Source organism: Janthinobacterium algoris (assembly GCF_051380935.1).
Lineage (GTDB): Bacteria > Pseudomonadota > Gammaproteobacteria > Burkholderiales > Burkholderiaceae_D > Janthinobacterium.
This window is the reverse complement of record NZ_JBNYXZ010000030.1, coordinates 1-44847: the sequence shown is the minus strand read 5'-3', so window position 1 is coordinate 44847 and position 44847 is coordinate 1. Positions and strand designations below refer to the sequence as shown.

31 protein-coding genes and 1 riboswitch are annotated in these 44847 nt (G+C 62.8%); of the genes, 18 read left to right on the top strand and 13 right to left on the bottom strand.

The window, feature by feature from the left end; all coding sequences use genetic code 11:
• From ACQ4W7_RS28195 to rpsL, 4 genes are all read right to left on the bottom strand, one after another.
• Positions 1–114: GTP-binding protein (locus ACQ4W7_RS28195; protein ID WP_204317187.1), on the bottom strand; the 114-nt coding region annotated here is incomplete at its 3' end.
• Between the two features lie 72 nt (positions 115–186).
• Positions 187–2292, bottom strand: a complete 2106-nt coding sequence (gene fusA, locus ACQ4W7_RS28190) for an elongation factor G (RefSeq protein ID WP_426074968.1) — start codon at positions 2290–2292, stop codon at positions 187–189.
• Positions 2293–2400: 108 nt separating this feature from the next.
• Positions 2401–2871, bottom strand: a complete 471-nt coding sequence (gene rpsG / locus ACQ4W7_RS28185) for a 30S ribosomal protein S7 (RefSeq protein WP_010394377.1) — start codon at positions 2869–2871, stop codon at positions 2401–2403.
• Positions 2872–3023: 152 nt separating this feature from the next.
• Positions 3024–3407 carry a 30S ribosomal protein S12 gene (gene rpsL / locus ACQ4W7_RS28180; RefSeq protein ID WP_010394376.1) on the bottom strand — a complete coding sequence of 128 codons (384 nt, stop codon included), beginning with the start codon at positions 3405–3407 and terminating at the stop codon, positions 3024–3026.
• A gap of 425 nt (positions 3408–3832) precedes the next feature.
• On the opposite strand from rpsL, the gene ACQ4W7_RS28175 reads away from it, so the two are divergent.
• Positions 3833–5758, top strand: coding sequence for a phosphoethanolamine transferase (locus tag ACQ4W7_RS28175; protein ID WP_436535006.1), 1926 nt, complete (start codon positions 3833–3835; stop codon positions 5756–5758).
• Between the two features lie 10 nt (positions 5759–5768).
• On the opposite strand, the gene ACQ4W7_RS28170 is transcribed toward ACQ4W7_RS28175, so the two are convergent.
• Positions 5769–7334: a MutS-related protein gene (locus ACQ4W7_RS28170; RefSeq protein ID WP_436535004.1), complete on the bottom strand. Its 1566-nt coding sequence runs from the start codon at positions 7332–7334 to the stop codon at positions 5769–5771.
• Between the two features lie 205 nt (positions 7335–7539).
• Between ACQ4W7_RS28170 and ACQ4W7_RS28165 the strand changes: the two genes are divergently transcribed.
• The 8 genes from ACQ4W7_RS28165 (at position 7540) to ACQ4W7_RS28130 (ending at position 16468) form a co-directional block, all read left to right on the top strand.
• Positions 7540–8805 carry an efflux RND transporter periplasmic adaptor subunit gene (locus ACQ4W7_RS28165; protein WP_426074965.1) on the top strand — a complete coding sequence of 422 codons (1266 nt, stop codon included), beginning with the start codon at positions 7540–7542 and terminating at the stop codon, positions 8803–8805.
• Between the two features lie 34 nt (positions 8806–8839).
• Complete coding sequence (locus tag ACQ4W7_RS28160; protein WP_426074964.1) at positions 8840–9556, top strand: ABC transporter ATP-binding protein; 717 nt, start codon at positions 8840–8842, stop codon at positions 9554–9556.
• Positions 9557–9565: 9 nt separating this feature from the next.
• Positions 9566–10888 carry an ABC transporter permease gene (locus tag ACQ4W7_RS28155; protein ID WP_436535002.1) on the top strand — a complete coding sequence of 441 codons (1323 nt, stop codon included), beginning with the start codon at positions 9566–9568 and terminating at the stop codon, positions 10886–10888.
• 28 nt (positions 10889–10916) lie between these two features.
• A complete protein-coding gene (locus ACQ4W7_RS28150; RefSeq protein WP_436535000.1) occupies positions 10917–12155 on the top strand; it encodes an ABC transporter permease in 1239 nt (412 codons plus the stop codon).
• A gap of 28 nt (positions 12156–12183) precedes the next feature.
• Positions 12184–13536, top strand: a complete 1353-nt coding sequence (locus tag ACQ4W7_RS28145; RefSeq protein WP_436534998.1) for a sigma-54-dependent transcriptional regulator — start codon at positions 12184–12186, stop codon at positions 13534–13536.
• A 14-nt stretch (positions 13537–13550) separates the two neighbouring features.
• The gene (locus tag ACQ4W7_RS28140; RefSeq protein WP_436534996.1) at positions 13551–14867 is read left to right on the top strand and encodes a sensor histidine kinase; all 1317 of its coding nucleotides are present in this window, start codon (positions 13551–13553) and stop codon (positions 14865–14867) included.
• A 238-nt stretch (positions 14868–15105) separates the two neighbouring features.
• Positions 15106–15630, top strand: coding sequence for an FxDxF family PEP-CTERM protein (locus ACQ4W7_RS28135; RefSeq protein ID WP_426074959.1), 525 nt, complete (start codon positions 15106–15108; stop codon positions 15628–15630).
• Between the two features lie 58 nt (positions 15631–15688).
• A complete protein-coding gene (locus ACQ4W7_RS28130) occupies positions 15689–16468 on the top strand; it encodes a spermine/spermidine synthase domain-containing protein (protein WP_426074957.1) in 780 nt (259 codons plus the stop codon).
• 14 nt (positions 16469–16482) lie between these two features.
• Here ACQ4W7_RS28130 and ACQ4W7_RS28125 read toward each other — a convergent pair whose 3' ends face one another.
• Together ACQ4W7_RS28125 and pdxR are read right to left on the bottom strand one after the other, a co-directional pair.
• Positions 16483–17088, bottom strand: a complete 606-nt coding sequence (locus ACQ4W7_RS28125) for an imm11 family protein (RefSeq protein ID WP_426074955.1) — start codon at positions 17086–17088, stop codon at positions 16483–16485.
• A gap of 31 nt (positions 17089–17119) precedes the next feature.
• A complete protein-coding gene (pdxR, locus tag ACQ4W7_RS28120) occupies positions 17120–18637 on the bottom strand; it encodes a MocR-like pyridoxine biosynthesis transcription factor PdxR (RefSeq protein ID WP_436534993.1) in 1518 nt (505 codons plus the stop codon).
• A 105-nt stretch (positions 18638–18742) separates the two neighbouring features.
• On the opposite strand from pdxR, the gene ACQ4W7_RS28115 reads away from it, so the two are divergent.
• Entirely contained in the window at positions 18743–19402 is a 660-nt protein-coding gene (locus ACQ4W7_RS28115; RefSeq protein ID WP_426074953.1) for a pyridoxamine 5'-phosphate oxidase family protein, read from the top strand.
• 88 nt (positions 19403–19490) lie between these two features.
• The gene (locus ACQ4W7_RS28110; protein ID WP_436534990.1) at positions 19491–20318 is read left to right on the top strand and encodes a class I SAM-dependent methyltransferase; all 828 of its coding nucleotides are present in this window, start codon (positions 19491–19493) and stop codon (positions 20316–20318) included.
• Between the two features lie 41 nt (positions 20319–20359).
• Here ACQ4W7_RS28110 and ACQ4W7_RS28105 read toward each other — a convergent pair whose 3' ends face one another.
• The 3 genes from ACQ4W7_RS28105 to ACQ4W7_RS28095 all read right to left on the bottom strand — a co-directional run bounded on the left by ACQ4W7_RS28105 (position 20360) and on the right by ACQ4W7_RS28095 (position 26404).
• Positions 20360–21988 carry a serine hydrolase gene (locus ACQ4W7_RS28105; RefSeq protein ID WP_436534988.1) on the bottom strand — a complete coding sequence of 543 codons (1629 nt, stop codon included), beginning with the start codon at positions 21986–21988 and terminating at the stop codon, positions 20360–20362.
• A gap of 31 nt (positions 21989–22019) precedes the next feature.
• Positions 22020–23879 carry a M1 family metallopeptidase gene (locus ACQ4W7_RS28100; protein ID WP_436534986.1) on the bottom strand — a complete coding sequence of 620 codons (1860 nt, stop codon included), beginning with the start codon at positions 23877–23879 and terminating at the stop codon, positions 22020–22022.
• 116 nt (positions 23880–23995) lie between these two features.
• A complete protein-coding gene (locus tag ACQ4W7_RS28095; RefSeq protein ID WP_436534984.1) occupies positions 23996–26404 on the bottom strand; it encodes a M1 family metallopeptidase in 2409 nt (802 codons plus the stop codon).
• A 145-nt stretch (positions 26405–26549) separates the two neighbouring features.
• Positions 26550–26719, top strand: a riboswitch (yybP-ykoY riboswitch).
• A gap of 21 nt (positions 26720–26740) precedes the next feature.
• Here ACQ4W7_RS28095 and ACQ4W7_RS28090 point away from each other — a divergent pair.
• Both ACQ4W7_RS28090 and ACQ4W7_RS28085 read left to right on the top strand, forming a co-directional pair.
• The gene (locus ACQ4W7_RS28090; protein WP_100875287.1) at positions 26741–27316 is read left to right on the top strand and encodes a TMEM165/GDT1 family protein; all 576 of its coding nucleotides are present in this window, start codon (positions 26741–26743) and stop codon (positions 27314–27316) included.
• A gap of 126 nt (positions 27317–27442) precedes the next feature.
• On the top strand, positions 27443–27667 hold the full coding sequence (locus ACQ4W7_RS28085; protein WP_426074949.1) for a hypothetical protein: 225 nt from the start codon (positions 27443–27445) through the stop codon (positions 27665–27667).
• Here the strand turns inward: ACQ4W7_RS28085 and ACQ4W7_RS28080 are convergent.
• Positions 27664–36213 carry a glycoside hydrolase family 94 protein gene (locus tag ACQ4W7_RS28080; RefSeq protein ID WP_436535009.1) on the bottom strand — a complete coding sequence of 2850 codons (8550 nt, stop codon included), beginning with the start codon at positions 36211–36213 and terminating at the stop codon, positions 27664–27666. The genes ACQ4W7_RS28085 and ACQ4W7_RS28080 overlap by 4 nt on opposite strands.
• Positions 36214–36705: 492 nt before the next feature.
• The gene (locus ACQ4W7_RS28075; RefSeq protein ID WP_426074948.1) at positions 36706–38754 is read right to left on the bottom strand and encodes an aminotransferase class V-fold PLP-dependent enzyme; all 2049 of its coding nucleotides are present in this window, start codon (positions 38752–38754) and stop codon (positions 36706–36708) included.
• A 167-nt stretch (positions 38755–38921) separates the two neighbouring features.
• On the opposite strand from ACQ4W7_RS28075, the gene ACQ4W7_RS28070 reads away from it, so the two are divergent.
• On the top strand, positions 38922–39419 hold the full coding sequence (locus ACQ4W7_RS28070) for an Lrp/AsnC family transcriptional regulator (RefSeq protein ID WP_426074947.1): 498 nt from the start codon (positions 38922–38924) through the stop codon (positions 39417–39419).
• 95 nt (positions 39420–39514) lie between these two features.
• Positions 39515–39652, top strand: a complete 138-nt coding sequence (locus ACQ4W7_RS28065; RefSeq protein ID WP_426074946.1) for a hypothetical protein — start codon at positions 39515–39517, stop codon at positions 39650–39652.
• A gap of 17 nt (positions 39653–39669) precedes the next feature.
• Here the strand turns inward: ACQ4W7_RS28065 and ACQ4W7_RS28060 are convergent, their stop codons facing one another.
• Positions 39670–40182, bottom strand: a complete 513-nt coding sequence (locus ACQ4W7_RS28060) for a thioredoxin family protein (protein ID WP_426074945.1) — start codon at positions 40180–40182, stop codon at positions 39670–39672.
• A 282-nt stretch (positions 40183–40464) separates the two neighbouring features.
• On the opposite strand from ACQ4W7_RS28060, the gene ACQ4W7_RS28055 reads away from it, so the two are divergent.
• The 3 genes from ACQ4W7_RS28055 (at position 40465) to ACQ4W7_RS28045 (ending at position 44684) form a co-directional block, all read left to right on the top strand.
• Positions 40465–41631 (top strand): HPP family protein, encoded by a 1167-nt coding sequence (locus ACQ4W7_RS28055; RefSeq protein ID WP_436534981.1) that lies wholly within the window; start codon positions 40465–40467, stop codon positions 41629–41631.
• Complete coding sequence (locus ACQ4W7_RS28050; RefSeq protein ID WP_436534979.1) at positions 41628–42725, top strand: M48 family metallopeptidase; 1098 nt, start codon at positions 41628–41630, stop codon at positions 42723–42725. The genes ACQ4W7_RS28055 and ACQ4W7_RS28050 overlap by 4 nt, the downstream gene beginning before the upstream one ends.
• Positions 42726–42860: 135 nt before the next feature.
• Entirely contained in the window at positions 42861–44684 is a 1824-nt protein-coding gene (locus ACQ4W7_RS28045) for a DUF885 domain-containing protein (protein ID WP_436534977.1), read from the top strand.
• Positions 44685–44847 lie beyond the last annotated feature (163 nt).

Sequence of the window (44847 nt, the reverse complement as noted above, 5' to 3'; positions counted from 1 at the left end):
CTTCGACAGAACCGTTGCGATTGCAGCGGTCAGCGTGGTTTTACCGTGGTCGACGTGGCCGATGGTGCCGACGTTGACGTGCGGCTTGGTCCGTTCGAATTTACCTTTTGCCATTTTATTCTTCCTTAGAACAATGATTTAAATGTAGGGACCGGCATTCTCGTGAAAGCCGGCCCGGAACTTCTATTACTTAGCTTTCGAGCTTACGATTGCTTCAGTCACATGCTTAGGTGCTTCAGCATAGTGCTTGAATTCCATCGTGTAAGTCGCACGACCTTGGGTCGACGAACGCAACGATGTGGCGTAACCGAACATTTCCGACAGAGGCACTTCGGCCTTGATGATCTTGCCGCCACCACCAGCAATTTCATCCATACCTTGTACCATGCCGCGACGCGACGACAGATCGCCCATCACGGTACCGGCGTAGTCTTCCGGTGTTTCCACTTCCACGGCCATCATCGGCTCCAGGATGACTGGCGATGCTTTGCGGCAGCCATCTTTGAATGCCATCGAAGCGGCCATGCGGAATGCATTTTCGTTCGAGTCAACATCATGGTACGAACCGAAGAACAGCGTGACTTTCACGTCAACAACTGGGTAACCAGCCATCACACCCGAAGTCAGCGTGTCGCGCACACCTTTTTCAACTGCAGGGATGTATTCGCGAGGAACGGTACCGCCCTTGATCGCGTCAACGAATTCGAAGCCCTTGCCCGGTTCTTGCGGTTCGATCTTCAGAACCACGTGACCGTATTGACCACGACCACCCGATTGCTTGACGAATTTGCCTTCCGACTCTTCGCACACTTTACGGATCGTTTCGCGGTAAGCCACTTGTGGCTTGCCGACGGTCGCTTCAACGTTGAATTCGCGTTTCATGCGGTCAACGATGATGTCCAGATGCAACTCGCCCATACCGGCGATGATGGTCTGGCCCGATTCTTCATCGGTACGCACGCGGAACGATGGATCTTCTGCTGCCAGACGGTTCAGCGCCAGGCCCATTTTTTCCTGGTCGGCCTTGGTTTTTGGCTCGACTGCCTGCGAAATCACCGGCTCAGGGAAGACCATGCGCTCCAGAACCACGCTTGCCTTTTCGTCGCAAAGCGTATCGCCAGTGGTGGTGTCTTTCAGACCCACGACGGCAGCGATGTCGCCAGCGCGCATTTCCTTGATTTCTTCGCGCTCATTGGCTTGCATCTGCACGATACGGCCAATACGCTCTCTCTTCTGCTTCACGGAGTTCAGGACCGAATCGCCCGAATTCAACGTGCCCGAATAGCAGCGGATGAAGCACAACTGACCCACGAACGGATCGGTTGCGATCTTGAACGCCAATGCCGAGAATTTCTCATTGTCGTCGGCTGCGCGCTCAACTGGCTGCTCGTCCTCGTCCAGACCTGGGACAGGTGGAATGTCGATTGGCGATGGCAGATACTCGATCACCGCGTCCAACATTGCTTGTACGCCCTTGTTTTTAAAGGCGGTACCGCACAGCATTGGAACGATTTCGCTGGCGATGGTACGCTGACGCAGAGCAGCCTTGATCTCGGCTTCCGACAGTTCGCCTTCTTCCAGGTACTTGTTCATCAGTTCTTCGGACGCTTCAGCAGCGGCCTCAACCATGTTTTCGCGCCACTTGGCAGCTTCAGCAGCCAGGTTGGCAGGAATTTCGCCGTATTCAAACTTCATGCCTTGCGAAGCGTCATCCCAGATGACCGCTTTCATCTTGACCAGATCGATAACACCGGTAAAGAGGTCTTCAGCGCCGATAGGCATCTGGATAGGCACTGGGTTGGCCTTCAGGCGCGAACGCATCTGATCGTAGACCTTGAAGAAGTTGGCGCCGGTACGGTCCATCTTGTTCACGAAGGCCAGACGTGGCACTTTGTACTTGTTAGCCTGACGCCAAACCGTTTCCGATTGTGGCTGCACGCCGCCGACTGCACAGTAAACCATGCAGGCGCCATCCAACACGCGCATCGAACGTTCTACTTCAATGGTGAAGTCAACGTGACCTGGGGTGTCGATGATGTTGATGTGATGTGGAGGGAAATTGTTTGCCATGCCCTTCCAGAAGCACGTAACAGCAGCCGAGGTAATCGTGATGCCGCGCTCTTGCTCTTGCGCCATCCAGTCGGTGGTGGCAGCGCCATCATGGACTTCGCCCAGCTTGTGGTTCACGCCCGTGTAGAACAGAACGCGCTCGGTGGTGGTCGTCTTACCTGCATCGATGTGAGCGGAGATACCGATATTGCGGTAGCGCTCAATGGGGGTCTTGCGGGCCATAATTAATCCTAAATGAATGGACAAAACCGAGCAGCATTTTTTTGCAAAAATGAGCCCGGCCTCGAACAACAGATGCTTGACAGCCACCTTGCGGTAGCTGGCTTTATATTAGAAGCGGAAATGCGAGAACGCTTTGTTCGCTTCAGCCATACGATGGACTTCGTCGCGTTTTTTCATCGCGCCGCCGCGGCTTTCAGCCGCTTCCATCAGCTCACCGCCGAGGCGTTGTGGCATCGATTTTTCGCTGCGCTTGTTAGCAGCTTCACGCAACCAACGCATGGACAGCGCCATACGACGGACTGGGCGAACTTCGACCGGCACCTGGTAGTTTGCACCACCGACGCGACGGGATTTCACCTCAACCAGCGGCTTGGCGTTGTTGATTGCGGTAGCAAAAACTTCGAGCGGATCTTTGCCCGATTTTGCTGCGATGTGCTCGAAAGCACCGTAGATGATGTTTTCTGCAACCGATTTCTTACCGGACAGCATCAGCACGTTTACAAATTTAGCGACATCAGTGTTGCCGAATTTTGGATCTGGCAAAATTTCGCGCTTGGGTACTTCACGACGACGTGGCATATCAATTCCTTTCAATCTTCAGTTGAGCGCGCGTTCTTCGCACACTCGCGGACGACCATCATAGTCTTCCACTTACTCGACCAGATGCGGTCGACTACATTCACTTAGCTAGTTGCCACTGAGCGAAACTTGGGTTTGCTGCGTACAACTTATTACTTCTTGCCTGCTTTAGCGCGCTTGGTACCGTACTTCGAACGCGATTGCTTACGGTCTTTAACGCCTTGGGTATCCAGGGCACCGCGAACCATGTGGTAACGCACACCCGGCAAATCCTTGACGCGACCGCCGCGCAACAGCACAACACTATGCTCTTGCAGGTTATGGCCTTCACCGCCAATGTACGAAATGACTTCGAAACCATTGGTCAGGCGAACTTTAGCGACTTTACGCAGAGCCGAGTTAGGCTTCTTTGGAGTCGTGGTGTAAACACGTGTGCAGACGCCACGTTTTTGCGGGCTGTTTTCCAGCGCCGGCGATTTGCTCTTCACGGTCAAAGCGACACGTGGATTGCGAATCAATTGATTGATGGTTGGCATCGTTATAAATCCAACAAAAAACTACGATTAATAACCCGGGCAAGATGCCCGGCGACTAAAACCTCGTCCCGCTTTCATCTACTGCGCACCGGAGGCGCCCGCAGCCACTCGATCAGGAGCGGCCAAAAAGTGCCAAGCAATACGTAAACGATGAGCAGAATAAAATCGAGAACTCGCTAGTCTAGACCTTGTGTTACAGGGGGTCAATCAGTTTACCGCTTTTTGCTATAAAAAAAGGCAAAAAACCGGCATTTTTGTGGCATTTTGAATAATCTTTGGCCGCAGAGCGCGGGCGCCGGCGTGCCGGAGCGATTGATGATTTGGCATTCTTTCCCTGTGGCCAAGTATCGGACGCGCGTATTCTTGTATGACCGCAAGACAAGAAAAGGATTGATAATAGCGGACATTTTTCGCTGCCCTCCTTTATGCGCACTTTGCTTCGCCCCGCCAATCTGTTCCTGCTCCTGACGTATGCCTTGCTGACGGCCGTGCCCTTCGTTCCCACGCTGCTGGGGCGTGCACTCGAACATCCCTGGCAGATGCTCACCTTCGAGCTGCTGGCCTGGCTGACCGTCTGGAGCGTGTTCCAGCGCCCCGCGTATTTCCACTGGCTGCTGGTGCCCGCCTTCCTGGCCCTGCCGACGGAAATCTACCTGTTCATCTTCTACGGCCAGGGCATTTCCACGCACCACCTGGGCATCATCTTCGAAACCAGCCCCAAGGAAGCGATGGAATTCCTGGGACAAAAAGTGTGGCTGATGGGCGCTGTCATGCTGGGCGTGATCGCCTGGTGTGCTGTCAGCTGGTTGGCGGCCACGCGCACGCGCGACCTGAACTGGACTGGCAAGACGCGCCCGGTCGCCTTCCTGCTGCTGGTCCTGCTGGGTGGCTTCTGGTGGTATGGCTACGAATTCGGTTTCGACGCCAAGGCCCTGCATCGCGCCGGCGCGCCGGCCAAAGCCAGCACGCCGGCGGCCAGCGCCAAGGCGGGCGCCTCCGGCTTCGGCGATGCCAGCTCGGCCGACGACGAGGCGACAGAGGAAGACGACGAGAGCAGCAAGCCGGAGAACGCCAGCATCGCCGGCGCCGATGAAACGGGCCTGGGCTGGCCCAGCCTGCCCCACTGGGCGCGCCTGCCCTACGCCTTCGACACCGTCAGCAATTCCTGGCCCTTCGGCCTGGCCGCGCGCGGCTTCGATTTCTACAAGGAGCGCAAATACCTGGCCGAGCTGGGACAGAAAAGCAGCAGCTTCCGTTTCGGCGCGCACCAGCAACATCCCGATCCCCATCCGGAAGTGGTGGTCATGGTGATCGGCGAATCGTCGCGCTACGACCGCTGGAGCCTGAACGGTTACGAGCGCGACACCAATCCCCTGCTGAAACAGGAAAGCAACCTGGTGCCGCTGGCCGATGTCATCACGGCCGTTTCCGCTACGCGCCTGTCGGTGCCCGTCATCATCTCGCGCAAGCCGGCCACGCAAAGCCTCAAGGATGGGTTCTCGGAAAAATCCTTCCTCACCGCCTACAAGGAAGCGGGCTTCAAGACCTATTGGCTGTCGAACCAGATCTCGTTCGGCCAGTTCGACACGCCCGTGTCAGTGTTTGCCAAGGAAGCGGACGTGGTGCAATTCCTGAATTTGGGCGGCTTTACCAACAATTCGAATTTCGACCAGATCCTGTTCGATCCGTTCAAGAACGCGCTGGCCGACCCGGCACCGAAAAAACTCATCGTGCTGCACACGCTGGGCAGCCACTGGAACTACAGCCAGCGCTACCCCAAGCAATTCGACAAGTGGCAGCCGTCGCTGTTCGGCGTCTACAAGCCCGTCTACACGGACACGGCCATCAAGCCACAGCTGAACAACAGCTACGACAGTTCCATCCTGTACACGGACTGGTTCCTGTCGAACGTGATCGGCATGCTGAAGGACGATGGCCAGCGCACTGCCCTGCGCAGCTCGCTCGTCTACGTGGCCGACCATGGCCAGACCCTGTACGACGGCACCTGCCGCCTGGCCTTCCATGGACATAACACGCAGTACGAATTCCACGTGCCCGCCTTCGTCTGGTACTCGCCGCAATTCCAGCAGCGCTATCCGGACAAGGTGACGCAGCTGCAGCGCCATCAAAAGGCACGCCTGTCGACGGAAAACATGTTCCACACCCTGCTCGACCTGGGCGACATCCGTTTTGCCGGCGAACAGCCCGAATGGAGCATCGCCAGCCCCCGCTTCAAGCAGCACAAGCGCTATGTCGACAGCTACGGCTGGACCAATTACGACAACGCCATCATTCGTGGCGATTGCCGCGAAGTGATCGACAAGAGCACGCCGGAAAAGCAAGAAAAATAGCGCGCGGTCATCAAGCCCGTTCGAGCACGCCGCCGCAATCGGCCGGTTGCGCCATGTGCGTGCTGAGCCAGTCGAAGACGCGCCCGGCTTTGTCCGCAATAGCGGCGTCAAAACCGCGCTGCGCCAGCAGGGCGATGCCATTCGTGGCCTGCAGCACGCCGGGCGCCAGCAGCAGCAGGCCGGCGTCATCGCGGCGCACGCACCATGGCGCCAGGCAGTCTTCCAGCAGCGGCCCCAGCACCAGGTTGTGCGACGAGACGATGACCAAATGGCGCGCGGCCAGGGAATGCAGCACGGCGGCGGCCACCGCCACCGATTCGAGGTGGTTCGTGCCGCGGAAAATCTCGTCGATCAGGAACAGCGCCGGTGCGCCGCCCTCGGCCAGCGCCAGCAATTCGCGCGCGCGCCGCAATTCAGCGATATATAAACTTTCGCCGCCATCGAGAGAGTCTTCATTCTGCATGCTCGCATACACGGCCAGGCGCGGCACATCAGCGCTGTCCGCATGACAAAAGCCAAAGGCCCGCGCGCAGACCAGGTTCAAGCCTATGCAACGCAGCAAGGTGCTCTTGCCGATACCGTTCTGGCCGGAGATGAAGCCCCCCTTGCCTTGCACGCCGAACGACAACGGCGCGGCGTTCTCCAGCAAGGGATGCAGCATGCCCTGCAAGGCCAGCGCGCGCGGCGCCGCAGTGCCGGCCCAGCAAAACACGGGCGCCGCACGCAGCTGCCGCGCCAGCGCCAGGTCCGCTTCCAGCTGGGCCACCTGGATAAAGCTGTCGCGCAAAAAGGGCAGCTGCTGCGCCACCAGCTGGCGCGTGCGGAAGTAGCGCTTGACGTTTTTCAGCAGGAGCCAGTCGCCATACTCGACCAGCAGCATATCGACGAAAGGCAGGTAACGCAGCAGCGAGCGCTCGATGGCGCGCGTCAGCTTGGCCGTTTGCGCGCCGCCGGCAGCCAATGGCAAGGCTGCCGGCACATCGAGCCGCGCCAGCGCGGCACGGGTTTTCAGCAGGTGGCGCAAGGTATCGAGCGTACGTTCCCATAGCTTGGCGCTTTCGTAAAAACGCACCTGCACGGTCATCAGCGCAACACAGGCAGCCAGCACGCAAAACAACGCTGGCCAACCCACCAGCCAGCTGGCGGCGATGGCCAGCAACAGGGCCAGCGGCACCAGCCATAGCCAGGCACTCCACCAGGGTGCCGATACCAGCGCCGCACCGAACAGGGTCTCGCTCACTTCCGTATCGGCCTGACGCAAGGGCAGGCAGGCGCGCTGCAAGCTGGTCGCCCGGGCCGGATCGTCCAGCAATCGCCGGACGCGCGCAATGGAGGCAGGATCGGCCTGACCACCGCTCAAGCGCCGATGCAGCTCCTGCTGGCCGAAGATGCTGGTCTCGCGCGCCAGCTGCGCCGCATACTGGTCGAGCAGCAGCTCGTTCCAGGTCTGGCCATCGAGCGATGGCGCCGCGCCCGTCAGCCGCTGCAGCATCGCCACGTCGCCGCGTGAGAAAGGGTAATCGAGCGGCGGCGCAGAGGCACGGGCAGGGAAAAGATGCTGGAGAAATGGATGCATGGCGCCTGGGGGGAGTCAAAAAAGAGTCGTCACAGCAGATGCAGGCGATTGCCAATTTATCAAGTGCAACCTGCGCGAACGGACATGCTGGACGGCGCGGACACGGCGGACAAGCGGACGCCCGAATTTTTTTCCAGTCAAATCAACGACTTAATAACTGGCACGGATCATGCATTGGAAAAGGCATCCTTCACGAGACCTGACCATGATCCGCGATACTTCCTCCCAAGACGCCGTACTGTCCGCCCCGCCGGGCCAGCGCCACAAGCAACGCGCCCTGGTGCTGGCCGGCGCCGTCATCGTCATCGGCGCCGCCATCGCTGTCGTTGCCGGCTGGCGCAACAGCGAGCATTCCGTCAACAGCAGCCGCCTGCGCATCGCCGACGTCACGCGCGGCACCCTGATCCGCGACGCCGCCGTCACTGGCCGCGTGGTCGCCTCGATCAGCCCGACGCTGTATTCGACCACGGTGGCCACTGTCACGCTGAAAGCAAAAGCGGGCGACACCGTGAAGAAAGGCGACATCCTGGCCGTGCTGGAGTCGCCGGACCTGTCCGACGCCCTCAAGCGCGAACAATCGAGCGTGCAGCAGCTGGAGGCGGAAGTGGCGCGCCAGCAGATTTTGGCCAAGAAGCAAAAACTGCTGGCGCGGCGTGAAGCCGATACGGCCGAAATCGAGCGCCTGTCGGCACAGCGCACGTTGGAACGCTATGAAAGCGTGGCGCAGGTCGGCATCATCGCCAAGATCGATTACCAGAAGGCCAAGGATGCCTTGAATTCGGCCGACATCCGCAGCAAGCACGCTTCCCAGGCGGCAGGACTGGAGGGGGAAGACGTGACCCTGGCCCTGAAAACGAAAAGCAATGAACTCGAACGCCAGCGCCTGGTGCGCGACAACGCCCAGCGCAGGGTGGATGAATTGACCGTGCGCGCGCCCGTCAACGGCTTTATCGGCACCCTGTCGGTGGCCAACCGCAGCGTGGTGCAAGCCAACACGGCCCTGATGACCCTGGTCGACCTGTCGCAGCTGGAAGTCGAGCTCGAGGTGCCTGAAACCTATGTCGCCGACATGGGCCTGGGCATGCGCGCCGAGATCGAAACGGGCGTCATCAAGGCGAGCGGCAAGTTGTCGGCGCTGTCGCCCGAAGTGGTGAAAAACCAGGTGCTGGCGCGCGTGCGTTTCGATGGCGCGCAGCCGGCCGGCCTGCGCCAAAACCAGCGCGTGGCGGCGCGCCTGCTGATCGATGAAAAACCGAATGTGCTGATGCTGGCGCGCGGCTCCTTCGTCGAAGCCGAAGGTGGCCGTTTCGCCTACGTCGTGCGCGACGGCGTGGCCATCCGCACGCCGATCAAACTGGGCGCGACCAGTGTCTCGGCCGTGGAAATCCTCGACGGCTTGAAACTGGGCGACAAGGTGGTGGTCGCCGGCACGGAAAACTTCGCGAACGCCGCACGCGTGTCGCTCAACTGAATTTCCTTCATTTCACTCTACAAGAGGCCTCTCCATGCTGCGCATGCAAAACCTGAGCAAAGTCTATCGTACCCACATGATCGAAACGCACGCGCTGCGCGGCTTCGACATCCATGTGCAACAAGGCGAATTCGTCACCGTCACCGGGCCGTCCGGCTCGGGCAAGACGAGCTTTCTGAACATCGCCGGCCTGCTCGAGGAATTCACCGACGGTGAATACATACTCGACGGCGTCAACGTCAGGGGCATGGACGACAATGCCCGTTCGCGCCTGCGCAATGAAAAACTCGGTTTCATCTTCCAGGGCTTCAACCTGATTCCCGACCTGTCGCTGTTCGACAACGTCGACGTGCCGCTGCGCTACCGGGGCTTCAATCGCGCCGAACGCAAGGAACGCATCGAGGAGGCGCTGGCCAAGGTCGGCTTGGCGTCGCGCATGAAACACTATCCGGCCGAATTGTCAGGCGGCCAGCAGCAGCGCGTGGCGATCGCGCGCGCGCTGGCCGGCTCGCCCAAGCTGCTGCTGGCAGATGAACCGACGGGCAACCTGGACACGCAGATGGCGCGCGGCGTGATGGAGCTGCTGGAAGAAATCAATGCGCAAGGCACCACCATCCTGATGGTCACGCACGATCCGGAACTGGCGCTGCGCAGCCAGCGCAATGTGCACATCATCGACGGCCAGGTGTCGGACCTGGTGCAACACGGCGCCACGTTGTCGGCCAGGCCGCAGCACGCCGTGACCGCGTAAGGAGAGAACATGTTCCGCTACTATTTCACGCTGGGCCTGCGCAGCCTGCGCCGCAACCGCGCCCTGACTGCACTGATGATACTGACGCTGGCCGTCGGCGTCGCCGCCAGCGTCTCCACCGTCACCATCCTGCACGCCATGTCCGGCGATCCGCTGCCGCGCAAGAGCGACCGCATGTTCGTGCCGATGATCGACGTCGTCCCCTTAAAAAGTTATGTGCCGGGTGCCAAGCCCACCTTCGGCCAGGCGCAGCTGGCCTATACCGACGCGAAGAATTTCATGGCCAGCAAGATGGGCGTGCGCCGCACCGTCATGTACGGCGTGGCCGGCCCGGTCGAGCCGGCACGCACAGATGTCGGCGCCTTCCAGGCCCAGGGCCTGGCGCCCACGCGCGATTTTTTCACCATGTTCGAGGTCCCCTTCCTGTATGGTCAGCCATGGAGCGAAGCCGATGACGCCAGCGGCGCCGACGTCATCGTGCTGAGCCGATCGCTGGCGGAAAAATTGCTCGGTACGGTCAATCCCGTGGGACGGCGCGTGATGGTGCTGGGACAGCCATATCTGGTCAGCGGCGTGCTCGATCACTGGGATCCCGTGCCGCGCATACACCGCATCATCGGCAGCAAGGGCGCCTTTGGCACGGAAGATGAATTCTTCATTCCGTTTGCCAGCGCCATCCGCCATGAGACGCGGCATGACGGTGGTATGGCCTGCAGCGGCGTCGAACGCGGCCCCGGCTTCCAGGGCACCCTGGCCTCGGACTGCACCTGGCTGCAGTTCTGGTTCGAGATGGAAAGCGCCGACCAGCGTGGCGAGCTGCAGGCATATCTCGACAGCTATGCTGCCGAACAGCGCAAGCTGGGCCGCATGCCACGCCACGCGCCCAACGCGCTGTACAACGTCAAGGAATGGATGGTTTTCCTGAACGTGGTCGACAACGACAACAAGCTGGCGGCCTGGCTGGCCTTCGGCTTCCTGCTGCTATGCCTGGTCAATACCATCGGCCTGCTGCTGGCGAAATTTTCCGTACGCGCCAGTGAAGTGGGGATCCGCCGTGCGCTGGGCGCCACGCGGCGCGACATCTTTCGCCAGTTCTTGATCGAGACGGGCGTCATCGGCCTGGCCGGCGGCGTATTGGGCCTGCTGCTGGCGTATGCCGCGCTGGCCGTCGTGCGTTCGCAATCGAAGGAACTGGGCACCGTGGCGCACATGGATGTCCCGATGCTGCTGCTGACGTTTGCCGTTTCCGTGCTGGCCGCCCTGCTGGCGGGTTTGCTGCCCACCTGGCGCGCTTGCCAGGTGACGCCGGCGATACAGCTCAAATCCCAATGACATTCACCGTACCGCAATGAGGTTCAACATGGAAATCCGCCCCATCCTGTCGGCACTGATGCGCAGCAAAACCGGCGCCGTACTCGTCGCCGTGCAGGTCGCCATCAGCCTGGCCATCCTGGCCAATGCCCTGCATATCGTTAACCTGCGCCAGGCGATCGCCGCCCGCCCCACCGGCGTGGCCGCTGAAAACGACATCTTTTATGTCAATATCCAGAGCATGGACAAAGGTAGCCACCAGCGCCAGCTGGCCGACCAGAAACGCCAGGCCGCCTTGCTGCGCGGCCTGCCCGGCGTGCTATCCGTGGCGCAGACCTCGCAGGCCGTGCTGTCGCGTTCCGGCAGCAGCACCAATGTCTCCATCAAGCGTGGACAGCCCACGGCCAGCGCCACCACGTCTATGTATTTCACGCCTGACTCACTGGTCAAGACATACGGACTGAAGCTGGTGGAAGGCCGTGATTTCCATCCCGACGAGGTGCCGGAAATCGATGAAAACGTCGATGAAATCTTTCCCAAGGTGGTCATCGTGACGCTCGCCGCGGCGCAAAAGATCTGGCCTGGCGAAAGCAGCTTTGTCGGCAAGACCCTGCTCAACGGCACCGGTGACAATGACGACGAGATGCGCGTGATCGGCGTGGTGGAGCGGTTGCAGACACAGGTCGGCCAGGTCAGCGCGCAGGGCGAGCATTCGCTGATCCTGCCGGCGCGCCTGACGGGTTCGCGCGACTCGCTGCTGTACGCCGTGCGCGCCGAGCCGGGCCAGCGCGACCGCCTGATGAAAGAGGCCGAGCAAGCCATCCGCACTTCCACCAACGAGCGCCTGCTGGTGCGCACCGATACGCTGGAAAAGCACCGCACGTCACGCTACCGGGCCGACCGCGGCCTGTCCTGGATGCTGATCGCCGTATCGACCCTGCTGCTGCTGGTGACGGCCAGCGGCATCGTCGGCATTGCCAGTCTGTGGGTGACGCAGCGCAGGAAGCAAATCGGCGTGCGACGCGCGCTGGGGGCGCGCCGCATCGACATCCTGCGCTACTTCCTGACGGAGAACTTCATGATCACCAGCGTCGGCGTAGTGTGCGGCGTGCTGCTGGCGCTGGGCTTGAATCAGTTGTTGGTAAGCCAGCTGGAAATGGCGCGCCTGCCGCCCGGCTATCTGCTGGCCGGTGCGCTGGTGTTCTGGCTGCTGGGCCTGGGCGCGGTGTACGGCCCGGCATGGCGCGCGGCCAGCATTTCGCCGGCCACTGCCACCCGCAGTACCTGAGCCCGCACCTGAGTGATATGCTGCGCGCATGCCTACCGTACTGATTATTGACGACAATGCCGCCGTGGCCATCGCGCTGGACGTGCTGTTCTCCCTGCACGAGATCGACGCCGTGCGCGCCGCCTCGCCCGAGGAAGGCCTGCATCTGCTCGAACGCCACGCCATCGACCTGGTGGTGCAGGACATGAACTTCACGGCCGACACCACCTCGGGCGAGGAAGGCAGTGCGCTGTTCCACGCCATCCGCGCGCGCTACCCCGACCTGCCCGTGATCCTGCTGACGGCATGGACCCAGCTCGACGCGGCCGTCGACCTGATCAAGTCCGGCGCGGCCGACTACCTGGCCAAGCCGTGGGATGACCGGCGCCTGATCGCCAGCGTGCAGAACCTGCTGGAACTGGGGCAGGCCAACCGCGCGCTGCGCCAGCGCGTGGTGGCCGAGCAGCGCCAGCGCCACGCCCTGGAACACGACTTCGACTTGCGCGGCATGGTGTGGCAAGACCCGGCCACCGAACGCGTGGTGCACCTGGCGTGCCAGGTGGCGCGCGCCGACGTGCCCGTGCTCATTTCAGGCCCAAACGGCAGCGGCAAGGAACGCATCGCCGCCATCGTGCAAGCCAATTCGCAGGTCGCCAACGGTCCCTTCGTTGTGCTCAATTGCGGCGCCGTGCCGGTCGAGCTGATCGAGGCGGAACTGTTCGGTGCCGAGGCGGGCGCCTACACCGGCATCACCCGCGCACGCGATGGCAAGTTCGACGCGGCCGACGGCGGTACGCTGTTCCTCGACGAAATCGGCAACCTGCCGCTGGCCGGGCAAATGAAACTGCTGCGCGTACTGGAAACGGGACGCTTCGAGCGCCTCGGCTCAAACCGCGAGCGGCAAGTGAAAGTGCGCGTCATCAGCGCCAGCAACGCCGACCTACCGGCGATGATCAAGGCGGGCACGTTTCGCGAAGACCTGTTCTACCGCTTGAACGTGATCGAACTGCGCCTGCCGCCGCTGGCCCAGCGCCCGCTTGACATCCTGGTACTGGCGCGGCATTTCCTGGGCAGCGAAAAAACGCTGGATGCGCAGGCGCAGGCCACCCTGCTGGCGCACGGCTGGCCGGGCAATGTGCGCGAACTGAAAAACGTCATGCAGCGCGCCAGCCTGCTGACGGCAGGACCGGTAATCCAGGCGCAGGAAACGGGCTTGCCACTGGCGGCACTAGCATCGCTGCGCGCACCGCAGGATGCCGCCACGACGGAGCCGGACCGCGACAGCGTCGCCGCCGCCCTGGCGCGCGCGCATGGCGTGGTGGCGCAGGCAGCGCAGGAACTGGGGCTGTCACGCCAGGCGCTATACCGGCGCATGGAACGCCTGGGCATCGCGCGCGGCTGATGGCATCCCGCCCCATGCGCCTCTCCCTGCTCACGCGCTGGACGGCGCTGATCGTCACCTTGCTGGTGCTGGGCATAGTCATCGCCCTGCTGCTGGCGCATCTCCTGCCTGGCCAGCCGCTGCTGGTGCTGGCGGGTACCCTGCTGTGCGTGCTGCCGGTGGCCATCATTACCATCCGCGCGCAGCTGCAAGCGATGCTGTCGCTGTTTCGCGCCTTGAGCGGCACGGTCGCCAGCTACCAGGACGGCGATTTCGGCTTCAGCTTGCGCTGGCCGCAGAACGATGAACTGGCCGACCTGGTAGCGGCCCACAATGCGCTGGGCGATGTGCTGCGCAAGCAGCGCCTGGACCTGGTGCAGCGCGAACTGCTGCTCGACACCATGGTGCAAAACACGCCGGTGGCCATGCTGCTGGTGGCCGAAGGCAGCGCCATCGTGTACGCCAACCTGGCCGCGCGCCAGTTGCTGCACCACGGCCGCCGGCTCGAAGGACACCACCTGGCCGACATCGTGCGCGAAGCGGCGCCGGCCCTGGCCGAAGCGCTGGCGCGTCGCAACGACGGCCTGTTTACCAGCGGCGAAGGGGAACAGGAAGAGGTGTATCACCTGGCGCGGCGCAGCTTCAGCCTGAACGGGCGCAAGCACGAACTGCTGCTGCTCCGCCAGCTGACCCTGGAACTGCGGCGCCAGGAGGTGCAGACCTGGAAAAAAGTCATTCGCGTCATCAGCCATGAGCTCAACAACTCACTGGCGCCACTGGCCTCGCTGGCCCATTCCGGCGCCGAGCTGGTGCGCCGCGGCCAGACCGAACGCCTGCCGCAAATTCTCGCCACCATCGAGGAGCGCACGCGTCACCTGGAAACCTTCATCCTCGGCTATGCGCGCTTTGCCAAGCTGCCCGCACCGCGCCTGGCGCCGTGCGAGTGGCAACCCTTCCTCGACAGCCTGGCCTCGCAAGCGGCCTTCACGCTCGACGGCACGCCGCCCGCGCAGGCGGCCATGTTCGATGCGGCGCAAATGCAGCAAGCGCTGCTCAACCTGCTCAAAAATGCGCTGGAATCGGGTTCACGGGAAGAGCATATCGGCCTGCACGTCAACCAGGCGCATGGGCAGCTGCGCATCGAAGTGCGCGACCGGGGGCCGGGCATGAGCGGCGCCGTGCTGGAAAATGCACTGGTGCCGTTTTATTCCACCAAACGCAGCGGCACTGGACTGGGCCTGGCGCTGGCGCGTGAAATCGCCGAAGCGCATGGCGGGCGCATCACCCTGGCCAACCGCGAGGACGGCGGTCTGGCAGTGACTTTGATTCTTCCCTTGCTAGACAGAAATTAGTTCCCGATGTAACGATTTTTAGATCACATCCCGCGCGATTATTTTTCAGTAAAATATTGATAATTATAGTTTTTAATAATGCAACAAGATGAGCGCCATGCCCGTATGTTAGAAATAAACTATTTAAGTTTGCATAATGATATAAAAATAGCTCATTGACAATGAAATGTCTTGGCGATAATTTATCTGAGCGGCACGGTTTTTTTGAAACATCAATCGTTTTTTCGCGGGGATAAATATGAAACTGAAATCACTCATCGCAGCAGCGGTACTGGGCGCTGCAACCATCGGCAGCGCATATGCTGCGTCGTACACTATCAACCTGACCAACACCACCGGCAACCTGTGGACGGGAGGCTTCAACGCCACCCCCAGTCCCCTAGGCCCCTTTACCGATACGTTCACCTTTACCCCGGATGCAACCTTCGGTTCGACCGCGCAAGCCTTCCTTGCCAACCTGTCGGTCACGGGCAGCGACCCAGCTTCCATCAACTTCACCAGCGCCAATCTGAACAGTATCTCGCTGACCGGTTTTGGCGGCCCCACCGTCTTCGGTTACGCCCAGGGCGAAGTGCTGGCACCAACCACCCTGCTGTTCAACGGCCCGATGGTCCTCACGGTCATGGGCAGCAGCAATGGCGGCAGCTACGGCGGCACCTTCAACTTGAATCTGGCACCCGTTCCTGAACCGGAAACGTATGGCATGCTGCTGGCCGGCCTGGGTATCCTGGGATTCCTGGCGCGCCGCCGCAAGCAGTCTTGAGCTCCCCACCAAAAAGACGCTGCGGCGTCTTTTTTCATGTGGCTGCTACACTGGCGCCATGACGACCGATTTTATCTCCACCAGCAACACCGCCTTCAGCCATCCTGGCCACCCGCCGGCCACCACCACCGAACACCGCGGCATCCGCTATCTGCACCTGGGCACCAAGTGGGTACAGGGCGCTATGCGCCTGGACAAGCCCGACGCCATCGAGCTCGAATACGTGCAAATGATGATGATGTGGATGCTGTTCAAGACGCAGCCCAAACGCATCGTGCAACTGGGCCTGGGCAGCGCCGCACTGACCAAATTCAGCTACCGCCGCTTCCCCGACGCCACGGTCACGGCCATCGAACTCAATCCGAACGTGATCGCCATCTGCGGCGCCCAGTTCGCGCTGCCGCCGAACGACGCGCGCCTCGACGTGCGTGAAATGAATGCGCTCGACTTCGTGCTCGACCCGGCCAACCATGGCACGGTCGACGCGCTGCAAGTTGACCTGTACGACCAGGACGCGCGCGGCCCCGTGCTCGACACGCCCGAGTTCTACCAGGCCTGTTTCGACTGCCTGGCAGACGACGGCATCATGTGCACGAATGTCTTCGGCGACTTTCCCAACTACGACAAGAATTTGCAGGCGATGGAACTGGTCTTCGACGCCGTCGTCTGGGTAGCGGAAATGGAAGATGAAAACATCGTCGTGCTGGCCTTCAAAAAATCGCCATCGCTCGACTTCAGCGACTTGTACGAACGCGCCGCCACCATCAAGAAGCAGTTCAACCTGCCCGCCAAGAACTGGGTTAACGGTTTGAAGCAGTGGATGCTGGAGCAGCAGTAAGAAGCCATGCGATCTCACTCCAGGACAGGCTGCCAATATCCTGCGGCGCGATAAAACCCCAGGCTCTTGCCGCCGTTGAAGCGCGCGGCCTTCATGAGGCCAGCCAACTCGCTGGAGATCAGCAGGTCGCCCGACTGCGCATCTCTCGCGATATGCCTGGGCGCCAGTTCCTCATCGCGCAAAAACGTCCGCGTGAAGTAGATGACGTTGCCCGCATCATCGGTTTCCGCTGTTGAACGCAGCAGGTCGACCACCTGCACCTGGTGAGCCGCGTTCAATATGTAAAACGGCTGGTCCAGCAACTGCCCACCGGCCATGATGCATGCGGGGGGCATCAGCTCGATATCCTGCCCGGTGGCGTCGGCGAGAAACCCGGCCAGGCGGGCCGAGACCAGCGGCACGTCCCCCAGCAGCCACAGGCAGTCATGCTTCAGGAGCTTTTCCCTGGTGCAGATGAAATACACGGGCGGCCTGTCCATGTCGGACGGATAAGCTGTCCCCTGCAGCAGCGCCAGGTAGTCGAAGTTCGATTGTGCCGTCTCATACGCGCCATGCTGCTTGTCGTAGGAACCGGTCAGTTTGTCATGGTAATCAACAGGGGCTTTCCAGCTCAGTATCATGGGCAATCCTCTTCCTCGGCCAGGCAAAGGCCTATTGTGCCCGCTTCGCCTGTCCAGCCGCGCCAGCTTGCACAAGCAGCGCGCCCAGGCGGCGCGCCAGGCCATCCATGTTCTCGGCCGGCACTTGCGCATAACCGAGCAGGAAACCGTTCCAGCCTGCGCCTTCGCCCACCCTGTCGCCCGTGCCATGCGCCGACAACGCCAGCGCCACGATGCCCTCCTGCGCGGCGCGCCGGCTCAGCGCCAGGTCATCCCATGCGCCATCGTGAAAACGCAGCGCCAGGTGCATGCCGGCCGTGCCGCCATGGATGGCCGCGCCGCCACATGCATGTCGCTGCACGGCCTCGCTCAAGGCGTCACGGCGCTGGCGATACAGCCTGCGCATGCGCCGCACATGGCGCGCAAACAGGCCGCTGCGCAGGAAGTCGGCCAGCGCCAGCTGTTCGGCCACGCGCCCCCGCGCGGCGCCCTGCGCCTGCATCTGCGCGAAGCCCCCGGCCAGCGCGGCCGGCACGACGATAAAGGCGATGCGCAAGGCGGGAAACATGGTCTTGCTGAAGGTACCCAGGTACACGACGGGCGCATCGGCCACCAGTCCCTGCATGGCCGCCAGGGGCGGGCCACCATGGCGAAATTCGCTGTCGTAATCGTCTTCGATGATCAGGGAGCCTGCGGCACGCGCGCGTTCGAGCAGCGCCATGCGGCGCGCGGGACTGAGCACGCTGCCGGTCGGATACTGGTGCGACGGCGTCGTGTAGATCAGGCGCGGCGGCGCCGCGTTCCAGTCGTCGTCTGTCGGGGCGATGCCATCCATGTCTACCGCAATACCCGTCACCTGCAGGCCGGCGCCACGGCCCGCCGCCAGCGCGCCGCCATATCCGGGATGCTCGATCCATAAGGTATCGCCCTGGTCGGCAAAGGCGCGCAGGCAGACATCCAGGCTGCTCTGCGTGCCGTCCGTGATGAACACCTGGCCCGCATCGCAGACGACGCCGCGCGCGGCGCGCAAATGCTCGGCGATGGCCATGCGCAGCTGCGGCTCGCCGGCGGGGTCGCCGTAATTGAGCTGGCGCGGCGTCAGCGCGCGCCACGCGCGGTCCAGCATGCGCCGCCACTGCGCCAGCGGAAATTCATCGAGCGCCGGCACGCCAGGCGCGAACGCGCCCATGGCGTCGGCGGGAAACACCACCGCCGCATTCACATCTTGTCCTGCCACGCCGCGCAAATGCCGGGCACGGCGCGACAGGCCATCCTTGCTGCCGGTCGCCGGCACGGATTCCGGCATGCCGGCGCTGCCTGCGACGACGGTGCCGCGCCGGTCCGGCAACACAAACCCTTCGCTGGCCAATTGCTCGTAGGCGTACAGCACGGTATTGCGCGCCAGTCCCAGTTCCGCGGCCAGCACGCGCGTGGCGGCAAGCCGCATGCCGGGCGCCAGCTGGCCGCCACGGATCGCCGCGCGCAGGCATTCATGCAGCAGACGCTGGCGCGGCCAGCCCCGCTCGCGGTGCGTGCGCTCGAATGCATCGAGCAGCAAAGCAAAATCCATGCGCCTCCCTAGTGGCTCCAAATTATTTATCAGTTCTGGATCTTTTTTCAGGGCCAGATGCCGATTATAGTGCGGCCTGCTTCTTCAACCAACCGGACTGCCACCATGACCACTACCGCCCTGCCTCCCAGCCCCCGTACCCGCGTGCGCCGCGTCGCCGAACTGGCCAGCTACGAGCCAGCCACCCTGTATGCCATCCTCGACGCCGCCTTCCTGTGCCATATCGCCTTCCGCGACGACAAGGGCAGCCATTGCATCCCGACCGCCTGCTGGCGCATCGATGGCCACCTGTACATCCATGGCTCGAACGGCAGCCGCATGCTCAAGCAACTCGTCAACGACACCGACGTGTGCGTGACCATCACTCATCTCGACGGTCTGGTACTGGCGCGCTCGGCCTTCAATCACACCATGAACTACCGCTCGGCGATGGTGTACGGGCAGTTTGAAAAAGTAAGCGATATTGGCCAGCAGCATGCGGCCATGGATGCGCTGATGGAAAAGCTGGCGCCAGGACGCCTGGCGCACGTGCGCGGCGGCAGCACCAAGGAGTACGCGGCCACTACCGTGCTGCGCATCGCGCTCGACGAATGCGCCGTCAAGCAGCGCAGAGGCGGCCCGCTCGACGACGCGGGCGACATGGCGCATGCCGTCTGGACGGGCGAACTGCCTTTCACACATGGCCGTGGCGCGGCCATCGCCGATGCGCAAAACACCTGCGAGATGCCCGCGTATGCCGTCGCATGGGGTACGGAATCCGCTTGACCGGCCGGCGTGCTTGCCCGATGATCGGTATTGATGGCGATCGCCACCAACTCACCAACCGATCCAATCACGCATGGAGCAAATGATGATGAAGCGAGTATCCCTGGCCGCGGCCCTGACGGTCATGCTGGCCTGTGGCGGCAGCGGTGCAGCCCTGGCCGCCGATACGGGCGACGCGGCCCTGAAGGCGGCCATCGCCGGCAGTGCGCGCACGCCGGCCAACGCGCTACGCGACAGCGCCCGCCACCCGTATGAAACGCTGACGTTCTTCGGCATCAAGCCGGGCATGACGGTGGTCGAACTGGCGCCCGGCGGCGGCTGGTACACGGAGATCCTGGCGCCCTATCTGCGCGACAACGGCAAGTTGATCGCGGCCGGCAACGACCCGCAGTCAAGCAGCGAAGGCGCACGCCGTGGCGCGGCGCGCTTTCAGCAAAAAATCGACGCCAATCCGGCCGCCTTCGGCAAGGTGGAACTCGGCGCCTTCGCCCCACCCAACACCTACCGCATCGCGCCCAAGGGCACGGCCGACATGGTGCTCACCTTCCGCAATATCCACAACTGGATCCCCATCGGCGAAGCAGGCATGCAGACCCTGTTCAAGGAAGTGTATGACAGCCTGAAACCGGGCGGCGTGTTCGGCGTCGTCGAGCATCGCCTGCCAGCGAACAAGGCGCAGGATGGCACGGCCAGCAGCGGCTACATGCACGAAGCGTATGTGATCAAGCTGGCCGAAGGCGCAGGTTTCAAATTGGCGGCCAAGTCCGACATCAACGCCAATCCGAAAGACACGGCCGACCACCAGGGCGGCGTCTGGGCACTACCGCCGACCTACGCCAACAAGGATGTGGAGCGGGCCAAATACACGGCCATCGGCGAGAGCGACCGCATGACTTTGAAGTTCGTCAAGCCATAGTGTGAAAAAGGCCACCTCGCGGTGGCCTTTTGATTCCTGTTTTACTTCTTGCCCTCTTTCTGCTTCATCGGCACCAGGCTCAGGTCCTGGAAGTCGTAGCTGAAATCCGTTTCGGCCGACACGGGCGCCATCTTCACACGGTCGATGCTGCCATCGGGATTGAGCGAGAACGTCACGTAGGCGTCGGCGTTGAAATTGCGCTCTTTCCAGCGCACGATGAAGGTGTCGTGCTGCCAGTGTTCCAGCTCGCCCGTCAGGTCCGGCGTGCGCGTGAAGCTGAGGATGTGTTTTCTCCCCTCCGGCTTGATCACGACCTTGCCATACCAGGCGTCTTCATACTCACCGTCGTACGCCGCCAGCGGCAGCGATGGCTGCGATTTGGCCGCGCGCGCGCTCGACGCCTTGCCCTGTTTTTTCACTTCTTCGGCATGCTGGTCTTGCTCTACCTTGGCCACCAGTGCCAGCCAGTCCGACGGTGCCGCCTGCAGGTAATGGTCGAGGATGCGCCATTGCAGCGCCGTCATGGAACCGCCATTTTCCGCATTGGTGAGAATGGCCACGCCCAGCTTTGCTTGCGGCACCATCACCACGCGCGAATAAAAGCCCTGCAGCGCGCCGCCGTGCATGGCCACTTTCATGCCCTTGTAATCGCGCAATTGGAAGCCCAGGCCATACGCGCTGAAATTCGGCTTGGTCGCCGCCAGCGCCGGCTTCGGCTCGGCAATCTTGATCGGCGTTTGCGCCGCCCACATCTCGCGGCCCTGCTTTTCGCTGAACAGGCGCGCAGGTTTGCCATCCTTGTCCGTCACGCCGGCGATCTTGCCTTCATCGAGCAGCACCATCATCCACTTGCCGATATCTTCCGCATTCGTGTTGATGCCGACGGCGCCCACGGCGTTCGGTACCGGCATCGATTTGACGGCGGCGATCTTGCCGTCGATCTTGCTGTGCGCACTGGCGACGTCGGGATTACCAACGTTCTCGGCCAGGCTGGTGGTGGTGCCCGTCATGCCCAGCGGTGCCAGGATGCGCTCATGCATGGCCTCGCCCCAGCTTTTCCCCGCCTTGTCGGCGATGATCTTGCCGGCCACGATGTACAGCAGGTTATCGTAGGCATAGCTGTTGCGAAAACTCGTGGCCGGACGGATGTAGCGCAGCTTCTCGATGATCTCGTCGGTGCTGAACGTGGTGGTGGGCCACCACAGCAAGTCGCCGGCGCCCAGGCCCAGGCCACTGCGGTGCGTCAGCAAATCGCGGATGGTCATGGCGCCCGTCACGTAGGAATCGTGCATCTGGAAGCCGGGCAAATGCTTCGTGACGGGATCGTCCCAGGCCAGCTTGCCATCGTCGACCAGCATCGCCAACGCGGCGGCCGTGAAGCCTTTCGAGTTCGATGCCACTTCGAACAGCGTCTTGGCATCGACGGCCGCCGGTTCGCCCAGCTTGCGTACGCCAAAGCCCTTGGCGGTGATGACCTTGCCATCCTTGACGATGGCGATCGCCATGCCCGGCACGTCGAAAACCTTCAGCGCGGTGGCGACGTCACGCTCAAGATCGAAGGCCGGCGCGGGGACCAAAGCAGCAGCAACGACGGGGATGGCATCGGCGGCCAGCGCCGGCATGGTGATGCTGGAAAACGCCAGCACGAAGGCGGCGGCGAGACGGTTCATGGTATGCACGGTCAGGATATCCAAAGAAGATTCAATGCGCTTGCGCGGCCATCAATTTATCGACGCTTTCCTGCGTCACCGGGTGGTAGCGTGCGCGCGCCTGCGCATACACGTCCTTGGCCCAGGCATGGCCTTGCGGTGTCTTCATCAGCGCGCTGTACAGGGGCACGACGAACTTCTGGCGGCCCACACTCATCAGGAATGCCTGCAAGGGCTGCTGCACGTCGTAGCCGGCATTCACGGATGCCAGATAAAAGCGGTAGGCCACTTCATTGTTGCCGCTCTTGCCCACGCCGTAGACCTGATCCAGCTCACGCAATTGCGCCGCGCTGGCCTTGTTGTTGATGTCGTTCAGGAAGTGCATCGATTCGATGGCGATCCACTTGTCCATGCCCAGCTCTTGCGTCGGTAATGTGCCTTTGAGCCAGGCGTCGCGGTGCTGGTCCAGCAGCGCCAGGCGCGGCGAGACAACGCGCTGCGCGCTGGCCGGCACGCCGGTGCCATACAGCCATTCATCGAGTTCCGCTTCCGGCATCACGTCCGGATGCTGCGCCAGCAGGTTCTTGCGCAGGTAGGCGATGAACTGCTCCGTCGTCACGCTCTGAAACGCATGCTGGTCGAACCAGCCGCGCAGGAACGGATCGAACACGGCACGGCCGGCACGGCGCTCCATGGTGGCCAGGAACCAGGCGCCTTTCGGGTAGATGATGCCGTCGTCCGTATATGTTTCCGCCGGATTGACATCCGCATCGCGCGTGATCAGCGCCGTTTTCGCCGCCGGCAATGCCTTGATCGAGGCGGCCAGTTCTTCCTGATCGACTTGCACGCCCATTTGCGCCACTTCGCTGCCATACAGCTGCTCGACGATGCGCGTGGTGACGTAGGTGGTAAAGCCTTCGTTGAGCCACATGTGCTTCCACGACGCGTTGGTGACCAGGTTGCCCGACCACGAGTGGGCCAGTTCATGCGCGATCAGGTCGACCAGGCTGCGGTCGCCCGCGATCATGGTCGGCGTGAGGAAAGTCAGGCGCGGGTTTTCCATGCCGCCGTAGGGGAACGATGGCGGCAGCACGATCATGTCGTAGCGTCCCCAGCCATACGGACCGTACAGCGCCTCGGCTGCCTGGATCATCTTTTCCGTGTCGGCCAGCTCGTATTCGGCGGCCTTGATGCGCGGCGGTTCCGCATACACGGCCGAACGGGGGCCGAGTTTGCGCACTTCCAATTCGCCGATGGCAATGGCCAGCAGGTACGAAGGAATCGGCTGCGGCATCCGGAATTTCCAGCCGCCCTTGCCCGTCGCCTTTTCGTCATTCTCGGCGCTCATTACGACGCGCATGCCGCTCGGCGCCTCGATGCGCGCGCCATAGGTGAAACGCACGGCCGGCGTATCCTGCGACGGCACCCACGAGCGGGCGTTGATGCTTTGCGACTGGCTGAACATGAAAGGCAGCTTGCCCGACATGGTTTGCTGCGGTGTGAGCCACTGCAGCGCGATGGCGTTCGGGGCCGTGTGATAGTAGACGCGCACTTTGCCCGGCTGGCCCGTGGTGGTGATGCGCAGCGCCTGGCCCTTTTCCGGGTCGGCCTTGTCCAGCTGATACGGCGCCATCTGCCATGCGCCGCGCTTGTCCTGTATCTGCACTTTCGCGATCGACAAATCGCGCGTATCGAGCACCAGGGTGCGCGCCGCCGGGTCGATCCAGTTCAAGGACAGCTCGGCATAGCCGGAGAGCGTCTTTTGCTTGAAATCGGCTTTCAGGTCCAGCTGCAGGTCGCGCGTGCGCACCTGGTCGTAGCGCGCGTAGCTGAGGGGATCGGCGTGCGCAGCCAGGGTTACCTGGCAAAGTAGCGCACAGCCCAGGGCGCGCAAGAAGGTCAAAGTTTGCATGGTCGTCTTTTGAATGATTTGCGAAAGCCCCGGTCCGTGTGCGCCGAGGCGTCGCGCAGAATAGCACTTCCGGCGCAGGCCGGCAGAAAAAAAGCGCCGGACTGGCCGGCGCTGTTTCACTGTTTCTTCTCCGGTCGGGCTTCGGGCTTGGTCTCGGCCTTGGCCTCGGACGCTTTCAGCGGCGTATTAACATCCTTCATCAGGTTATTCTTGTCGCGGTCCAGTTTGAACAACTCCAGGCGCGATGGGGTGATTTTTCGCGGCCAGGCGTTGTTGCTGGTGTCGATATCGGCAGTCTCCCAGTACGGGTCTTGCACCAGCCCCACCATCGGCTCATCCGTGATGATGACCTTGCTGATCTTGTGCGGCGCGTAACGCCATACTTCGGCCGGCACCCGCTCAATGATCTTCTTGCCGCTTTTGAGTTCGATTTCCAGGATCAGCGGCATCACCAGGCCGCCGAGATTCGAAAAGTCGACCAGGTACAGATGCTTGCCCAGGTTATGCTGTTCCAGCAGTTTCCGCTCCCACGGCTCCAGCGTTTCCTGCTCTTCCGCATAGCTGTTGCGGTCCTTGTTGGTGACCGTGAATTCATCGTGCCGGTTATAGAAGTCCTTCAGTGCGGGGTCCAGATCAACCTTCTTCGGCAGCGCCTGATTGCGCTGGTCCGAGATCGAGATGGGCTGCGCGGCCTTCTGCGCCTTCTTCCACGCCTTTTCCGTTTCTGGATTTTTCGTGCTCACACCATATTCGCTGATGCCGTCAATGCTGATGTCAACCGCATCGGTGGTATAAAACCAGCCGCGCCAGAACCAGTCCAGGTCGGTGCCGGAAGCGTCTTCCATGGTGCGGAAGAAGTCGGCGGGAGTCGGGCGCTTGAACTTCCAGCGCAAGGCGTATTGCTTGAAGGCGAAGTCAAACAGCTCGCGCCCGAGTATCGTCTCGCGCAGGATGTTGAGGGCCGTGGCCGGCTTGTCGTAGGCATTCGCCGTGAACTGCAGCAAAGACTCGGAATTGGTCATGATGGGTACCTGGTTCTGGCTGCGCATATAGTCGACGATCTTGCGCGGCTCGCCATTCCAGGAGGGAAAATGCTCTTCCCATGCTTGCTCGGCCAGGTACTGCAGGAAGGAATTGAGGCCCTCGTCCATCCACGTCCACTGGCGCTCGTCCGAGTTGACGATCATGGGGAAATAATTGTGGCCCACTTCATGGATGATCACGCCGATCAGGTCATACTTCGTCGTCTTCGAATATGTCAGCTCGCCCGTCTTCTTGTCCTTCACGGGACGCCCGCCATTGAACGAGATCATCGGATACTCCATGCCGCCCACGGCGCCATTGACGGAAATCGCGTTCGGATACGGATAGTCGAAACTGTATTTGTTGTACTGCTCAATGGCATGCACGACGGCGCGCGTGCTGTACTGCTGCCACAGCGGATTACCCTCGTTCGGATAGTAAGACATGGCCATCACGCGCTTGCCGCCGCTATTCAAACCCTGCGCATCCCAGATGAACTTGCGGCTCGACGCCCACGCCACGTCGCGCACATTGGCCGCCTTGAAGTGCCAGGTTTTCATCCCGGCCGCCCGGCCCTTTTCCGCCGCCAGCGCTTCGGCGGGCGTGATCACCAGCAGCGGCGTATTGCTGTTTTTCGCCCGCGCCAGGCGTTCGCGCTGCGCCGCGCTCAGCACGCTGGCAGGATTTTGCAGTTCGCCCGTGGCAGCCACCACATGATCGCCCGGCACCGTCAGGTACAACTCGTAGTCGCCAAACTCCAGCGTGAATTCACCGGAGCCGAGAAACTGCTTGTGCTGCCAGCCGACGGCGTCGTAGTACGCGGCCATGCGCGGGAACCACTGCGCGATCTGGAAAATCGTGTTCTTGTCGTCTTCAAAATATTCATAGCCGGAGCGCTCGACCAGCACCTTCTGGTCATTGATTTGATACGACCAGTCGATGTGGAACGTGATGCTCTGGCCGGGCGCCAGTGCCACCGGCAAATCGATGCGCAGCATCGTCTGGTTGAAGACATACGGCAGCGGCTTGCCGCTGGCCGCTTTCACGGCGGTGAGCTTGAAGCCGCCGTCGAATTCGCGGCCAGCATGGACAGCACGCAAATCCTCGAATTTCAACGCTTCCTCTTCGTTGCCACTCAGCCAGGCCTGGCGCGAGGGCGCGCTCAGGACGCGACGCTGGTCGGCATCCTGGCGCAAGCCATTCTGGTCCAGCTGCAGCCACAAATACGCGAGGCTGTCGGGCGAGCGGTTGTGGTAGGTGACCTGTTCGCTGGCCGTGATTTCGCGGCGCGTTTCGTCCAGCGTGGCGCGGATCACGTAGTCGGCGCGCTGCTGCCAATAGGCGTGGCCCGGCGCGCCCGATGCCGTGCGGTAGCTGTTCGGCGTGGGCAGCAGTTCTTCGAGCTGGCGGAACTTGTCGTCGAAGGGCGCGGCGGCGCACAGGCCGGGCAAGTGAGCAAACAAGGTCAAACACAAGGCAAGCAAGCGGACAAGGACCGGCATGGCGCATTCCATCTGAGAGTCGTGGACAGACTGCATTCTAAGTCGAGTCTGTTTGCAAATCGCTCATTGTTGTCGAAGTCCCACACACCAGGCCGCCCCGCGCTGCTGCGGCACTGGCGCCGGCGCGGCCATTGGCGTATGATGCGCCTCGAACATTGGGGAGTAGTCGTCCCGCGGTCCTGCCGCGGGAACCTGTATCAACATAATTGGCCCGCAGGCCATGGTACAGGTGGTTGCAGAACTTGACGAGACCATTGATCCAGGGCGGCCGCATGGGCCGGAGTCGCCCATGGATCATTGGTTAATTCGTCCGGCCCGCGTACCTCTTGCAATCTCATGGAAGCATTCCTCATCTCCACCGGCATCGTCGGTCTCGCTGAAATCGGCGACAAAACCCAACTCCTGGCCTTTTTGCTGGCGGCCAAATTCCGCAAGCCCCTGCCCATCGTGCTGGCCATTTTCGTCGCCACCATCGCCAACCATGCGTTTGCCGCCGCCGTCGGCGCCTGGATCACCAGCATGCTGGGACCTGACGTGCTGCGCTGGGTACTCGGCGTCTCGTTTTTGGCCATGGCCGCCTGGACCCTGATCCCCGACAAGCTCGATGAAGACGAGACGAAGCTGGCCAAGTACGGCGTCTTCCTGACCACCCTGATCGCCTTCTTCATGGCGGAAATGGGCGACAAGACGCAGGTGGCAACCGTGGCGCTGGCAGCGCGCTACCACGACATTGTTTCCGTCGTGCTGGGCACCACCTTCGGCATGATGCTGGCCAACGTGCCGGCCGTGTACCTGGGTGACAAGATCGCCAACCGCGTCTCGCTGCGCCTGGTGCACGGCATCGCGGCGCTGGTGTTTGCCGTGCTGGGCGTGGCCACCCTGCTGGGCGCGGGCGCAGCCCTCGGCTTCTGATGCATCACACTGGAGCAGCCCCAGAGAATTTCTCATTTACAATATTCATGCTCATAATTACAATATCAACGACATGAATACCGGCGCGCTGATCCCGAACGGTCAGCGCGCTTTCTTGAGGAATGTATGCATTTGAATGGAAAGATGGCGGCGCTGTGCCTGGCCGCCTGCGCAAGCCAGTTACCCGCCACCATGGCGGCACCCTTGAACTACCACCACCAGACGGCAACGCAGTCCGCGCCCGAGGTACGCACACGCGACTTGCTGCTGCTCGGCGCCGGCTTGATCCTGCTGGCTGGCCGGCGCCGGCCCGAACACGATACGTGGCAAGTAAGCGCGTGGCAAGACTAGACCAGCAGTAGCACCGCATACTCACGGCCCTCGTCACGCAGGGCGATGCTGTTGCCATCCTGCGCCACGCCATCGAGCGAGAGTCCTGCAGGCCGCCCCTGTGCCTTTTCCACCGTGATGGCATAGCTGCTGGCACCGAAGCGGTAATGCAGCTTGAAGCGGTCCCATTCGCCCGGCATGGTCGGCAGCAGGCGCAGCATGTTCGCTTCGCGCGTCAAGCCGAGCAGGGATTCGACGATCAGCCGGTACAACCAGCCCGACGATCCCGTGTACCAGCTCCAGCCGCCGCGTCCCACGTGCGGCGCCACGGCATACACATCGGCCGTCACCACATACGGTTCCACCTTGTAGCGTGCCACCGCTTGCGCATCAACGCCATGGCGCACGGGGTTGATCATGCGCAGCAGTTCCCACGCCTTTTCGCCATCGCCCATATGGGCAAACGCCATCGCCGTCCAGATGGCCGCATGCGTGTACTGACCGCCGTTCTCGCGCACGCCGGGCACATAGCCGCGGATGTAGCCGGGATTGAGGTCGGCTTTGTCGAACGGCGGATCGAGCAGCTGGATCACGCCTGAATCACGGCGCACCAGGCGCGCATCGACCTGGCGCATGGCGCCGGCGACGCGCTCCTTGTTGGCCGCGCCCGACAGCACACCCCAGCTTTGCGAAATCGAATCGATCTGGCATTCCTCGTTCGTGTGCGAACCCAAGGGTGTGCCGTCGTCGAAGTAGGCGCGCCGATACCACTCGCCATCCCATGCATGCTCCTCGACGTTGGCCGCCAGCTTGACGGCTGCGTCGCGGCAGAATTGGGCGAACGCCGCATCGCCGCGCAGCACGGCCACCTCGGCGAAGCGCTGCAGCACTTCGTACAGGAAGAAGGCGAGCCACACGCTCTCGCCCTTGCCGTGTTCGCCCACCTTGTCCATGCCGTCATTCCAGTCGCAGGAACCCATCAGGGGCAAGCCATGCACGCCCAGGCGCAAGCCATGGCGGATGGCGCGCACGCAGTGCTCGTACAGGTCGGCCGACTCGCCAGAGCGCACGGGCAGGTCGTAGTACGAGTCCTCCTCCGGCTTGACGGCGCGCCCTTCGATGAAGGGGGCCACTTCCGACAGCACGTTGACGTCGCCCGTGGCAATCACATAACGACAAGCGGCCAGCGGCAGCCACAGGTAATCGTCGGAGCAATGCGTGCGCACGCCCCGGTCCGATGGCGGATGCCACCAGTGTTGCACGTCGCCTTCGACAAACTGGTGCGCCGCGCACAGCAGCAAGTGGCTGCGCAGCAGATGCGGCGCCGTGTGGATCATGGCCATCGCATCTTGCAGCTGGTCGCGGAAACCATACGCGCCGCCCGACTGGTAATAGCCGCTGCGCGCCCACAGCCGGCAGGCGATGGTCTGGTACATCAGCCAGCCATTGGCGATCACATCCAGAGACGGGTCGGGTGTTTCGATGCGCACGGCACCCAGGGTGCGTTCCCAGTGTGCGCGCACCGCGTCGAGCGCCATGCGGGCGGCGTCCTTGCCCGCATGGCGCTGCACCATGGTACTGGCATCGGCATTGCGGCGCCCGCCCACGCCGAGGAGGAAGACGATTTCGCGCTCCTGCCCCGGCTGCAGTTCAAACGGCACCTGGATCGCTGCGCACGGATCCAGTCCCGTGCCCGCCTTGCCAGACAGGCGCACGCGGCGCAAGGCCGCCGGCCGGGCCAGGCTGCCGTTACGGCCGATGAATTCATTGCGGTCGCAGGTGATGGAACGAATGCTCGCATCGGTGTTGAAAAAGCCGACCCGGCCCGAAAACTCCGTGTTGTAGTTATTGCGCGCAAACAGCGCGCCGCTGATCGTGTCGACTTCGGTCGCCACGTGCATGCCGGACTTGGCGCGCAGGTCGGCCAGCACCCATTCCACGTAGCCCGTGACGGACAGGCGGCGCGGCACGCCGCTGTCGTTGCGTACCTTGATCACCGAATATTTGACGGCCGCATCCAGCGCCACATAGGTACACAATTCGGTGACGATGCCGCCCTCGCTGTGTTCAAAAATGCTGTAGCCGAAGCCGTGGCGCGTCACGTAGTCTCCACTGCCGCGCGCCGGCAGGGCCGAGGGCGACCAGAACTGGCCACTCTGCTCGTCGCGCACGTAAAACGCTTCGCCGGACAAGTCGGACACGGGGTCGTTCTGCCATGGCGTCAAACGGAATTCATGCGCATTCTCGCTCCAGGTATACGCCTGGCCGGCTTCCGACACCACCGTGCCGAATTGCGCATTGGCCAGTACGTTCGACCAGGGCGCCGGCGTCTGTTGACCTTCGCCCGTGGTGATCACGTATTCGCACCCGTCGGGCGTAAAGCCGCCCAGGCCATTTTCCAGGATCAGTTCGCGCTTTGGCGCGCGGTGCGGCCCGCCGCCATGTTCGCGTGCCGGGTCCTGCAGCAGCGGCGGCATGCGCAGCATGGGGCTGGGCGGGCGCTTGACCTGCTCGGCCAGGGTGCCGCGCAAGTCGCTGATGATGGCGCGCGCCACCGATTGCAGCAAGATGCGGTCTTCGTTGGCGATCTGCTCGGCCAGGCGCACGAAGATGCCGCCCGGGCGATCGATCGCCTGCGCATCGATGCCCGAAGCGATCAGGCCCATGATCTGGTCGTGCAGCAGCTGGCGGTAGCCCGACTGCTCCTCGTACCAGATCACCAGGTCCACCACCAGCCCTTTCAGGCGCCAGTAGGCATGCGCCTGCACCATCTGGCGCGCCAGTTCGATATTGGCCGCGTCGCGTATCTGCAGCAGCACGATGGGCAGGTCGCCCGAGATGGCATACGCCCACAGGCCGGACTGGCCGCGCTGGTTCTTGATCAGGATGCCGGCCTCGGCGCGCAAGGCCGCATTCGGATAGATCACGGCATTGGCCAGGCGCGCATACAGCTGCGCATCGGCTTCGCTGGCATTCAACTGGCGCAGCACCACCTGGCTGTGCGTCCAGGCCAGTTCGAAGACGCGGTCGGCCAGGTGGCGATCCTGGTATTTGTCGATCAGGTGCAGCGCCGCCTCGCGCTGCTCCACCACCCCGGTCACGCTATCAACCGTCACTGCCTGGTCGGGTTCGAGCGTGATGACGTAGCGGATGGCCACGATGGGGTCGAGCACGGAACCGTGGCCGCCACCGAGCGGACCACTCTCCTGCAGCGCCTGCGGCAGCTGCGCCGTGTTGCCGCGGCCGATGAAACGGGCGCGGTCCGTCTCGAACGACACGGCATAGTGCTCGATATCGTGCACGGTCATCACATGCAGCAGCCACGGCATCTGCTCGTCCTTCGAGCGGGGCCGGCGCGTGCACAGGATCGCATTTTCATGCGCCAGGATTTCCGTCTGCACGAACAGCTTGCTGAACGCGGGATGCGCCGCGTCAGCCGCCGCCGGCGCCATCACCACTTCGGCAAAGCTGGTGATCTCGATGCGCCGCTGGCGGTTCGAATTATTACTGATGCGCGTGCGCCGGATTTCGATGTCGTCCTCGGGCGAGACGACGATTTCCGTGTACAGGTCCAGGCCATGGTCGGCACGGCGAAATTCCGCGCGCCCCTCGGAAAAAATCACCTCGTACTTGTTCGGTTCGGCCAAGGTCGGCTGATACGTGGTGGACCAGACGGCACCGTCGTCGAGGTCGCGCAGGTAGCAGAAGTTGCCCCAGTTGTCGCGCGTGCTGTCCTCGCGCCAGCGCGTCACGGACAGGTCTTTCCAGCGACTGTAGCTGCCGCCCGCATTGCTCACCATGACGTGGTAGCGGCCATTCGACAGCAGCTGCGTTTCGGGCACGGCGCTGTTGGCCTGCGTGAGGATGCGCATCGGCATGGCCTGTTCGGACGCGCCGCTGCGCAGCACTGCCAGTTCGGCCGTATTCGAGTAAAACGCACCTGCCTGCGGCGTGCGTTCCTGCAACACCAGCAAGGCCGATTGCAGCAGCGGATCGGACTCGAAACGGCGCTGCATCGGGCGGTCATGCAGCAGGTAGCTGAGGGCCAGGAAGCCCATGCCCTGGTGATGCACCATGAACGAGCGGATGACGGCGCTACCCTGCCCGCGCGGCAGGCGCGCCGTAGTGAAGTCGATGGCCTCAAAAAACCCATAGCGGCCCATGTAGCCGGCCGCCTGCATGCGCTGCAGGTTCTGGCACGACGCTTCCGGCTGCACCATCAGGCCCATCATGCTGGCGTACGGCGCCACCACCAGGTCGTCGGCCAGGCCCCGCTTCAGGCCCAGCCCCGGCACGCCAAACGCGCGGTACTGGTAATTCAGGCTGGCATCGACTGTGTTGTAGCCGGATTCGGAAATCCCCCACGGTACATCGCGCTGGCGGCCATAATCGATCTGCGCCTCAATGACGGAGTGATACGTCTGGTCGAGCAGGGTGTTGGGATAATTCGGCATCACCAGCAGCGGCATCAGGTACTCGAACATCGAGCCGCTCCACGACAGCAGCACGGGCTGGCCGGCCACCATGCACAGCTGGCGGCCCAACGCGAACCAGTGCTCCTGCGGCAGTTGGCCCTGGGCGATGGCGATGAAGCTGGCCAGGCGCACTTCGGAAGCGAGCAAGTCGTAGTAGCTGGGGTCGAGCCGCCGTTCGCTGACGTTGTAGCCGATGGCCAGCAGTTTGGTCGACGGGTTGTACAGGAAGCCGTATTCGATCTGCGCGAAGTCGCGCGCCTGGCCCGCCGCATGGGCGATGTCGCGCATGTAGCGGCCCGCCTGTTCGCGGCCCTGCGCCAGCATGGCCTCCAGCTCCGGCGGGGTGCCTTCCGGCGCTTCCAGGTTGGCCAATTCGCGCAGGGTCGGCACGCGCAGCCACGCCGCATCGAGGTCCGCCTGCGCCGCCCACGGTACCAGTTGCAGCAACTCGGCCAGCGCCGCGCGGCACTGGCGCGCCAGCGCACCGCTCCACATGGACAGCTCACCATCTTCGCTTTGCAAGGTCAGCGAGAGCAGCGCGTCGGCCGCGCCATTCGCGGCACTCAGGTAGGCATGCCATTCCGGCAGGCTGGCTGGCGCGGCCGGCATCTGCAGCAGGCTCATGCTGTCGCGCATGGCCTTGCCTTCGCCTTCGGCCGCGATGAATTCCTGCAGCACCTGCGCCGTCGTGCGAATGCCCTGCACCACCTGCGCGCCGATGATGGGCGCGTCATACAGTTCCACCAGTCCCGGCTGCAAGGTCAGCAGATGGCCGGCCAGGTTGCCGCTGTCGACCGTCGAGATATACATCGGCTGCAGCGCCTTGAGCGTTTGCGTGTCGTACCAGTTGTAGAAATGGCCCTGGAAGCGCTCCAGCTCCCCCATGCTGTGCAAGGTGGCGCGGCTACGCTCGATCAACTGGCCCAGGGTGAGATAGCCGAAGTCGTAGGCCGTCAGGTTGGCCAGCAGCGCCAGGCCGATATTCGTCGGCGAGGTGCGGTGCGCCACCACCAGGTTCGGATGCTCCTGCATGTTATCGGGCGGCAGCCAGTGATCGTCCGGTCCGACGAAGGTATCGAAATACGCCCAGGTCTTGCGCGCCACGCCATGCAGGAAACGTCCCTGCTCGGCCGACAGACGCGCCACGGCCCGTTCGATGGGGCGGCTGATCCACCAGGCGATGGCGGGCGCGGCCAGCCATAGCAGCAGCACCACGGCGGCGGCCGGCAACGCTGCCGGGCGCCAGTGCAGCAAGGCAGCAAAGGTGGCCAGCGCCAGCGCTGGCGAGCACCACATGGCGCGCCAGCTGTCTGTCTGCGAACCGGAAGACGTGTGCAGGTTCGAGGCACGCCAGTCGAGCAAATGCTTGTGCGACACGCCCAGGCGCCACAGGCTGCGAGCTATGGCGTCCAGACTGATCCAGGCCTCATAGGGCAGGAAGACGAGGGTCAGCATGGCATGCGAAAACTGCACGCCGCAGCGCCGCTCGAACGCGGCCAGATGCTGGCGCCACAGGGTGTCGCGCGGTTTGCGCAACAGATCGTACAGTGCGGAAAAGACGGGCGGCAGGAAGATGATGGCCAGCACCGCCACGCTCCAGAAAACTACGTGCGGCAGGAAGCCCCATACCAGCAGCAGGGACAAGGTGGTCGCCGGCGCCACGATGCTGCGGCGCAGGTTGTCGAACAGCTTCCAGCGCGACAGCATCGATAGGGGATTGCGTTCGCGCTTGCCGGCGCGGCCCGGCACGCGGCCCAGCAACCAGCCGATCAGTTGCCAGTCGCCGCGTATCCAGCGCTGGCGCCGGCTGACATCGGCGTCGTAACGGGCGGGGTATTCCTCATACAGTTGCGAGTCGCTGAGCAAGCCGGCGCGCAGGTAGCAGCCTTCCAGCAAGTCGTGGCTGAGGATTTTATTGTCGGGCAGGCGCTGCCCCAGCACGCGTTCGAACATGTCGAGGTCATAGATGCCCTTGCCGATGAAGGAGCCCTCGTAAAATACATCCTGGTACAGGTCCGAGACGGTGCGCGTGTAGGGGTCGATGCCCGGTTCGCCGCCGCACAGCAGCTCGTAGCGTGAAGCGTTCGCGCTGGGCAACGCCACGGCCACGCGCGGCTGCAAGATGCCGTAGCCGGCAATCACGCGCGTGCCGGCCGCGTCGAGCACGGGTCGGTTCAGCGGGTGCATCATGGTGGCGATGAATTCGCGCGCCGCGTCGCGCGGCAGCTGCGTATCCGTGTCGAGCGTGATGACGTATTTGATCGTGCGCAGGCCGCGCAACTCGCCTTCCACCAGCGAGAATTTGTCGCGCGCGCCGCCGCGCAGAAAGGCGTGCAGGTCGGACAATTTACCGCGCTTGCGCTCCTGCCCCATCCAGGCATTCTGCTGCGAATTCCACAGGCGCGGGCGGTGCAGCAGCAGGAACGGCCCAATATGGCCCAGCTCTTCGCGTTCGGCCGGGTCGCCGGGGTCGCCGTTTTCCTTGCTCTCGCTGCCCTCCACGCGGTACTTATCGTTCAAGCCACGGATGGTGTCCTGCGCCTGGCGCAGCAAAGCTTCGTCGCCGGGCATCGTTTGTGCATCCGCGTCGACAAAATCGGTCAGCAGGCAGAAACGCAGGTTCGGATCGCGGTTGGCCAGGTAACGCACTTCCAGCGCCTCGCACAAGGCGGCCACGTTTTCCTCGCTGTAGATCAGGGTCGGCACCACCACGATGCCGCGGCCGTCCGACGGAATGCCTGCCTGGTAATCCATGCGCGGCAGCGGATGCGGCGACGTCATCAGGGTCGCCAGCCAGTTCACCACGGCCACGGCCAGCTGGCTGCTGCCCAGCAGCGCCAGCGCACCCAGCGCCACCAGTGACCAACCCTGCACGCCATGGCGCACGGCGCGCTCGAGCAGCAGCGCGCTCGTCGCCAGGCTCAGGAAGCAGATCGCGCCGAGGTAGACGGCCAGCGGCGCGGCGCGTGCCGTATGCTGCAGCGCCTCGATGAAGGGCAGCTTCGCGCCGGCCTGCTTTTCCAGCACCAGCACGCCGCGCCCCACCAGGTAAAAGCCGATATGGCCACGGCGCGCATCATTGCCGTTGCCGTGCGTGTGCGCCAGTTGCACCACCATCTCGGCCACGTCCACTTCGCTGCGCGCGCTGCGCCTGGCGATGCGCTCGATGACGTGGCGATAGCTGTCGCGCGTGGCGAAATCCATCAAGCCATAGGTGCCGGCCGGGTCCAGCCGCAACGTCTGCTCGACGACGCTCATGGTCTCGACAAATTCCTGCCAATCCATGGTGCCCAGAAAACGCAGGCTGCCGATGCTGTTGGCGATCGATACCTGGTCGGCCGCCTGCTGCCCGATCTCGGATTGGATCTGCTGCTCGATGGTGAGACCCGATTCGGCCAGCTTGTGCGTCAGCCACGACAAGGCCAGGGTCAGCGACGAACTTTGTCCCTGCAGGCGGCGCGACAATTCGGCTACGAAGGCGCTGGTCATCGGCGGATTCGAGCGCGCCATGTCGGCTACCAGCAGGATCAAGCCGCTGGGATTGCGCTCGGCGATGTCCGTCATCTGGTCGGCCCAGGTATTGGCCAAGTCGCGCTGCATGCGGTCATCGGCCACGCGCACGGCCACGCGGCGCAGGTTTTCGATCAGGGCCAGACGCAGCATGATGGGCACGGCCCACAATTCGCCCAGGGTCAGGGTGGCGACATCCTGGTAGGCCTCGATGAAATGACACAGGTTTTCCAGATCGACCCGGCCATCGCCATGCGAGATGATTTCCAGCGCAATTTTATACACGCGCGGACAGCCCGCGTCCACGCCCGACGTCAGCCGTGGCAGCTCCTTGCTGTAGTTCTTCGGCAAGTGGCGCCGCGTGGTGCGAATCTGCTCTTCGATCAGGTAAAAATTATCCAGCAACCACTCCGAGGCGGGCGTCACCTGGCGTCCGCTCTTGACGGTGGCCGTCAATTCATTGACGGTGGCCGTGATCAGCGCCGCATTGTCGGCCAGGCGCGCCAGCAGGCGGTCGCGGCCATGATGCCGTCCCACCGCATGGCCGAGGGCCACATGCTTGCCATGGGCGGCCATCTGCATGGCGCTGAATAACTCGGAGCGCAGGGGCAAGGCATCGTCGCGCGCAGCGTCGAAACTGTCCGGTGCAAGGGGATGGTCGCGGAAGATTTCCTTGAATTTGGAAATCTGTTCCTTGATCTGCTGCGTGACTACTGCGGTGTACTCTTTCAACTTGGCCTCGCTAGGTGCGCGCAGGCAGCCAGCGGCCGCCGTCACGCCAGCCCAGTCTGGAAGAACACGATCGGACACTGGCGAAGACGGAAAGCGAAGCGCCGGAGCGTTGCGACGAATCTCAGGGTGTAGGGAGATTTTCTGAACTTCATCGTAGGTGCGCCCTGCGCGCAAGACCGTGCGCTAGCGTACATACCCGAGGTTTTAGGGACGTGCAGGCAAAGAAATCAGCCCGTGCAGGGAAGAAAAATGCTTGGGGGAAATGAACAGGAGGAACTCAACGACCAGCACCGTGCCAATGATGGCACGATGCAGTATTTCAGAGGAGAAACTTCAGCCCCGTCAAGCCGCGATGGCCAGCGGGTGACGCGTCGCTTCCGCCATCGCCATGCCGCCATTGAGTTGCCATGCAGCAGCATGGCCCAGGCGGCGCAGACAGGCGGCGGCACGCGCGCTGCGATTGCCGCTGCGGCAGAAAAAGACCAGGGGGCGCTGTGGCTGCTGCAGCCATGCGGCCACCTGTCCCGCCAGGCGGCTCAGCGGTACGCTGTGCACTGCGCAGCCCTCGAACACCGTCCCGGCGCAAGCCGCATGTTCATACGCTTCGCGCACGTCGACAAGGATGGCGTCGGGATGCTGGCGCAGGAAGCCGGGCAGGCCGGCCGCATCGAGCTGCAGTTCGGCGGCAGGCACGAGGCCGTCCTGCACCGCGCGCACCGTGCTGCAGATGCTGCCGTCGTCGCATGCGGCGCACAGCACGGTGTCCGGCGTCACCAGCGCCGCATCCAGCAAGGGCGCCAGCGCCCCGGGCGTCAGGCTACCGGTGAAGGCGAAATGCTGCCCCAGCAGGTACACGTGGGTGGCATGATCTTGGCCGCACTCGATCCGCCGCAAGCGCTGCTGGCCCAGCTCCAGCTCACCGTCGATATCGACGCGACCCACCTGTTCGATAGCGAGTTCCTGCAGCAACGCCAGGCGCGCCGCGCCATGATCGGCGGGCGCTGTCGTGTGCACGATGGCGCGCAAGGCCAGGTGCTGGCAGCGGATGAAGGCGGCCAGGCGCGGCACGAGCGCGGCGGCGGGATCGATGACGACACAACTGGCGCTGCCAGCGTCGCTGAGCAGCCAGGTGCACTGGCCATCCACGCTCAGCTGGATTATGCCGTCCTGCGCGCCGTCCTGCGGCGATGGCGCCAGCGCCGACGGCAGCAAACAGCTGCTGCGCAAGGCCTCGCCGCAACGCTCGATGCGCGCGCAGGCGGCGGCTATCGTCGCCGCGTCAATCAGGGGACCGAACGACAGACGGATGGCCGAGCTGGCGCGCCATTGCGGTACGTGCATGGCTTCCAGCACATAGCTGGGCAGGGCCTTGGCGGCGGAACAGGCGCTGCCCGAGCTGACGCGCACACGCGCCGCATCGAACAGGTCCAGCAGCTCTTTCGAGGACAGGCCGGGCACGGAAAAATTGAGCGTGGTCGGTAGCGACAACGCGAACGGCATATTGAAAACGATGCCGGGGAAAGCGCGCTCCAGGCTGGCCACCAGCTGTTCGCGGAAAGCGGCCAGGTCGGCGTCGCTGCGGAAGGTCTTGCCATCCTCCAGTGCGGCCAGCACGGCGCCCAGGGCGGCGATGCCGGCCATGTTCTCCGTACCGGAACGCAGGCCCGCTTCCTGGCCGCCGCCCATCATCAAGGGCGTAAAGGGGGCGCCGGCGCGCACATACAGCATGCCGATGCCCTTGGGCGCATACAGCTTGTGGCCGGAAAACGGCGCGTAATCGATGCGCGTGGCGGCCAGGTTCAGTTTCAGCTTGCCCAGCGCCTGCACGCAATCGACCATCCAGTAGGCGTCTGCACCGCGTTCCTGCAGCAGTTGCGCGATGGCGGACAGGTCGCTGATGACGCCCGTTTCATTGTTGGCAGCCATCGTGCACAGCATGGCCGTGTCGCCGATCAGCGCGTCGAGTGCCTGCAGATCGTGGCGCCCCTGCGCATCGACGGGCAGCTTGCGCACTTCCAGGTTCAGGCCCAGCAGGCGGTTCCAGTGCGCCAGGCTTTCCGGCACGGCCTTGTGCTCGGTCGCGCCATACAGCAGCAGGCTGCCGATGCGCTTGCCTGCAGCGCGCCGTTCGCGCAGCGCGCACAAGGCCGACAGCACGGCCGTCTGGATGCCTTCGGTAGCGCCGCTATTGAACATCAATCGGCCGTCGCCCACGCCCAGCAAGCGGCGGGCGCGCTGGCGTACGCCATCCATCATGGCCTTGGCCTGCAATCCCGTGGCGTGCGTGCTGCTGGGATTGCCATAGCCCTGCTCCATCGCTTGCCGGGCGGCGCCAACGGCGGCGGGCAGCACGCAAGTGGTGGCATTGCTGTCGAGGTAGATTTCTTTCATGATGGCCGTCTGAGTATTCTATAAAAAGGCGCAGCTAAAAAGGACGCAGCGCAGGCGGCTGGAACATATGAATAGTCTAGCGGCACGCTGCCGTAAAGATATACCAAAAGACACTGCAAACGCGTTAATATGAAGCATATTTATGCCACAAAACAGAAAATAACGAAATGAATTCACCAAATACATCGCTCGACAAATTCGACTGTGCCATCCTCGCCGCCCTGCAGCAGGATGGCACCCTGTCGATCGCCGCCCTCAGCGAGAAGATCGGCTTGTCCAGCACGCCCTGCTGGAAGCGCGTCAAGCGCCTGGAAGAGGAGGGCTATATTGAGAGTCGCGTGGCCATCGTCAACCGGCAAAAAGTGGGCTTGCCCGTGACCGTCTTTGTCAGCGTGCGTACGGGACAGCACGATGAAAAATGGCTGCGCCGCTTTGCCGCCGCCGTCATTGTCTTGCCCGAGGTACAGGAATTTCACCGTATGAGCGGCGACGTCGACTACCTGTTGAAAGTCGTCACCACCGACATCAAGGGTTACGATACCTTCTATAAAAAGCTCATCAAGGCCGTGCAACTAACAGGCGTGTCGTCCGCCTTTTCCATGGAGCAAATCAAGTGCAGCACGGAATTACCGCTGGAATTGATCGCGCACGGCTTGCCTGCTTGAACATTTCCACCCGGGCGATGCGGGCCTGATCCTCAGGCTGGACAAGCAACAGGCCGGCGCAGCGCTCAGCGGCGGCTGTCAAGGAAATCAGGGATTTGATCAGCGACTCGGCCCGCAAGGTAAAAGCGGGCAGCAAGCTGGAAGAAACAGCTCATGCGGCGGCGCACAAGCCCATGCTGCCCACGCCATCCCGCCCGAAAGCACTGGCCAGAGATGCGTGGGAAGAGTTTTAAGAGGCGTTGGAAGGAAGTTAAATCGTCGGCGCTTTCACGCTCGCTGCTTGCTTGAAGAAATCATAAATGCCACTCTCGCTCATGCGGCGCGCATTCGCCAGTTCGCCGCCTTTGGTGGCATACAGCACCTGGTTGTTGTCGCTCGATACGAGCACGGCAGCCGGGATGCCTTTCTTGAGCGGATTGCCATAGGCTTGCGCCACGTCCAAATTATGGTCGAAGTTGCCCACGTCGACCTTGACGACCTTGAACTGCTGTTGCATCAGCTCGGCGTTCTTGCCTTCCTTCAAAGCCTTGTCGAGCGCGCGGCAATCCTCGCACCAGTTGGCACCAAAGATCAGCAGTACGGGCACGTGCGCCGCCTTGGCCTCGGCCAGCGCGCGGGCCACGTCGGCCTTCGCGTCGGCCGCCGCGTTATACGGCAAATGCGGCGTGGCGACAGGGGCGCCCGGCGTCGGGGAGGCGGCAATGGCGGTGCCGGCAAGCAGCAGGCTGGCAAAGAAAAGGGAAACGCAAAGGGAAAGGCGCATGCGGGGCTCCTGAGAGAAATCGTGAGGCCAGCTGAACAACTGCCAGCGGGCGTGATTGTCTAGAATATGCCTGCTTGTGAGAAATATCCACCATTTAATTGCACTGTGCTTATGCGGAAAACGTATAAGCATCACCAAGTAGAAGCTGCTGGCACGGCATGGCATGGCATGGCTTGCGCGCCGTCTGCACAGACGACGCGTAGTGCCCGCCTGCAGCGAAATGGAACGCATGGGATAATATTGGGCTCACACTGAGCAACGCGGCCCGAACGCGCCCTCCCCATGACGACTTCTTTCCTGGCACGCTGGCTGCCGCAACCGAACAACGGCAGCCGCCGCGAACAATTGCGCGCCTGTGCGGGCGCCATCTGCGGTTTGCTGCTCACGGGTCTCATCTGCCACTTCCTGCTGGCCCCCGATAGCGCCAGCGTCTACCTGATCGCGCCCATGGGCGCCTCGGCCGTGCTGCTGTTTTGCTTGCCAGCGAGCCCGCTGGCGCAACCGTGGTCCGTCGTGGGCGGCAATGTGGTCTCCGGCCTGGTGGGCATGGCTTGCGTGAAATGGCTGGGCCCCAGCGTGGGCGTGGCGGCGCTGGCCGCCTGCCTGGCCATCGGCGCCATGTTTGCCCTGCGCTGTCTGCATCCGCCGGGCGGCGCCGTCGCCTTGACCACCGTGGTCGGCGGCGCCAGCGTGCATGCGGCCGGCTTTGAATTCGTCTTCATCACCGTGTTGTTCAATTCAGCCGTACTGGTCGCCTGCGCCGTGCTGTACAACAACCTGACGGGACGCCGCTACCCGCACACCCAGCAACTGGTCGCACCGCATCCGCACGCCACGAAGGATGACATCCCCAGCACGCGCCTGGGATTTTCGCCGGATGACCTCGATGCCGTCTTGCGCCAGCACAGCGAAGTGCTCGACATCAGCCGTGACGATTTGCAGGCGATCTTCCTGCAAACGGAAATGCGCGCCTACCAGCGCCGCTTCGGCGTCGTCACCTGCGCCGACATCATGTCAAAGGATGTGCTCAGCGTGGAATTCGGCACGCCGCTCGATGTTGCCTGGCGTACCATGCGCGAGCACGATGTGGGCGCCCTGCCCGTCGTCAACCGGGCGCGCCGGGTCATCGGCATCATCACGCAGACGGATTTCCTGCGCCATGACGGCCTCGACGATTACCAGGGCATGCGCCAGCGCCTGCGCGGTCTGCTGCAGCGCAGCGGCTTCAGCCACAGCGACAAGCCGGAAGTGGTGGGCCAGTTGATGACGCCGTCGCCACACACGGCCCGCCTGGGCACGCCCATCATCGACCTCGTGCCCCTGATGGCCGACGCCGGCTATCACCATATTCCCATCCTCGACGATGAAGAGCGCCTGGCTGGCATCATCAGCCAGTCCGACTTGATGGCGGCCTTATATGAAAGCCGCTTTGCCGAGGCGGCCGCATGACGCCATTCCAGGCACTGCTGACTGGCCCCGAGGGCGGCGCCGGCGGCAAGCCCGTCAGCGCGCATTTCTTCGGCGCGCAGCTGGCCATCGACGCGCCCGCTTCCAGCGTCGATGTGGCGCAACTGGTGGTCAGCGTGGGCGGTATCGATGGACCGGAATTGTTCCTGAACTGGCTCGATGCACAAGGCCGGCAAGCGTCGCTCAAGCCGCTGACAGCTGGCGACATCACCATCGTCCTGAAGGAAGCGCCGTCCGCGCTGCAGCCGCAACTGCAGCGCCTGTGGGGTGAGCGCCAGCGCAACCGGCGGCAAGTGTCGGGCTGGCTGGCCGGTTTGACGAGCGCGGCCGTCGTCGCCTCTGCCCTGCTGTGGTGGCAGGGCGGCAATGCCGTCGGCGCACTGGCGGGCTTCATTCCCTTGTCCGTCGAAAAGCAGCTGGGCGAACTGGCCCTGTCGCAAGTGCGCGCGCAGGGCGGCATCCATGACAGCGACGCGGCGCAACAAACGGTGCAGGACATCGGCCGCAGGCTGACGGCCGGTTCGCGCTACCAATACCGCTGGCTGGTCAAGCAGGACGACACCGTCAACGCCTTTGCCATGCCAGGCGGCATCATCGTCGTGCATACGGGCTTGCTGCGCCAGGCGGGCGACCCGGGCGAGCTGGCCGGCGTGCTGGCGCATGAAGTGCAGCATGTGGAACAGCGCCATTCGCTGCGGCAAATGATCAGCAGCCTGGGCTGGGGCGCCCTGGTGGGCGTGACCATCGGCGACATCAGTGCCGTGGCCGCCATGCTGGCGCACCAGGCCGGCACCCTGTATTTCAGCCGCGACATGGAAGAGGAAGCGGACCGGCTCGGTTTGCTTGCCTTGCAGCACGCACACATCCGTCCCGACGGCATGCTGCGCTTTTTTCAGAAGCTTGATGACAAGGACAAAGGGGCGACGCCGGGCTGGATCTCCTCGCACCCGCAAACGGCGGCGCGCGCCCAGAAAATCCGCAGTCTGATCGCCACCACGCCTTGCCCCGCTTGCGTCCCATTGGCCAGCAAGCACTGGCAGACGATGAAAGCGGCCCTGCCGCCTACGGCGAAATAGCAACATTTCCTCCCTACAATTTATCCAAACGCACCGGGCAATGGCGTATGCTTACGCCCCGGCTGTTCCTTCGCGAGCGGCCACCCCGACCTCGCTAGGCCCCGTTCATTCCCCTCCTTACAAAGGACATCGCGCATGAAGCATCGTTTTGCCGCCGGCACCCTCGGCACCCTGGCTATCACCCTGGCTATCACCCTGTTACTCGCCCATGCGCCCATGGCCCAAGCGGCCCAGCCCGCAGCCAAAACCATGGCCGTCAGCGCGCCGCAAGCCAAGCAGCGATTGCAGGTCGTGGCCGATCAATACTACGATGCGCTCGCCCGTTTCGAGCCGATCAATGCCACCGAGAGCGGCGACAACCGTTTTGACGACCAGCTCGGTTCAGCCATCGTGCCGGTCGCACGCGCGAAACAGTTCGCCCTGTACCGCCAGTACCAAAAGACCCTGCGCAGCATTGCCCGCGCACACCTGTCGCGCCAGGACCAGATCAACTACGATATTCTCGACTATGAACTGAGCACGGCACTGAGCTTCGAGCGCTTCCCCGACTACCTGCTGCCACTGAACCAGATGGACAGCATGCCCGTCACCCTGGCCAATTATGCGGGTGGCGAGGCATCGCAACCTTTGACCACGGTCAAGGAGTACGACGCCTACTTGAGCCGTATCAGCCAGCTGCCGGGCTGGATAGACCAAGCCATCGCCAACATGAAAGTCGGCATGCAAAAGGGCATTGTGTTGCCGAAAGCGCTGACGGAGTCGGCCCTGCCGCAATTCAAGAAACTTGTCAGCGCCACGCCGCAAGACAGCGTTTATTACACACCCATCAAGAACTTGCCCGCAGGCTTTTCCGCGGCCGACAAGACGCGCCTGACGGCAATGTACACCGCCGCCATTCAGGCCAGGCTGATGCCCGCGCTGCAGCGCCTGGCCACCTTCCTGGAAAATGATTACCTGCCGGCCGGCCGCAGCAGCAGCGGCTGGAGCGCCCTGCCCGATGGCGCTGCCTGGTACCAGGCGCGCGTGGCCAGCAGCACCACCACAGACTTGAAGCCGGAGCAAATCCACGCCATCGGCTTGAAGGAAGTGGCGCGCATCCAGGAACAATACGCGATCGTCGGTCCGAAGATGGGCTACAACGGCCCGGCCGCCGGCTTGCCCGTATGGGTCTCGGAACAGGCGAAATACCGCCCGTTCAAGACGGAACAGGAAGTGCTCGACGTCTACCGCAAGCTGAACGTGCTATTGGACAGTAAATTACCTGCCCTGTTCACTCTGGTGCCGAAGGCGCCGCTGGACTTGCGCCTGGAGCCTGAACTGAGCCGCGACACGGCCGCCGATCACTACACGGCGCCGGCGGCGGACGGTTCGCGCCCGGGTGTATTCTGGTCCGTCGTCACCGATCCGAAACTGTATGGCGACACGGGCATGACCACCTTGTTCCTGCACGAAGGCAAGCCTGGCCACCATTTCCACCTGGCGCTGGTGCAAGAGATGGACTTGCCGAATTTCCGCCGTTTCGGCGGCAATAATGCCTTCACGGAAGGTTGGGCCCTGTACGCGGAAACGCTGGGCACGGAAATGGGCCTGTTCGAAGATACGGCCCAGTATTTCGGCCACTTGAACGACGAGATGCTGCGCGCCGTGCGCCTGGTGGTCGATACGGGACTGCACACCAAGGGCTGGACGCGCGAGCAGACGATCAAGTACATGCGCGACACCCTCGGCTATGACGCCGTGGCGAAAAGCGAAACGGAACGCTACATGGCCTGGCCGGGCCAGGCGCTGGGCTACAAGATCGGTTCACTGAAGATCGTCGAACTGCGCCAGCGTGCGCAACAGGCGCTGGGTAACAAGTTCAGCCTGCCGAAATTCCATGAAGTCGTGCTCAGCGACGGTACCCTGCCCCTGAAACTGCTGGAAGCCAAGGTCGACCGGTGGATCGCACAGCAACAGTAAAACGCAGCGCCTGAAGGCAAAACGGCAGCACCTCGATGGCGCTGCCGTTTTTTTTGGTTCTTCGCGTTTGGTGGGGGAAGATGGACTTGACTTTTTTGCTCGAAGGGGGTGGCAGCGAGGGTTTTGAATTGGTAAATTGATGTCGCCAAACAAAACAATTACC

Bases quoted from the DNA above. Each gene is read 5' to 3' on its own strand.
- pdxR (WP_436534993.1), bottom strand. From the start codon at position 18,637: ATGGATTTTGCTTTGCTGCTCGATGCATTCGAGCGCACGCACCGCGAG.
- rpsG (WP_010394377.1), bottom strand. From the start codon at position 2,871: ATGCCACGTCGTCGTGAAGTACCCAAGCGCGAAATTTTGCCAGATCCA.
- ACQ4W7_RS28135 (WP_426074959.1), top strand. From the start codon at position 15,106: ATGAAACTGAAATCACTCATCGCAGCAGCGGTACTGGGCGCTGCAACC.
- ACQ4W7_RS28060 (WP_426074945.1), bottom strand. From the start codon at position 40,182: ATGCGCCTTTCCCTTTGCGTTTCCCTTTTCTTTGCCAGCCTGCTGCTT.
- ACQ4W7_RS28070 (WP_426074947.1), top strand. From the start codon at position 38,922: ATGAATTCACCAAATACATCGCTCGACAAATTCGACTGTGCCATCCTC.
- ACQ4W7_RS28140 (WP_436534996.1), top strand. From the start codon at position 13,551: ATGCGCCTCTCCCTGCTCACGCGCTGGACGGCGCTGATCGTCACCTTG.
- rpsL (WP_010394376.1), bottom strand. From the start codon at position 3,407: ATGCCAACCATCAATCAATTGATTCGCAATCCACGTGTCGCTTTGACC.
- ACQ4W7_RS28170 (WP_436535004.1), bottom strand. From the start codon at position 7,334: ATGCATCCATTTCTCCAGCATCTTTTCCCTGCCCGTGCCTCTGCGCCG.
- ACQ4W7_RS28085 (WP_426074949.1), top strand. From the start codon at position 27,443: ATGCATTTGAATGGAAAGATGGCGGCGCTGTGCCTGGCCGCCTGCGCA.
- ACQ4W7_RS28145 (WP_436534998.1), top strand. From the start codon at position 12,184: ATGCCTACCGTACTGATTATTGACGACAATGCCGCCGTGGCCATCGCG.
- ACQ4W7_RS28105 (WP_436534988.1), bottom strand. From the start codon at position 21,988: ATGAACCGTCTCGCCGCCGCCTTCGTGCTGGCGTTTTCCAGCATCACC.
- ACQ4W7_RS28055 (WP_436534981.1), top strand. From the start codon at position 40,465: ATGACGACTTCTTTCCTGGCACGCTGGCTGCCGCAACCGAACAACGGC.
- ACQ4W7_RS28100 (WP_436534986.1), bottom strand. From the start codon at position 23,879: ATGCAAACTTTGACCTTCTTGCGCGCCCTGGGCTGTGCGCTACTTTGC.
- ACQ4W7_RS28080 (WP_436535009.1), bottom strand. From the start codon at position 36,213: ATGCAGATGGCCGCCCATGGCAAGCATGTGGCCCTCGGCCATGCGGTG.
- ACQ4W7_RS28160 (WP_426074964.1), top strand. From the start codon at position 8,840: ATGCTGCGCATGCAAAACCTGAGCAAAGTCTATCGTACCCACATGATC.
- ACQ4W7_RS28045 (WP_436534977.1), top strand. From the start codon at position 42,861: ATGAAGCATCGTTTTGCCGCCGGCACCCTCGGCACCCTGGCTATCACC.
- ACQ4W7_RS28175 (WP_436535006.1), top strand. From the start codon at position 3,833: ATGCGCACTTTGCTTCGCCCCGCCAATCTGTTCCTGCTCCTGACGTAT.
- ACQ4W7_RS28075 (WP_426074948.1), bottom strand. From the start codon at position 38,754: ATGAAAGAAATCTACCTCGACAGCAATGCCACCACTTGCGTGCTGCCC.
- ACQ4W7_RS28165 (WP_426074965.1), top strand. From the start codon at position 7,540: ATGATCCGCGATACTTCCTCCCAAGACGCCGTACTGTCCGCCCCGCCG.
- ACQ4W7_RS28125 (WP_426074955.1), bottom strand. From the start codon at position 17,088: ATGATACTGAGCTGGAAAGCCCCTGTTGATTACCATGACAAACTGACC.
- fusA (WP_426074968.1), bottom strand. From the start codon at position 2,292: ATGGCCCGCAAGACCCCCATTGAGCGCTACCGCAATATCGGTATCTCC.
- ACQ4W7_RS28155 (WP_436535002.1), top strand. From the start codon at position 9,566: ATGTTCCGCTACTATTTCACGCTGGGCCTGCGCAGCCTGCGCCGCAAC.
- ACQ4W7_RS28090 (WP_100875287.1), top strand. From the start codon at position 26,741: ATGGAAGCATTCCTCATCTCCACCGGCATCGTCGGTCTCGCTGAAATC.
- ACQ4W7_RS28115 (WP_426074953.1), top strand. From the start codon at position 18,743: ATGACCACTACCGCCCTGCCTCCCAGCCCCCGTACCCGCGTGCGCCGC.
- ACQ4W7_RS28050 (WP_436534979.1), top strand. From the start codon at position 41,628: ATGACGCCATTCCAGGCACTGCTGACTGGCCCCGAGGGCGGCGCCGGC.
- ACQ4W7_RS28110 (WP_436534990.1), top strand. From the start codon at position 19,491: ATGAAGCGAGTATCCCTGGCCGCGGCCCTGACGGTCATGCTGGCCTGT.
- ACQ4W7_RS28150 (WP_436535000.1), top strand. From the start codon at position 10,917: ATGGAAATCCGCCCCATCCTGTCGGCACTGATGCGCAGCAAAACCGGC.
- ACQ4W7_RS28130 (WP_426074957.1), top strand. From the start codon at position 15,689: ATGACGACCGATTTTATCTCCACCAGCAACACCGCCTTCAGCCATCCT.
- ACQ4W7_RS28095 (WP_436534984.1), bottom strand. From the start codon at position 26,404: ATGCCGGTCCTTGTCCGCTTGCTTGCCTTGTGTTTGACCTTGTTTGCT.